This is a genomic window from Enterobacter sp. RHBSTW-00593 (genome assembly GCF_013784105.1).
GTDB classification, from domain to species: Bacteria; Pseudomonadota; Gammaproteobacteria; order Enterobacterales; family Enterobacteriaceae; genus Enterobacter; species Enterobacter ludwigii.
In genome coordinates this window covers 4,359,592-4,417,262 of sequence record NZ_CP056393.1, presented here as the reverse complement: position 1 = coordinate 4,417,262, position 57,671 = coordinate 4,359,592, and the positions used below count along the sequence as shown (strand labels likewise).

Annotated in this window: 51 protein-coding genes, 2 tRNA genes and 4 rRNA genes (1 of these 57 running past the window's edge); 27 read left to right on the top strand and 30 right to left on the bottom strand. The window is 53.4% G+C overall.

Annotated features, from left to right (window positions below):
- The 3 genes in view from rsmB to def are tightly spaced (at most 52 nt apart) and all read right to left on the bottom strand, a layout consistent with a single transcriptional unit that may run on beyond the window.
- Window positions 1-185: the start of a 16S rRNA (cytosine(967)-C(5))-methyltransferase RsmB gene (gene rsmB / locus HV242_RS21190; protein ID WP_047742161.1), read on the bottom strand. The gene continues 1,102 nt to the left of window position 1, outside the view; the window shows 185 of its 1,287 coding nt (coding positions 1-185); its start codon is at window positions 183-185; its stop codon lies beyond the left edge, outside the window.
- Between the two features lie 52 nt (window positions 186-237).
- The gene (gene fmt, locus HV242_RS21185) at window positions 238-1,185 is read right to left on the bottom strand and encodes a methionyl-tRNA formyltransferase (RefSeq protein ID WP_044867153.1); all 948 of its coding nucleotides are present in this window, start codon (window positions 1,183-1,185) and stop codon (window positions 238-240) included.
- A 25-nt stretch (window positions 1,186-1,210) separates the two neighbouring features.
- Window positions 1,211-1,720 carry a peptide deformylase gene (def, locus tag HV242_RS21180; RefSeq protein ID WP_008503479.1) on the bottom strand — a complete coding sequence of 170 codons (510 nt, stop codon included), beginning with the start codon at window positions 1,718-1,720 and terminating at the stop codon, window positions 1,211-1,213.
- A gap of 128 nt (window positions 1,721-1,848) precedes the next feature.
- Here def and dprA point away from each other — a divergent pair, with 128 nt between their 5' ends.
- From dprA to HV242_RS21150, 6 genes are read left to right on the top strand one after another with little or no spacing between them, the layout of a single operon-like run.
- Entirely contained in the window at window positions 1,849-2,973 is a 1,125-nt protein-coding gene (gene dprA, locus HV242_RS21175; protein ID WP_050737679.1) for a DNA-protecting protein DprA, read from the top strand.
- Window positions 2,945-3,418 carry a DUF494 family protein Smg gene (smg, locus tag HV242_RS21170; protein WP_014171887.1) on the top strand — a complete coding sequence of 158 codons (474 nt, stop codon included), beginning with the start codon at window positions 2,945-2,947 and terminating at the stop codon, window positions 3,416-3,418. The genes dprA and smg overlap by 29 nt, the downstream gene beginning before the upstream one ends.
- A gap of 26 nt (window positions 3,419-3,444) precedes the next feature.
- A complete protein-coding gene (locus HV242_RS21165; protein WP_032680170.1) occupies window positions 3,445-4,002 on the top strand; it encodes a DNA topoisomerase family protein in 558 nt (185 codons plus the stop codon).
- The gene (tsaC, locus tag HV242_RS21160; RefSeq protein WP_044867157.1) at window positions 3,992-4,564 is read left to right on the top strand and encodes an L-threonylcarbamoyladenylate synthase type 1 TsaC; all 573 of its coding nucleotides are present in this window, start codon (window positions 3,992-3,994) and stop codon (window positions 4,562-4,564) included. Before HV242_RS21165 ends, tsaC begins: the two co-directional genes overlap by 11 nt.
- 4 nt (window positions 4,565-4,568) lie before the next feature.
- Window positions 4,569-5,387 carry a shikimate dehydrogenase gene (gene aroE / locus HV242_RS21155; RefSeq protein ID WP_050737677.1) on the top strand — a complete coding sequence of 273 codons (819 nt, stop codon included), beginning with the start codon at window positions 4,569-4,571 and terminating at the stop codon, window positions 5,385-5,387.
- Window positions 5,384-5,632 carry a DUF1488 family protein gene (locus HV242_RS21150; RefSeq protein WP_014171883.1) on the top strand — a complete coding sequence of 83 codons (249 nt, stop codon included), beginning with the start codon at window positions 5,384-5,386 and terminating at the stop codon, window positions 5,630-5,632. Before aroE ends, HV242_RS21150 begins: the two co-directional genes overlap by 4 nt.
- On the opposite strand, the gene HV242_RS21145 is transcribed toward HV242_RS21150, so the two are convergent.
- Window positions 5,608-6,162: a gamma carbonic anhydrase family protein gene (locus HV242_RS21145; protein WP_014171882.1), complete on the bottom strand. Its 555-nt coding sequence runs from the start codon at window positions 6,160-6,162 to the stop codon at window positions 5,608-5,610. The genes HV242_RS21150 and HV242_RS21145 overlap by 25 nt on opposite strands.
- A 472-nt stretch (window positions 6,163-6,634) precedes the next feature.
- Between HV242_RS21145 and HV242_RS21140 the strand changes: the two genes are divergently transcribed.
- The 6 genes from HV242_RS21140 (at window position 6,635) to rrf (HV242_RS21115) (ending at window position 11,861) form a co-directional block, all read left to right on the top strand.
- A 16S ribosomal RNA gene (locus tag HV242_RS21140) occupies window positions 6,635-8,174 on the top strand.
- An 85-nt stretch (window positions 8,175-8,259) separates the two neighbouring features.
- Window positions 8,260-8,335 (top strand) — tRNA-Glu (locus HV242_RS21135).
- A gap of 192 nt (window positions 8,336-8,527) precedes the next feature.
- Window positions 8,528-11,433, top strand: a 23S ribosomal RNA gene (locus HV242_RS21130).
- A 63-nt stretch (window positions 11,434-11,496) separates the two neighbouring features.
- Window positions 11,497-11,612 (top strand): 5S ribosomal RNA (gene rrf / locus HV242_RS21125).
- 14 nt (window positions 11,613-11,626) lie between these two features.
- Window positions 11,627-11,702: transfer RNA gene (locus tag HV242_RS21120), tRNA-Thr, on the top strand.
- A 43-nt stretch (window positions 11,703-11,745) separates the two neighbouring features.
- Window positions 11,746-11,861: ribosomal RNA gene (gene rrf / locus HV242_RS21115) — 5S ribosomal RNA — on the top strand.
- Together the 16S, 23S and 5S rRNA genes with 2 tRNA genes alongside form the textbook arrangement of a ribosomal RNA operon.
- Window positions 11,862-11,964: 103 nt before the next feature.
- Here rrf (HV242_RS21115) and HV242_RS21110 read toward each other — a convergent pair.
- The 7 genes from HV242_RS21110 to HV242_RS21080 form a co-directional block, all read right to left on the bottom strand.
- Entirely contained in the window at window positions 11,965-12,723 is a 759-nt protein-coding gene (locus HV242_RS21110; RefSeq protein ID WP_014171880.1) for an amino acid ABC transporter ATP-binding protein, read from the bottom strand.
- A 7-nt stretch (window positions 12,724-12,730) separates the two neighbouring features.
- Window positions 12,731-13,834: an amino acid ABC transporter permease gene (locus HV242_RS21105; RefSeq protein WP_050737348.1), complete on the bottom strand. Its 1,104-nt coding sequence runs from the start codon at window positions 13,832-13,834 to the stop codon at window positions 12,731-12,733.
- A 9-nt stretch (window positions 13,835-13,843) separates the two neighbouring features.
- Window positions 13,844-15,025, bottom strand: a complete 1,182-nt coding sequence (locus HV242_RS21100; protein ID WP_014171878.1) for an amino acid ABC transporter permease — start codon at window positions 15,023-15,025, stop codon at window positions 13,844-13,846.
- A 67-nt stretch (window positions 15,026-15,092) separates the two neighbouring features.
- A complete protein-coding gene (locus tag HV242_RS21095; RefSeq protein ID WP_014171877.1) occupies window positions 15,093-16,118 on the bottom strand; it encodes an amino acid ABC transporter substrate-binding protein in 1,026 nt (341 codons plus the stop codon).
- A gap of 487 nt (window positions 16,119-16,605) precedes the next feature.
- Entirely contained in the window at window positions 16,606-16,827 is a 222-nt protein-coding gene (locus tag HV242_RS21090) for a lipoprotein (RefSeq protein WP_008502867.1), read from the bottom strand.
- A 303-nt stretch (window positions 16,828-17,130) separates the two neighbouring features.
- The gene (locus HV242_RS21085) at window positions 17,131-20,244 is read right to left on the bottom strand and encodes an efflux RND transporter permease subunit (protein WP_063858791.1); all 3,114 of its coding nucleotides are present in this window, start codon (window positions 20,242-20,244) and stop codon (window positions 17,131-17,133) included.
- 11 nt (window positions 20,245-20,255) lie between these two features.
- On the bottom strand, window positions 20,256-21,395 hold the full coding sequence (locus tag HV242_RS21080) for an efflux RND transporter periplasmic adaptor subunit (protein ID WP_020883495.1): 1,140 nt from the start codon (window positions 21,393-21,395) through the stop codon (window positions 20,256-20,258).
- 383 nt (window positions 21,396-21,778) lie between these two features.
- Here HV242_RS21080 and envR point away from each other — a divergent pair, with 383 nt between their 5' ends.
- Window positions 21,779-22,498, top strand: a complete 720-nt coding sequence (gene envR / locus HV242_RS21075) for an acrEF/envCD operon transcriptional regulator (protein WP_020883496.1) — start codon at window positions 21,779-21,781, stop codon at window positions 22,496-22,498.
- On the opposite strand, the gene HV242_RS21070 is transcribed toward envR, so the two are convergent.
- From HV242_RS21070 to acuI, 14 genes are all read right to left on the bottom strand, one after another.
- Window positions 22,402-24,495 (bottom strand): putative bifunctional diguanylate cyclase/phosphodiesterase, encoded by a 2,094-nt coding sequence (locus HV242_RS21070; protein WP_050737345.1) that lies wholly within the window; start codon window positions 24,493-24,495, stop codon window positions 22,402-22,404. The two genes, envR and HV242_RS21070, sit on opposite strands and share 97 nt — an antisense overlap.
- Before the next feature lie 139 nt (window positions 24,496-24,634).
- On the bottom strand, window positions 24,635-24,799 hold the full coding sequence (locus HV242_RS21065) for a DUF2556 family protein (RefSeq protein ID WP_020883498.1): 165 nt from the start codon (window positions 24,797-24,799) through the stop codon (window positions 24,635-24,637).
- 180 nt (window positions 24,800-24,979) lie between these two features.
- The gene (gene fis, locus HV242_RS21060; RefSeq protein ID WP_000462905.1) at window positions 24,980-25,276 is read right to left on the bottom strand and encodes a DNA-binding transcriptional regulator Fis; all 297 of its coding nucleotides are present in this window, start codon (window positions 25,274-25,276) and stop codon (window positions 24,980-24,982) included.
- 23 nt (window positions 25,277-25,299) lie between these two features.
- Entirely contained in the window at window positions 25,300-26,265 is a 966-nt protein-coding gene (gene dusB / locus HV242_RS21055) for a tRNA dihydrouridine synthase DusB (RefSeq protein WP_014171871.1), read from the bottom strand.
- Between the two features lie 330 nt (window positions 26,266-26,595).
- Entirely contained in the window at window positions 26,596-27,336 is a 741-nt protein-coding gene (locus tag HV242_RS21050) for a carbonic anhydrase (protein ID WP_050737344.1), read from the bottom strand.
- A gap of 137 nt (window positions 27,337-27,473) precedes the next feature.
- On the bottom strand, window positions 27,474-28,355 hold the full coding sequence (gene prmA / locus HV242_RS21045; RefSeq protein WP_014171869.1) for a 50S ribosomal protein L11 methyltransferase: 882 nt from the start codon (window positions 28,353-28,355) through the stop codon (window positions 27,474-27,476).
- Between the two features lie 11 nt (window positions 28,356-28,366).
- Window positions 28,367-29,818 carry a sodium/pantothenate symporter gene (panF, locus tag HV242_RS21040; protein ID WP_050737343.1) on the bottom strand — a complete coding sequence of 484 codons (1,452 nt, stop codon included), beginning with the start codon at window positions 29,816-29,818 and terminating at the stop codon, window positions 28,367-28,369.
- Window positions 29,808-30,050 carry a YhdT family protein gene (locus HV242_RS21035; protein ID WP_050737342.1) on the bottom strand — a complete coding sequence of 81 codons (243 nt, stop codon included), beginning with the start codon at window positions 30,048-30,050 and terminating at the stop codon, window positions 29,808-29,810. Before HV242_RS21035 ends, panF begins: the two co-directional genes overlap by 11 nt.
- 110 nt (window positions 30,051-30,160) lie before the next feature.
- Complete coding sequence (gene accC / locus HV242_RS21030) at window positions 30,161-31,510, bottom strand: acetyl-CoA carboxylase biotin carboxylase subunit (RefSeq protein ID WP_020883502.1); 1,350 nt, start codon at window positions 31,508-31,510, stop codon at window positions 30,161-30,163.
- Window positions 31,511-31,520: 10 nt separating this feature from the next.
- A complete protein-coding gene (gene accB, locus HV242_RS21025) occupies window positions 31,521-31,982 on the bottom strand; it encodes an acetyl-CoA carboxylase biotin carboxyl carrier protein (protein ID WP_014171866.1) in 462 nt (153 codons plus the stop codon).
- A 21-nt stretch (window positions 31,983-32,003) separates the two neighbouring features.
- The gene (gene aroQ / locus HV242_RS21020) at window positions 32,004-32,456 is read right to left on the bottom strand and encodes a type II 3-dehydroquinate dehydratase (protein ID WP_014171865.1); all 453 of its coding nucleotides are present in this window, start codon (window positions 32,454-32,456) and stop codon (window positions 32,004-32,006) included.
- 234 nt (window positions 32,457-32,690) lie between these two features.
- The gene (msrQ, locus tag HV242_RS21015; protein WP_014171864.1) at window positions 32,691-33,290 is read right to left on the bottom strand and encodes a protein-methionine-sulfoxide reductase heme-binding subunit MsrQ; all 600 of its coding nucleotides are present in this window, start codon (window positions 33,288-33,290) and stop codon (window positions 32,691-32,693) included.
- A complete protein-coding gene (msrP, locus tag HV242_RS21010) occupies window positions 33,291-34,292 on the bottom strand; it encodes a protein-methionine-sulfoxide reductase catalytic subunit MsrP (RefSeq protein WP_020883504.1) in 1,002 nt (333 codons plus the stop codon).
- Between the two features lie 77 nt (window positions 34,293-34,369).
- Window positions 34,370-35,344, bottom strand: coding sequence for an acrylyl-CoA reductase (NADPH) (gene acuI, locus HV242_RS21005; protein WP_020883505.1), 975 nt, complete (start codon window positions 35,342-35,344; stop codon window positions 34,370-34,372).
- 182 nt (window positions 35,345-35,526) lie between these two features.
- On the opposite strand from acuI, the gene csrD reads away from it, so the two are divergent.
- The 8 genes from csrD (at window position 35,527) to tldD (ending at window position 47,793) form a co-directional block, all read left to right on the top strand.
- Window positions 35,527-37,467 (top strand): RNase E specificity factor CsrD, encoded by a 1,941-nt coding sequence (gene csrD, locus HV242_RS21000; protein WP_014171861.1) that lies wholly within the window; start codon window positions 35,527-35,529, stop codon window positions 37,465-37,467.
- Between the two features lie 281 nt (window positions 37,468-37,748).
- Complete coding sequence (gene mreB / locus HV242_RS20995; RefSeq protein ID WP_000913396.1) at window positions 37,749-38,792, top strand: rod shape-determining protein MreB; 1,044 nt, start codon at window positions 37,749-37,751, stop codon at window positions 38,790-38,792.
- A gap of 61 nt (window positions 38,793-38,853) precedes the next feature.
- Window positions 38,854-39,870, top strand: coding sequence for a rod shape-determining protein MreC (mreC, locus tag HV242_RS20990; protein ID WP_014171860.1), 1,017 nt, complete (start codon window positions 38,854-38,856; stop codon window positions 39,868-39,870).
- Window positions 39,870-40,358, top strand: coding sequence for a rod shape-determining protein MreD (gene mreD / locus HV242_RS20985; protein WP_014071997.1), 489 nt, complete (start codon window positions 39,870-39,872; stop codon window positions 40,356-40,358). The genes mreC and mreD overlap by 1 nt, the downstream gene beginning before the upstream one ends.
- Window positions 40,359-40,367: 9 nt before the next feature.
- Complete coding sequence (locus tag HV242_RS20980; RefSeq protein WP_014171859.1) at window positions 40,368-40,961, top strand: Maf family protein; 594 nt, start codon at window positions 40,368-40,370, stop codon at window positions 40,959-40,961.
- Complete coding sequence (gene rng, locus HV242_RS20975) at window positions 40,951-42,420, top strand: ribonuclease G (RefSeq protein WP_014885432.1); 1,470 nt, start codon at window positions 40,951-40,953, stop codon at window positions 42,418-42,420. Before HV242_RS20980 ends, rng begins: the two co-directional genes overlap by 11 nt.
- A gap of 42 nt (window positions 42,421-42,462) precedes the next feature.
- Window positions 42,463-46,263: an AsmA2 domain-containing protein YhdP gene (gene yhdP, locus HV242_RS20970; RefSeq protein ID WP_050737341.1), complete on the top strand. Its 3,801-nt coding sequence runs from the start codon at window positions 42,463-42,465 to the stop codon at window positions 46,261-46,263.
- An 84-nt stretch (window positions 46,264-46,347) separates the two neighbouring features.
- Window positions 46,348-47,793: a metalloprotease TldD gene (gene tldD / locus HV242_RS20965; protein ID WP_014171856.1), complete on the top strand. Its 1,446-nt coding sequence runs from the start codon at window positions 46,348-46,350 to the stop codon at window positions 47,791-47,793.
- 51 nt (window positions 47,794-47,844) lie between these two features.
- On the opposite strand, the gene HV242_RS20960 is transcribed toward tldD, so the two are convergent.
- Together HV242_RS20960 and aaeR are read right to left on the bottom strand one after the other, a co-directional pair.
- Complete coding sequence (locus HV242_RS20960) at window positions 47,845-48,459, bottom strand: YagU family protein (RefSeq protein WP_063858793.1); 615 nt, start codon at window positions 48,457-48,459, stop codon at window positions 47,845-47,847.
- A 218-nt stretch (window positions 48,460-48,677) separates the two neighbouring features.
- Entirely contained in the window at window positions 48,678-49,604 is a 927-nt protein-coding gene (aaeR, locus tag HV242_RS20955) for an HTH-type transcriptional activator AaeR (RefSeq protein ID WP_014171854.1), read from the bottom strand.
- A 179-nt stretch (window positions 49,605-49,783) separates the two neighbouring features.
- Between aaeR and aaeX the strand changes: the two genes are divergently transcribed.
- From aaeX to HV242_RS20930, 5 genes are all read left to right on the top strand, one after another.
- Complete coding sequence (gene aaeX, locus HV242_RS20950; RefSeq protein ID WP_003860416.1) at window positions 49,784-49,987, top strand: p-hydroxybenzoic acid efflux pump operon protein AaeX; 204 nt, start codon at window positions 49,784-49,786, stop codon at window positions 49,985-49,987.
- Between the two features lie 7 nt (window positions 49,988-49,994).
- Window positions 49,995-50,927, top strand: a complete 933-nt coding sequence (gene aaeA / locus HV242_RS20945) for a p-hydroxybenzoic acid efflux pump subunit AaeA (RefSeq protein WP_020883509.1) — start codon at window positions 49,995-49,997, stop codon at window positions 50,925-50,927.
- A gap of 5 nt (window positions 50,928-50,932) precedes the next feature.
- A complete protein-coding gene (aaeB, locus tag HV242_RS20940) occupies window positions 50,933-52,900 on the top strand; it encodes a p-hydroxybenzoic acid efflux pump subunit AaeB (protein ID WP_050737339.1) in 1,968 nt (655 codons plus the stop codon).
- An 89-nt stretch (window positions 52,901-52,989) separates the two neighbouring features.
- The gene (locus tag HV242_RS20935; RefSeq protein ID WP_050737338.1) at window positions 52,990-54,444 is read left to right on the top strand and encodes an NAD-dependent succinate-semialdehyde dehydrogenase; all 1,455 of its coding nucleotides are present in this window, start codon (window positions 52,990-52,992) and stop codon (window positions 54,442-54,444) included.
- Window positions 54,445-54,489: 45 nt separating this feature from the next.
- Window positions 54,490-54,762 (top strand): barstar family protein, encoded by a 273-nt coding sequence (locus tag HV242_RS20930; RefSeq protein WP_014171850.1) that lies wholly within the window; start codon window positions 54,490-54,492, stop codon window positions 54,760-54,762.
- A gap of 67 nt (window positions 54,763-54,829) precedes the next feature.
- Here the strand turns inward: HV242_RS20930 and yhcN (HV242_RS20925) are convergent, their stop codons facing one another.
- From yhcN (HV242_RS20925) to argR, 3 genes are all read right to left on the bottom strand, one after another.
- On the bottom strand, window positions 54,830-55,096 hold the full coding sequence (yhcN, locus tag HV242_RS20925; RefSeq protein WP_014171849.1) for a peroxide/acid stress response protein YhcN: 267 nt from the start codon (window positions 55,094-55,096) through the stop codon (window positions 54,830-54,832).
- Window positions 55,097-55,206: 110 nt separating this feature from the next.
- A complete protein-coding gene (yhcN, locus tag HV242_RS20920; protein WP_014171848.1) occupies window positions 55,207-55,470 on the bottom strand; it encodes a peroxide/acid stress response protein YhcN in 264 nt (87 codons plus the stop codon).
- Window positions 55,471-55,847: 377 nt separating this feature from the next.
- Complete coding sequence (argR, locus tag HV242_RS20915) at window positions 55,848-56,318, bottom strand: transcriptional regulator ArgR (RefSeq protein WP_014171847.1); 471 nt, start codon at window positions 56,316-56,318, stop codon at window positions 55,848-55,850.
- A gap of 397 nt (window positions 56,319-56,715) precedes the next feature.
- Here argR and mdh point away from each other — a divergent pair, with 397 nt between their 5' ends.
- Window positions 56,716-57,654: a malate dehydrogenase gene (gene mdh, locus HV242_RS20910; RefSeq protein WP_050737337.1), complete on the top strand. Its 939-nt coding sequence runs from the start codon at window positions 56,716-56,718 to the stop codon at window positions 57,652-57,654.
- Window positions 57,655-57,671: the final 17 nt, after the last annotated feature.

Here is a 57,671-nt window from a genome sequence, read left to right as displayed (position 1 = left end):
TTAACCAGCCACTCGAGCTGAGAAAGCGTGCGCAGGACGCCAAAACAGAGCTCCTGAAGCAGGGCTTTGTCTTTGTCGGACACTTTTTGCTGCAAAGCTGGCAGGATATTGCTCAATGACTGGCCCTGCTCGACAACCTGCTCAACGGCCTGAGCCGCCATACTGCGTAAATTTTGTTTTTTCATAACCGTAAAAATAAAAATGCCCGGAAACACCGGGCGCTAAAATTAAATGAGGTCAGGCAAGGCGATTGCCCGGGATAAACCATTCGCGACGAGAATTTAACAAATCCTGTGCGCTCATCGCCTTCTTACCCGCAGGTTGTAGCGATTCCAGATTCAGGATCCCTTGTGCGGTAGCTACCTGAATACCGTTCTTGCTGGCGTCGATAATCGTACCGGGCTCAGCCGTTGTGTGACCGTCAATAAGGGAGGCTTTCCAGACTTTCACCGGCTGCTCGTCGATAACCATCCAGCTCATCGGCCATGGATTAAAGGCGCGAATGCAGCGTTCAAGTTGAGCCGCTGACAGAGACCAGTCAATCCGGGCTTCTTCTTTACTCAGTTTTTCAGCGTAAGTGACCAGCGCTTCATCCTGAACTTCAGGTTTCGCCGTATTATTCGCAATCTGCTGGAGGGTTTCAATCAGCCCTTGCGGGCCAAGCTCTGCCAGCTTGTCATACAAGGTGGCACTGGTATCCGCGGCCGTAATGGGGCAGGCCAGTTTATAAAGCATGTCACCGGTGTCTAAACCTACATCCATCTTCATGATTGTGACGCCCGTTTCAGCATCACCCGCCCATAAAGAGCGCTGAATAGGTGCTGCCCCACGCCAGCGTGGAAGCAGAGAACCATGCACGTTAATGCAACCCAGGCGAGGCATATCAAGCACAGCTTTTGGCAGAATTAAACCGTAAGCCACCACCACCATTACATCGGCATTCAGGTCAGCGACAAGCTGCTGGTTTTCCTGAGGGCGCAAGGATGCTGGCTGGAAAACAGGTAACCCATGCTCTTCTGCCAGCACCTTAACAGGACCTGGCATCAGTTTTTTACCACGGCCAGCCGGGCGATCCGGTTGGGTAAACACGCCAACAACCTGGTGGCCAGAAGATAACAGCGCGTCAAGATGACGCGCTGCAAAATCAGGGGTTCCCGCGAAGATAATACCTAGTGATTTAGACACGATGATCCTTGTATCCGGTGGGACGTTATGCGCGAGAACGCAAACGATCCAGTTTCTCTACTTTCTGACGAATGCGTTGCTGCTTCAGCGGCGAGAGATAATCGATAAACAGTTTACCGACCAGATGATCCATCTCATGCTGAATACAGATCGCCAGCAGGTCGTCAGCTTCCAGTTCGAACGGATTGCCGTCACGATCCAGGGCGCGAATTTTCACTTTTTCGGCACGCGGCACTAAAGCACGCTGTTCCGGAATAGACAGACAACCTTCCTCAATACCTGTTTCGCCACTCTTCTCGAGCAGCTCAGGATTGATTAACACTAGGCGGCCATCGCGATTTTCAGATACGTCGATCACGATAATACGCTTGTGAATGTCGACCTGAGTGGCCGCAAGACCAATACCTTCTTCGGCGTACATGGTATCGAACATATCATCAACGATACGCTGAATTTCTGCATTCACTTCTTTTACCGGTTCAGCGACGATGCGAAGGCGCTCGTCCGGAATATGTAACACTTGCAAAACTGCCATAAATTTCCAGAGTCGTGTTCAGGAGTTGATAAGAATATTATCTCCTATTCTAGACAAAACCCCCATCGATTGACAGCATCAGTGACCAATCGCAATGATTGCGGAGGCCGCTTATGGCAGGGGAAAGGATGACGTCGACTGAGTTATGGCTACGGTTAATACACATCGGTTCTCTTTATGGCGATGTGATGCTGGAAGCGGCAGCACGATTGCACAACCAGACAACCATTGATGGTCCTGTTGTCAGAGACGCCGGTCTGTCTGTCAAACAGGCTGCACGGTTCTTTGCGCTCAGAGAAAGTGAGCTGGAAAGTAGCCTGCTATGGCTTGAGCAGCCGGGTAACTATCTGATCACGGCGGATCACCCCCTTTATCCCCCCTTACTCCGGACGATCCCGGATTATCCAGGCGCAGTCTTTGTTAAAGGCAACCCTAATGTACTGAATGCAGTTCAACTGGCGGTTGTTGGCAGCCGTGCGCCGTCATGGTACGGCGAGCGATGGGGAAAAATTCTCTGTGAACAGCTTTCTCAAAGTGGTTTAACGATCACCAGCGGGCTGGCCTGCGGTATTGACGGTGTCGCCCACAACGCTGCGCTATCGGCAAAAGGGCGTAGCGTTGCGGTGCTGGGTAACGGTCTCTTTAGTATTTATCCTCGTCGGCATCAGGCGCTGGCTGCGCGGCTTATCGATTCTGGTGGCGCGATAGTGTCTGAGTTTCCGCTATCAGCGCAGCCCCGGCCGGGACACTTTCCCCGGCGTAATCGAATTATCAGCGGGCTAAGTCAGGGGGTGTTCGTGGTTGAAGCAGCGGTACGCAGCGGTTCGCTTGTGACCGCACGGTGCGCGCTTGAGCAGGGGCGAGACGTGTTTGCCTTACCCGGCCCAATTGGTAACCCGGGATGCGAAGGGCCGCACTGGCTGATAAAGCAGGGTGCAACACCGGTAACGGAAGTCAGGGACATTCTTGAAAATTTGCAATATGGATTGCAATGGCTGCAGGAAGATCCCGAAAAGCGACATTATTCATCAGATCAGGGAAAGGTGGCATTGCCATTTCCCAAGCTCCTGGCTAACGTAGGAGATGAGGTAACACCTGTTGACGTTGTCGCTGAACGTGCCGGCCAACCTGTGCCAGTTACGGTAGCACAGCTACTCGAACTGGAGTTAGCAGGATGGATCGCAGCTGTACCCGGCGGCTATGTCCGATTAAGGAGGGCAAGCCATGTTCGACGTACTGATGTATTTGTTTGAGACTTACATCCATAACGAAGCAGAAATGCGAGTGGATCAGGACAAATTGACACAGGATCTTACCGATGCGGGGTTTGAGCGGGAAGATATCTATAATGCGTTGATGTGGCTGGAAAAACTGGCTGATTATCAGGAAGGCCTCGCCGAACCGATGCAGTTAGCTTCTGACCCATTGTCTGTGCGCATCTACACAGCTGAAGAGTGTGAAAGGCTGGACGCGAGCTGCCGGGGATTCATTTTATTCCTTGAGCAGATTCAGGTGCTAAACCTCGAAACGAGAGAGATGGTGATAGAGCGCGTTATGGCGCTGGATACGGCAGACTTCGAACTGGAAGACCTCAAGTGGGTCATCCTGATGGTTCTGTTTAATATTCCAGGCTGTGAAAATGCCTATCAGCAAATGGAAGAATTACTCTTTGAAGTGAATGAAGGTATGCTGCATTAATTCAATGTGTAGCACCAAGAGTTGTTATGGCCAAATCAGCACTATTCACGGTGCATAAAAATGAGCCCTGCCCGCAGTGCGGGGCTGAACTTGTTATTCGGTCCGGGAAACACGGCCCGTTTCTCGGTTGTTCCCACTATCCGGAATGTGATTATGTCCGTCCCCTGAAAAGCCAGGCGGATGGACATATCGTTAAAATTCTGGAGGGACAGCTTTGCCCTCTTTGCGGCAGCGAGTTAGCGCTACGTCAGGGGCGTTTCGGCATGTTTATTGGCTGTAGCCACTATCCTGAATGTGAACATACAGAACAAATTGATAAACCCGATGAAACGGCTATTGCCTGTCCTCAATGCCAGCGTGGACAACTGGTGCAGCGCCGTTCTCGTTTTGGTAAGACCTTTCATTCCTGCGATCGCTATCCTGAATGTCAGTTTGTTATCAATTTCAAACCGGTAGCGGGTGTCTGCTCTCATTGCAATTATCCGCTACTTATAGAGAAAAAAACGGCGCAAGGTTTGAAACGCTTCTGCGCCAGTAAACAATGTGGAAAGCCGGTTCCGGCGGATCAAAACAGTGAAGAATAACCTGCCATCAGGCTCCATTGCTCATGCGGTGGATGTCCTGAAAAATGAAGAAGTCATCGCCTATCCAACTGAAGCTGTTTTTGGGGTCGGTTGCGATCCTGACAGCGAAACGGCCGTTGGCCGACTGCTCACACTTAAACAGAGGCCAGTCGAAAAAGGGCTTATTTTAATCGCTGCTAACTATGAGCAGCTTAAGCCTTATATCGATGATTCCATGCTAACGCCGGAGCAGCGGGAGACTATTTTCTCAGCATGGCCCGGCCCCGTGACCTTTGTTTTCCCGGCGAAGCCGACAACGCCGCGCTGGTTGACCGGGCGCTTTGATTCCCTCGCCGTGCGCGTGACGGACCATCCGCTGGTGGTCGAACTTTGCCTTTCCTTTGGAAAACCACTGGTCTCAACCAGCGCGAATCTGACCGGGCAGCCACCTTGCCGCACAACCGACGAAGTAAGGGCGCAGTTTGGGAATGATTTCCCGGTTGCCGTCGGTGAGACGGGAGGGCGCCTCAATCCGTCTGAAATCCGCGACGCCTTGACCGGCGAACGTTTTCGCCAGGGGTAATCCAATGGAAACCTATGCTGTTTTTGGTAATCCGATAGCGCACAGCAAGTCACCGTTAATCCATCAACTGTTTGCCGAGCAACTGCAAATAAATCATCCCTATGGCCGCGTGCTGGCTCCTGTTGATGCATTTATTCCTGCGCTGGAGGGTTTCTTCAACGCGGGCGGCAAAGGTGCGAATGTAACGGTACCGTTTAAAGAGGAAGCCTTCGAACGTGCGGATGAACTCACCGAGCGTGCTTCCCTTGCGGGTGCAGTGAATACCTTAAAACGGCTTGAAGATGGACGCCTGCTGGGAGACAACACTGACGGAATTGGGTTACTGAGCGATCTGGAAAGGCTCTCATTTATTAAGCCTGGTTTCAGGGTTCTGCTAATTGGTGCGGGCGGAGCGTCGCGGGGAGTATTGCTGCCTCTGCTGTCACTGGATTGCGCGGTGACCATTACAAACAGGACCTTCTCGCGGGCAGAAGCGCTGGCTGCGTTGTTCGCACATACCGGCAGCGTGAGCGCGGTCGCCCTGGATGAACTTGCCGATCGTGAGTTTGATCTGATCATCAACGCCACCTCCAGCGGTATCGGTGGTGACGTGCCGGCGATCCCTGCTTCGCTGGTAAGTGCCCATATTTACTTCTACGACATGTTCTATCAGAAAGGGAAGACACCTTTTTTGAACTGGTGTGAACAGCATGGCGGAAAACACGTAGCCGATGGGCTGGGAATGCTGGTGGGACAGGCGGCACACGCGGTGTTGCTCTGGCACGGTGTATTGCCTTCGGTCGAACCGGTCATTGAAAAGCTGAAAAGGGAGCTCACGGCGTGAATCAGGCAATTCATTTTCCGGACAGGGAAAGCTGGGACGAGAGTAAACAGGCGGTCTGTTTCCCGGTGCTGGTGCATGGAATGCAACTTACCTGTGCCATTCGTGGGGAAACGCTGTTGCGTCGCTTTGGTGGTTCAGACCCGTTAGAGGTGTTTTGTGAAAATCGCTGGGATCTTGAAGAGGAAGCCAGCGATTTAATCCGCGATCAGCAGGAAGACGATCAGGGCTGGGTCTGGGTATCCTGACTCAGATAGTCATTCTTCCATTTAACGTAGTTATTCGCCGAGTATTTTAATCCTTCGATCTCTGCCTCCTTCAGGGGGCGGATCTGTTTTACCGGGCTTCCCAAATAGAGATAGCCGCTCTCCAGTCTTTTGTTCTGGGGAACAAGGCTGCCTGCGCCAATCATCACGTCATCTTCTACAATGACGCCATCCAGCAAAATCGACCCCATGCCAACAAGAACCCGATTACCAATAGTGCAGCCGTGAAGCATAACTTTATGGCCGACGGTGACATCTTCTCCAATGATGAGTGGATTGCCCTGGGGGTTATAGGAGGATTTGTGGGTTACGTGCAGAACGCTACCGTCCTGAATATTGGTGCGTGCACCAATGGCCACATGGTTTACATCCCCCCGGATGGCGACGAGCGGCCAGATACTGACGTCATCGGCCATTCGAACATCGCCGATGACCACGCTGCTGGCATCGATCATCACGCGATCGCCTTTTTGGGGGAGAAGATCTTTATAAGGACGTAATACTGCGGACATATCTACCTCGAACGATGAGCACTATATAGAAGACTTGATCATATTAATGGATCGAGGCAAGGCAAAAAGCGTCAATATTTAAGCATATTGGGTGGGATTTCAGCGAAAAGCGCGGAAAATCGACAGTTGGAAAAAAAGATCCAAAAAGTACTTGTGCTAAAAATTGGGATCCCTATAATGCGCCTCCATCGACACGGCGGATGTGAATCACTTCACAGTTAACCCGGTCGGTTGAAGAGAAAAAATCCTGAATTTCAGGGTTGACTCTGAAAGAGGAAAGCGTAATATACGCCACCTCGCGACGGTGAGCTGTAAGCCGCGTCGCAACTGCTCTTTAACAATTTATCAGACAATCTGTGTGGGCACTCAAAGTGACATGGATTCTTAATGTCTCCGGACACTAAATGAATACCAAGTCTCTGAGTGAACATACGTAATTCATTACGAAGTTTAATTCACGAGCATCAAACTTAAATTGAAGAGTTTGATCATGGCTCAGATTGAACGCTGGCGGCAGGCCTAACACATGCAAGTCGAACGGTAGCACAGAGAGCTTGCTCTCGGGTGACGAGTGGCGGACGGGTGAGTAATGTCTGGGAAACTGCCTGATGGAGGGGGATAACTACTGGAAACGGTAGCTAATACCGCATAACGTCGCAAGACCAAAGAGGGGGACCTTCGGGCCTCTTGCCATCAGATGTGCCCAGATGGGATTAGCTAGTAGGTGGGGTAACGGCTCACCTAGGCGACGATCCCTAGCTGGTCTGAGAGGATGACCAGCCACACTGGAACTGAGACACGGTCCAGACTCCTACGGGAGGCAGCAGTGGGGAATATTGCACAATGGGCGCAAGCCTGATGCAGCCATGCCGCGTGTATGAAGAAGGCCTTCGGGTTGTAAAGTACTTTCAGCGGGGAGGAAGGTGTTGTGGTTAATAACCGCAGCAATTGACGTTACCCGCAGAAGAAGCACCGGCTAACTCCGTGCCAGCAGCCGCGGTAATACGGAGGGTGCAAGCGTTAATCGGAATTACTGGGCGTAAAGCGCACGCAGGCGGTCTGTCAAGTCGGATGTGAAATCCCCGGGCTCAACCTGGGAACTGCATTCGAAACTGGCAGGCTAGAGTCTTGTAGAGGGGGGTAGAATTCCAGGTGTAGCGGTGAAATGCGTAGAGATCTGGAGGAATACCGGTGGCGAAGGCGGCCCCCTGGACAAAGACTGACGCTCAGGTGCGAAAGCGTGGGGAGCAAACAGGATTAGATACCCTGGTAGTCCACGCCGTAAACGATGTCGACTTGGAGGTTGTGCCCTTGAGGCGTGGCTTCCGGAGCTAACGCGTTAAGTCGACCGCCTGGGGAGTACGGCCGCAAGGTTAAAACTCAAATGAATTGACGGGGGCCCGCACAAGCGGTGGAGCATGTGGTTTAATTCGATGCAACGCGAAGAACCTTACCTACTCTTGACATCCAGAGAACTTAGCAGAGATGCTTTGGTGCCTTCGGGAACTCTGAGACAGGTGCTGCATGGCTGTCGTCAGCTCGTGTTGTGAAATGTTGGGTTAAGTCCCGCAACGAGCGCAACCCTTATCCTTTGTTGCCAGCGGTCCGGCCGGGAACTCAAAGGAGACTGCCAGTGATAAACTGGAGGAAGGTGGGGATGACGTCAAGTCATCATGGCCCTTACGAGTAGGGCTACACACGTGCTACAATGGCGCATACAAAGAGAAGCGAACTCGCGAGAGCAAGCGGACCTCATAAAGTGCGTCGTAGTCCGGATTGGAGTCTGCAACTCGACTCCATGAAGTCGGAATCGCTAGTAATCGTAGATCAGAATGCTACGGTGAATACGTTCCCGGGCCTTGTACACACCGCCCGTCACACCATGGGAGTGGGTTGCAAAAGAAGTAGGTAGCTTAACCTTCGGGAGGGCGCTTACCACTTTGTGATTCATGACTGGGGTGAAGTCGTAACAAGGTAACCGTAGGGGAACCTGCGGTTGGATCACCTCCTTACCTTAAAGAACCTGCCTTTGTAGTGCTCACACAGATTGTCTGATGAAAAGTAAATAGCAAGGCGTCTTGCGATTGAGACTTCAGTGTCCCCTTCGTCTAGAGGCCCAGGACACCGCCCTTTCACGGCGGTAACAGGGGTTCGAATCCCCTAGGGGACGCCACTTGCTGGTTCGTGAGTGAAAGTCACCTGCCGACATATCTCAAAACTCATCTTCGGGTGACGTTTGAGATATTTGCTCTTTAAAAATCTGGATCAAGCTGAAAATTGAAACGACACACAGTTAATGTGTGTTCGAGTCTCTCAAATTTTCGCAAACCGGTGATGAATCGAAAGAAACATCTTCGGGTTGTGAGGTTAAGCGACTAAGCGTACACGGTGGATGCCCTGGCAGTCAGAGGCGATGAAGGACGTGCTAATCTGCGAAAAGCGCCGGCGAGGTGATATGAACCTTTGACCCGGCGATGTCCGAATGGGGAAACCCAGTGTGATCCGTCACACTATCGTTAACTGAATACATAGGTTAACGAGGCGAACCGGGGGAACTGAAACATCTAAGTACCCCGAGGAAAAGAAATCAACCGAGATTCCCCCAGTAGCGGCGAGCGAACGGGGAGCAGCCCAGAGTCTGAATCAGCTTGTGTGTTAGTGGAAGCGTCTGGAAAGTCGCACGGTACAGGGTGACAGTCCCGTACACGAAAGCACACAGGCTGTGAACTCGAAGAGTAGGGCGGGACACGTGGTATCCTGTCTGAATATGGGGGGACCATCCTCCAAGGCTAAATACTCCTGACTGACCGATAGTGAACCAGTACCGTGAGGGAAAGGCGAAAAGAACCCCGGCGAGGGGAGTGAAAAAGAACCTGAAACCGTGTACGTACAAGCAGTGGGAGCCTCTTTTATGGGGTGACTGCGTACCTTTTGTATAATGGGTCAGCGACTTATATTCTGTAGCAAGGTTAACCGTATAGGGGAGCCGAAGGGAAACCGAGTCTTAACTGGGCGTTAAGTTGCAGGGTATAGACCCGAAACCCGGTGATCTAGCCATGGGCAGGTTGAAGGTTGGGTAACACTAACTGGAGGACCGAACCGACTAATGTTGAAAAATTAGCGGATGACTTGTGGCTGGGGGTGAAAGGCCAATCAAACCGGGAGATAGCTGGTTCTCCCCGAAAGCTATTTAGGTAGCGCCTCGTGAATTCATCTTCGGGGGTAGAGCACTGTTTCGGCTAGGGGGCCATCCCGGCTTACCAACCCGATGCAAACTACGAATACCGAAGAATGTTATCACGGGAGACACACGGCGGGTGCTAACGTCCGTCGTGAAGAGGGAAACAACCCAGACCGCCAGCTAAGGTCCCAAAGTCATGGTTAAGTGGGAAACGATGTGGGAAGGCACAGACAGCCAGGATGTTGGCTTAGAAGCAGCCATCATTTAAAGAAAGCGTAATAGCTCACTGGTCGAGTCGGCCTGCGCGGAAGATGTAACGGGGCTAAACCATGCACCGAAGCTGCGGCAGCGACACTATGTGTTGTTGGGTAGGGGAGCGTTCTGTAAGCCGTTGAAGGTGTCCTGTGAGGGGTGCTGGAGGTATCAGAAGTGCGAATGCTGACATAAGTAACGATAAAGCGGGTGAAAAGCCCGCTCGCCGGAAGACCAAGGGTTCCTGTCCAACGTTAATCGGGGCAGGGTGAGTCGACCCCTAAGGCGAGGCCGAAAGGCGTAGTCGATGGGAAACAGGTTAATATTCCTGTACTTGGTGTTACTGCGAAGGGGGGACGGAGAAGGCTATGTTAGCCGGGCGACGGTTGTCCCGGTTTAAGCATGTAGGCGGAGGTTCCAGGTAAATCCGGTTCCTTGTTAACGCTGAGGTGTGATGACGAGGCACTACGGTGCTGAAGTAACAAATGCCCTGCTTCCAGGAAAAGCCTCTAAGCATCAGGTAACATCAAATCGTACCCCAAACCGACACAGGTGGTCAGGTAGAGAATACCAAGGCGCTTGAGAGAACTCGGGTGAAGGAACTAGGCAAAATGGTGCCGTAACTTCGGGAGAAGGCACGCTGATATGTAGGTGAAGCCCCTGCGGGTGGAGCTGAAATCAGTCGAAGATACCAGCTGGCTGCAACTGTTTATTAAAAACACAGCACTGTGCAAACACGAAAGTGGACGTATACGGTGTGACGCCTGCCCGGTGCCGGAAGGTTAATTGATGGGGTTAGCGGCAACGCGAAGCTCTTGATCGAAGCCCCGGTAAACGGCGGCCGTAACTATAACGGTCCTAAGGTAGCGAAATTCCTTGTCGGGTAAGTTCCGACCTGCACGAATGGCGTAATGATGGCCAGGCTGTCTCCACCCGAGACTCAGTGAAATTGAACTCGCTGTGAAGATGCAGTGTACCCGCGGCAAGACGGAAAGACCCCGTGAACCTTTACTATAGCTTGACACTGAACACTGGTCCTTGATGTGTAGGATAGGTGGGAGGCTTTGAAGCGTGGACGCCAGTCTGCGTGGAGCCAACCTTGAAATACCACCCTTTAATGGCTGGTGTTCTAACGTAGACCCGTGATCCGGGTTGCGGACAGTGTCTGGTGGGTAGTTTGACTGGGGCGGTCTCCTCCCAAAGAGTAACGGAGGAGCACGAAGGTTAGCTAATCCTGGTCGGACATCAGGAGGTTAGTGCAATGGCATAAGCTAGCTTGACTGCGAGAGTGACGGCTCGAGCAGGTGCGAAAGCAGGTCATAGTGATCCGGTGGTTCTGAATGGAAGGGCCATCGCTCAACGGATAAAAGGTACTCCGGGGATAACAGGCTGATACCGCCCAAGAGTTCATATCGACGGCGGTGTTTGGCACCTCGATGTCGGCTCATCACATCCTGGGGCTGAAGTAGGTCCCAAGGGTATGGCTGTTCGCCATTTAAAGTGGTACGCGAGCTGGGTTTAGAACGTCGTGAGACAGTTCGGTCCCTATCTGCCGTGGGCGCTGGAGAATTGAGGGGGGCTGCTCCTAGTACGAGAGGACCGGAGTGGACGCATCACTGGTGTTCGGGTTGTCATGCCAATGGCACTGCCCGGTAGCTAAATGCGGAAGAGATAAGTGCTGAAAGCATCTAAGCACGAAACTTGCCCCGAGATGAGTTCTCCCTGAGACTTTAAGTCTCCTGAAGGAACGTTGAAGACTACGACGTTGATAGGTCGGGTGTGTAAGCGCAGCGATGCGTTGAGCTAACCGATACTAATGAACCGTGAGGCTTAACCTTACAACGCCGAAGATGTTTTGGCGGTGAGAGACGATTTTCAGCTGATACAGATTACAGAATTTGCCTGGCGGCTTTAGCGCGGTGGTCCCACCTGACCCCATGCCGAACTCAGAAGTGAAACGCCGTAGCGCCGATGGTAGTGTGGGGTCTCCCCATGTGAGAGTAGGGAACTGCCAGGCATCAAATTTAGCGTGCTGATATGGCTCAGTTGGTAGAGCGCACCCTTGGTAAGGGTGAGGTCCCCAGTTCGACTCTGGGTATCAGCACCACTTTATACTTAGGTTAAAGTTCGGCAAGAAGTAAAAGAATTTGTCTGGCGGCTTTAGCGCGGTGGTCCCACCTGACCCCATGCCGAACTCAGAAGTGAAACGCCGTAGCGCCGATGGTAGTGTGGGGTCTCCCCATGTGAGAGTAGGGAACTGCCAGACATCAAACAAGTGAAGAGGCCATCCGAAAGGATGGCCTTTTTGCGTTATGTTTCCCGGAAAAAGTCAGACCCGGTAAGCGAAGCGCCACCGGGCTAAGACACGCTTAATGGATCACTTGTGACAGGAAAGCCCGCGTACGTTCAGATTTAGGATGTGCGAAGAACTCATCCGGCGGTGCCTGCTCAACGATTTCCCCACGATCCATAAAGATCACCCGATCGGCCACGGTTCTGGCAAACCCCATTTCGTGCGTCACACACAGCATGGTCATCCCGGACTGCGCCAGTCCAATCATGGTATCCAGTACCTCTTTCACCATTTCCGGATCCAGGGCGGATGTCGGTTCATCAAACAGCATAATTTTCGGTTTCATACAGAGCGAACGGGCGATAGCCACGCGCTGCTGCTGACCGCCTGATATCTGGCCGGGAAATTTATTGGCGTGCTCTGCGATTCGTACCCGTTCCAGGTAGTGCATCGCCAGTGCTTCAGCCTCCTTTTTAGGCATCTTTCGTACCCAAATTGGCGCAAGCGTACAGTTCTGCAGAACGGTCAGATGGGGAAACAGGTTAAAGTGCTGGAACACCATTCCCACTTCCTGGCGCACCCGTTCGATGTTACGAATATCTTCATTCAGCTCGATGCCATCAACAACAATGCGCCCCTGCTGATGTTCTTCAAGGTGGTTAATACAGCGAATGGTCGTGGATTTTCCGGACCCGGAAGGGCCACAAAGAACGATCCGTTCTCCCTGCTTAACCTTGAGGTTAATGTCTTTCAAAACATGAAACTGCCCGTACCATTTATTCACGTTTTCCAGCGTAATCATCGCGTCGGCAGGTGTCATAGTAATCTGGCTCATAATTTCCTCAGTGCGGTGTACGCCCGGTGTTAAAGCGCTTTTCCAGATGCTGGCTATAGCGCGACATGCTAAAACAAAAGATCCAGTAGATCAGAGCAGCGAAGACATATCCCTCGGTGGACATACCCAGCCAGGCAGGGTCAACGGTCGCCTGTTGCACGCTGCTAAAGAGATCGAACAGCCCGATGATGATCACCAGGCTGGTATCTTTGAAGAGGGCAATGATGGTATTGACCAGGCCCGGGATAACCAGCTTGAGTGCTTGTGGCAATATCACCAGTCCCTGCGTTTTCCAGTAGCCAAGTGCCAGTGATTCCGCCGCTTCATACTGACCTTTAGGCAGAGCCTGCAGGCCCCCACGCACCACTTCCGCAACGTAAGCGGACTGGAAAAGGATGACCCCGACCAGGGCACGGATCAGTTTGTCTATCGTTGTCCCTTCTGCCATAAACAGCGGCAACATGACCGAAGACATAAACAGAACGGTGATAAGCGGTACGCCACGCCAGAATTCAATGAAAATAACGGAAAGCACACGTACGACAGGCATTTTTGAGCGCCGCCCAAGCGCGAGCAAAATACCCCATGGCAGTGCGCCGGCTATCCCAACGGACGCGATAATCAGCGTCAGCGTTAACCCACCCCACTGACGTGTTTCAACACGTTCCAGCCCCAGGAAGCCGCCATACAACAGCCCCCAAACAATAATGGGATACACCACTGCCCAACAGGCAATATAACGGCCCCGATGAGGCAGTTTTTTCCAGAACATTACGGCGATGGAGAGCAGCCCGATGGCCAGTGCCAGATTAATCCGCCAGCGCTGTTCATGCGGATACAATCCATACATGAACTGGCCAAAACGCTCATGGATAAACACCCAGCAGGCCCCTGCTTTTGTGCAGTCTGCGCGAGTGGATCCCGACCAGTTAGCCTGTAAAAAAGCCCAGTTCAGCAGCGGTGGAATTAATTCCCACATAAGCCACAAACATACAATTGTCAGCAGGCTGTTACTCCAGCTGGAGAACAGATTCTTACGCGCCCAGAGAATAAAACGGCCGCCTGTCGAACTGGCAGGGCGCGAGGAGTGCGACAGTATCGCTTTTGTCATCATAGATCCTTAGCGCTCGACCAGTGCTATACGACGGTTATAGAGGTTCATCAGCAACGAAATCACCAGGCTGATGATCAGATAGACAGACATTGTGATGGCAATAGTTTCAATGGCTTGTCCGGTCTGGTTAAGCACGGTTCCGGCAAACAGCGACACCATATCGGGGTAGCCAATGGCGGCCGCCAGCGATGAGTTTTTGACAATATTGAGGTATTGACTGGTCAGCGGCGGAATGATGACCCGTAACGCTTGCGGAATAATGACCTGACGAAGCGTCACCGTATGGGGTAATCCCAGCGAGCGCGCCGCCTCGTGTTGCCCGTAAGGAACGGCCTGGATCCCCGCACGAATAATCTCGGCGATAAATGCAGAGGTATAAATCGAAAGCGCCAGCGTCAGGGCTGCCAGCTCAGGAATTAAAACCATTCCGCCCTGGAAGTTAAAGCCACGCAGCTGCGGAATATCCCAGTGAAGGGCGGCCCCAAACAGCCAGTGTGTCAGAAGTGGAAGACCAATGATAAGGATGGCGGCGGTTGGCCAGGTTTTACGAAGCTGCCCGGTTTTGAACTGATGCTTGCGGTTATAGCGGAACATGGCGGCTGAGAGAGCAAGCGCTATTACAAGGGCGGCAATGAAGGCATACAACCCTTCACCCGGCTGCGGAGAAGGAATATACAACCCGCGATTACTCAGGAAAAACAGATCAAGAGCGTCAATAGCCTGACGTGGCCCCGGCAGGTTGCGCAGCACGGCAAAATACCAGAAAAAGATCTGCAGCAGCGGCGGAATATTACGGAACGTCTCAATATAAAAAGTAGACAGTTTGCGTAGCAGCCAGTTTTCGGACAAACGTGCCAGACCAATAAAGAAGCCCAGTATGGAGGCAAAGACAATACAAAGTGCAGAGACCAGCAGCGTATTCAGTAAACCGACCACGAACACGCGTCCATACGTGTCGCCTTCCTGATAATCAATAAGGTGTTGAACAATGCCAAACCCCGCGCTGCGATCCAGAAAAGCAAAGCCGGAGGTAATACCGCGATTATTCAGGTTGGTTATAGTGTTATGGATGAGATACACGGCGATAAGAACAACCGCAATAATCGCAATAACCTGGAATAGCCAGGCGCGGACCGCGGGATGAGAAAAGGATAGCGATCCTTTTACGGCTGAGCGGCGATGGGACATAAAGAAACCTCGGTAACCATGACTCTGGGGCGGGCACTGCCTTAACAGTGCCCGTTACAGCAATGACTTAACGTACTGGTGGCGCGTACTGAATACCGCCGTTGTTCCAGAGATTATTCTGGCCGCGTTTGATCTTCAGAGGGCTTTCCGATCCCACGTTGCGCTCAAAGATCTCAGCGTAGTTACCCACCTGTTTGATGATGTTGTAAGCCCACTTGTTATCCAGCTTCAGATCCTTCCCGAAATCGCCCTCTGTTCCCAGCAGATGAGCCATATCCGGCGTGGACGGTTTAGCGGCTTTCTCGTCGACGTTTTTCGAGTTGATGCCCATCTCTTCGGCATTCAGCATGGCAAACAGCGTCCAGCGAACAATGGAGAACCAGTCTTCATCGCCACGACGCACAACCGGTCCAAGAGGCTCCTTGGAGATCACTTCAGGCAGGACAATCCACTCTGCCGGGTTGCTCAGCTTAATACGCAAGGCGTACAGCTGTGACTGGTCAGAAGCCAGCGTGTCGCAACGACCGGATTCCAGCGCTTTGGCCGATTCATCGGAGCGATCGAATGTCACAGGGGTATATTTCATGTTATTTGCTTTGAAATAATCCGCGACGTTCAGCTCGGTATCGGTACCGGCCTGGATACAAACGGTCGCGCCATCCAGCTCTTTGGCGCTTTTCAGGCCCGCTTTATTGTGGGTCAGGAAACCGATACCGTCATAATAGGTCACGCCAGTAAATGCCATTCCCATGCCTGCATCACGTGAGGAGGTCCAGGTGGTATTACGGGAAAGCATGTCAACTTCGCCAGACTGTAATGCAGTAAAACGTTCTTTCGCCGTCAGCGGGGTATATTTTACTTTACTGTCGTCACCGAAAACGGCGGCGGCGACACCGCGGCAGACATCAACATCAATACCGGTAAATTTGCCGTTTGCATCGGCATAAGAGAAGCCAGGTAAACCGTCACTGATCCCACATTGAACAAACCCTTTCTTTTTAACGGCATCCAGTGTCGTACCCGCATGGGCCTGACCGGCTACAGCAAACAACATGCCCGCGGCGGCCAGGCTGGCTATCATCGTCTTTTTCATAATGCATCCTGTGTGGCGAAATTTATCGTTATAGAGGCGTTTTAAACGCTTTACCTGTCTGTGGCTTTGGCCAACGTTTATAAAGCAAACGTAATGCCAGGTTTTGCGCTCAACAAAATAGGTGACCAATGAACGCATAATGCTGAGTGTAGACAGGGTTAAATAAAGAGAGCGCCCCGAAACGGTGCGAAATTACAACCTGTGCCACAAATCGGAGCAAAACTTTCAGCGGCTATACCTTAAAAAGAAGAGATAGTTTCTGGGGTGAATATTGGCAGGGTATTAAATATAATTAATATGTGAAAATCATCACGATAGAATATGTAATTTAACGCTGTGCATTAAAAATATGTGACTGTCCGCAGGATGAAATAAACAAGGTGGGTAAAGACAGGGCTATTTTTTTACTTATCTGAAAACGCTGCACTCTTTAAAAGCAAAAGCGCGGACAGAGCCGCGCTTTCTACACAAATGATACGTTCTGATGTTACTTCGTCAGAGCAACGATACCCAGCGTCAAACCTGCCACCGCGGCAGCACCACCGGCGATAGCACCTGCTGTTTCCCAGTTGTCCTGAGTGGTGCCTTTCATACAGGTATTGGTATGAACCAGTCGGCCTTGATCGTCGTATACCGGTACACATGGAGAGTCGTGCGCGCATCCAGCAAGCAGCGCAGCGAGTAGTGCAACGGAAATGAATCTTTTCATGATGTTACCTCAGTATTATTTCTCATTCGCTATACAGCCAGGAGGGCTATTAACGAACTGGAGACTATTTTACCACCGGGATAAGGCAACGTTGCACGGGGAATAATCTCAAATTATGTTGTTTGTAAAAATCGTGGAGAAAAGTCGCTGTCAGGATGAATTAATGGAGAAAATATGAAGACGTAACGCGGCGTTTTTACTTAATGCAAATGGTTAACTATTAATGCTGTGAGTATGACATATCTAATTCATTGTTTATGCTAAAAATAAAAAAGGCACCTGAGGTGCCTTTTTTGAGAAACATTACTCTTTATGTTTCGTAAACCGGCGCCGGACAACCACAAAGAAGACGGGCACGAAGAAAATAGCCAGAAGCGTTGCGGAAAGCATCCCTCCCATAACACCTGTCCCGACAGCATTTTGCGCGCCGCTCCCGGCTCCTCTGCTGATGACCAGTGGCATCACGCCAAGGATAAAGGCCAGCGACGTCATCAGGATCGGTCGAAGGCGCATTCTGGATGCTTCCAGTGTGGCTTCAATGATCCCTTTACCTTCTTTATCCATCAGATCCTTAGCAAACTCGACGATCAGAATGGCGTTTTTCGCCGACAGACCAATCGTTGTCAGCAGGCCGACCTGGAAATAGACATCATTATTTAACCCGCGAATCGATGCGGCGAGAAGCGCGCCCGTGACACCCAGCGGCACAACCAGCATGACCGAGAAGGGAATAGACCAGCTTTCATAAAGCGCAGCCAGGCACAGGAACACCACAATCAGTGAAATGGCGTACAGGGCAGGTGCCTGGTTACCAGACAGTCGTTCCTGATAAGACATTCCCGTCCAGTCATGGCCGATACCGGAAGGCAGTTTTGCGGCGAGGTTCTCCATCAAGGCCATCGCCTCACCGGTACTTTTACCCGGCGCGGACTCACCGAGGATCTCCATCGAAGGCATTCCGTTGTAGCGCTCCAGGCGAGGCGAGCCATACACCCAGTGCGAGCTGCTAAAGGAGGAGAACGGCACCATTTCACCATTCGCGCTGCGCACGTAGAGGTTGTTGATGTCCCCTGGCAACATACGGAAGTGAGCGTCGGCCTGGACGTACACTTTTTTCACGCGTCCATGATCGATAAAGTCGTTCACATAGGTTCCCCCCAATGCCGTCGAGATCGTCTGGTTGACGTCAGAGAGGCTGACGCCCAGCGCCTGTGCCTTCTCCTGATCGACATCCAGTTTGAACTGTGGGGTATCTTCCAGACCGTTAGGACGAACGCGAACCAGCAGATCGGGGTGCGCTTTCACCATGCCGAGCAGTTGATTACGCGCCTGGGTCAGTTGGGTATGCCCCAGGTTAGCTTGATCAATCAACTCAAAGTCAAAGCCCGTTGCGGTACCCAGCTCGATAATCGCTGGCAGGTTAAACGGGAACACGAGGCCATCTTTAATCTGACTGAAGGCCTTCGTCGCACGCCTTACGATCGCCTCAACGCTATTTTCTGCTCCGGGACGCGCTTCCCAGGGCTTTAGGCTAACGAACGCAATACCGGAGTTCTGACCCTGACCACTAAAGCTAAAGCCGTTCACGGTAAACACCGATTCAACGTTAGCCTTCTCGTTGTTGAGATAATAATTTTGAACCTGGTCAAGCACCTGCTGGGTTCGCATCTGGGTGGCTCCGGCGGGGAGCTGGACCATAGTCATAAATACCCCCTGATCCTCTTCGGGCAGGAAGGAGGTGGGTAAGCGCAGGAACAGTACAGCCATACCACCGACGATGATGACGTATACCACCAGATAGCGCCCGGTCTTACGCAAAATGCCGCTTACGCTGTTGCTGTAATGCTCCACGCTCCGGTCAAAGAGCGCATTAAACCAGCCGAAGAAGCCACCTTTCTTTTCGTGGCGATCGCTGGAGACGGGCTTAAGCAAGGTGGCGCACAGGGCCGGTGTCAGAATCAGAGCGACCAGCACCGACAGCGCCATAGCCGAGACAATGGTCAGCGAGAACTGACGATAGATGGCTCCCGTTGAACCGCCAAAAAAGGCCATGGGGATAAAGACCGCCGAGAGCACCATGGCGATACCCACCAGTGCGCCCTGTATCTGCCCCATCGACTTCTGCGTCGCCTCTTTTGGCGGCAGCTTGTCCTCAACCATGACGCGTTCGACGTTCTCAACCACCACGATGGCGTCATCAACCAGCAGGCCAATCGCCAGCACCATACCGAACATGGTCAGGGTGTTGATGGAGAAACCGAACGCCGCCAGGATCGCAAACGTACCCAACAGCACGATCGGCACCGCAATTGTCGGGATAAGCGTCGCCCGCAGGTTTTGCAGGAAAAGATACATCACCAGGAAGACGAGAATGATCGCTTCGAACAGCGTTTTCACCACTTCGTGGATAGAGATCTTCACAAAAGGCGTGGTGTCGTAGGGGTAGACTACCTTCAGCCCCTGCGGGAAGAACTGCTGGAGCTGGGCCAGTTTGCTCTTGATGGCGGCGGCCGTGTCCAGTGCGTTTGCACCGGTAGCCAGCTTAATCCCCAGGCCAGTTGCCGCTTGCCCGTTGATTTTGGTGACCATATTGTAGTTTTCGCCACCCAGCTCAATGCGGGCCACATCTTTCAGATGAACCATGGAGCCGTCCTGGTTCACCTTGAGCGTCACGCGGCCAAACTCTTCCGGAGATTTCAGACGCGTTTGTGCAATGATCGAGGCGTTCAACTGCTGCCCCGGTACTGACGGCGTTCCGCCTAACTGGCCGGCCGCTATCTGGTCGTTCTGCGTTTTCAGCTGATTAATCACATCCAGCGGCGTCAGCTGGTATTTGTTCATCGCGTTGCTGTCGAGCCAGATGCGCATCGCATACTGGGCACCAAACAGCTGCACATCACCAACTCCCGTGGTGCGGCTAATGGCATCTTTCACGTTAGACGCGACATAGTCAGAGATGTCATCCTGCGTGAGGTCTTTGTTATCGGAAACAAAGCCTGCGACCAGCAGGAAGCTGCTGCTGGACTTCTCAACACCGATCCCTTGCTGCTGGACCTCTTGGGGGAGCAGCGGCATGGCGAGCTGCAGTTTGTTCTGCACCTGTACCTGCGCAATGTCCGGGTCTGTTCCGGACTGGAAGGTCAGCGTGATGGTGACATTACCTGCGGAATCGCTGGTGGATGACATATACATCAGGTTATCGATACCGTTCATGTTCTGTTCGATAACCTGCGTTACGGTATCCTGCACCGTTTGCGCATCAGCACCCGGATACGTTGCGGTGATAGCCACGGCGGGAGGGGCAATGGTCGGATACTGCGCGATGGGCAGTTTGAGAATGGCCAGCCCGCCTGCAATCATCAAAATGATGGCAAGCACCCAGGCGAAAACCGGCCGTTGGATAAAGAAATTAGCCATGTCGTCGTCCCTTAACCGGCTGGAGTCGTGGTGGTATCAGGCGTCGCGACGACGGTAGCGCCCGGTCTGACTTTTTGTAAGCCGCTGACAATGACGCGGTCGCCATTTTTCAGCCCTTCCGTCACCAGCCAGCGATCGCCAATCGCCTGAGGGGCAACGACGGTACGTGACTCAACCTGGTTTTTATCATTAACCACCAGAACGGATGCATCACCGCGCGGCGTGCGGGTCACGCCTTGTTGTGGGACCAGAATCGCATCAGGCTGTGTGCCTTCATCAATGCGGGCCCGGACAAACATGCCAGGCAACAGCAGGTGCTGTGGGTTTGGGAAAATCGCGCGCAAGGTGATAGAGCCGGTACTTTCATCGACCGTGACATCCGAGAACTGCAGCGTACCTTTCAACGGGTAGGGCTGACCATTCTCCATCACCAGCTCAACGGTGCTGGTGGCCTCTCCTTTTTGCAGGCTCGTCTGCTTCAGACGCATAAAATCACTGCTGGACTGGGTGACGTCGACATACATCGGATCAAGCTGCTGAACCGTTGCCAGGGCTGCGGCTTGCCCGTTGGTCACCAGCGCGCCTTCGGTGACGCTGGATTTACCGATGCGACCCTCGACGGGAGACGTCACTTTGGTATAGGCAAGATTAATGCGCGCGCTTTCAACGCCTGCCTGTGCGGCAACGACGCTGGCATCTGCTTGCTGCGCTGTCGCCACGGCCTGGTCGTATTCCTGCTTGCTGACATACTGCGTGCCAACCAGCGTGAGATAACGTTTTACCGTCAGGTGCGCAATGTTAGCCGCCGCCTGGGCCTTCGCGAGTTCACCTTTCGCGTTGTCATACGCGGCCTGATAGGTGGCAGGATCGATCTGATAAAGTGACTCGCCGGCTTTTACATCACTTCCCTCTGTGAAGTTACGACGCAATATGATGCCGCTCACCTGAGGACGAACCTCCGCAACGCGAAAGGCATCTGTTCTGCCCGGGAGTTCGGTGGTGATAGCCAGAGGGGCGCTTTTCACTATATGCACGCTGACCTGAGGCGCCTGCGGATGTGGTGGTTGGTTTTCCTGACCATCGCATCCAGTGAGCAGTACCGCGCAGACAATAAAACCGGATAAGGGCAAACGTCTGAAATAATTCGTCATTACTGTTCCTTTAAATACCCATGAACCGATATTTGCCGTGAATCGGTAGCAGGGCAGAGGGATAAAAATAAAATGTAGGGCGTATAATAATGAGGGTAATTAATGTTTTTTAATTTATAAGTGCGAATGAACAGGCCTTAAGGCAAAAATCAGAATCAAACCTGGTGTTAGCGAGGATATAGTTCTGGCTGGTTAATCAGATAAATGGCATTTAACGTGGCTCAATTATTCATCTCATGAATTTAATTATATCTATGCATTTGTCTAAATTATTAATTAAGCGATTTGACTTTTTTTGTGCAAAATTAAAACGCAAAGTAGTGAATACTTTCGTGTATCTGACCCGTGTAAATATAAACCTTGTGAGTAACGAGTAGTCGTCTATGGCGCGTAAAAAGAAAGAAGAGGCTCAACAAACCCGTCAGCAGCTGATTGAAGCGGCTATCGGGCAGTTTGCGACGCGGGGCGTGGCGAACACGACGCTGACGGATATCGCGGATGCAGCAAATGTTACACGGGGTGCCATCTATTGGCATTTTACCAGTAAATCAGAAATATTTAATGCCATCTGGGAACAGCAATTACCGTTTCGTGACATCATTCGTGACAGACTTTCTCTTTCTGCGGGCAGCGATCCGTTGTTAATGCTTCGTGAGCAATTTATTGCTGCGTTGCAATATATTGCACATGAGCCTCGGCAATGCGCTCTTTTGCAAATTTTGTATCATAAGTGTGAATTTAATAGCGATATGATTTCAGAGTGTGAAATCAGAAAACGTATTGGTTTTAATTATGAGTCTTTACGTGCCACGTTGCAGGACTGTATTTCGCGGAACCTCATTTCGTCACAGGTAAATGTTGATCTAACCCTGATTGTTTTCCACGGTTTTTTCAGCGGAATCATTAAAAACTGGTTAATGAATAACAGCAGCTTTAATCTTTATCAGCAGGCTCCTGCGCTGGTCGATAGCATTCTGGCGACACTCCCTGTCGTGCGGGTGTCGCCTCATGAGGATGATTTTAGCTCAGCGCCAGGTAACATTTCCCCTTGCGCGCAGAGCGTTTCGATGGTCTGTGCACTGACCGGTTTGCCCAACAGATAGCCCTGAAGCGTGTTGCAGCCCAGCGCCGTCAAAAAGGTTTGCTGTGCTTCGGTTTCCACCCCTTCCGCCACGACTTTCAGATTTAGCGTTTTTGCCAGGGCCACAATCGCTGAGACAATGGTGGCGTCTTCGCTTTCACCGCTTAATTCTTTCACGAACGCTCTGTCGATTTTCAATTCACAGGCCGGCAGGCGCTTGAGATAAAGCAGGCTGGAATAACCGGTACCAAAATCATCAATGGAGGCTTTCACGCCCGCGTCCGTCAGCTCTGTCAGCACGCGCACACTCTCATCCGGGTTGCTCATCGCCGTGGTTTCCGTCACTTCAAGGATCAGCATCTCCGGCGGTACGTTGTGACGCGTCAGGCAGTCGAGCACCGTTTTAACCAGTGAAGGTTGCTCAAACTGCAGTGTCGACAGGTTCACCGCCATCGACCAGTTTTGATGCCCCTGAAGGTGCCACTCCCGCAACTGACGGCAGGCCTCATTAAGTACCCAGTTGCCAATCGGGATGATCAGCCCCGTTTTTTCCGCCAGCGGCAGGAACAGGTCTGGCGTCAGCAATCCCTGCTTCGGGTGTTGCCAGCGCAATAGCGCCTCGAACCCAAGGACAGGACCCGCCGGTGCGTGGAATTTTGGCTGATAAAGCAGGCGCAGTTCATTACGATCGATAGCCAGCCACAGATCGTTCATCAACTGGAGATGGGTCTGCGCCAGGGTGTTCATGGAGGGCTGGAAAAAGTGATAACCGTTTCGGCCCATGTGCTTCGTGTGGTACATCGCCGCATCGGCGTTAAACATCAGCTCGCGCTCGGTTTTACCGTCGTGGGGATAGAGCGCGATACCAATGCTAAGGGTTACCACCAGTTCATAGGGATCCAGATTGAATGGGCTATCGATAGCGCGAACCAGCGAGTTGGCCAGTGAGGCCGCATCATCCGGACCTTCTCCTTCAGCCAGCAGAACAAACTCATCACCACCGATACGGGCAAGGGTGAACTGACCCTTCAGGGGCGTGAGCAGGCGCTGCGTCACGGCGACAAGCAGTCTGTCACCGACATCATGGCCGTACGCATCGTTGATGGTTTTAAACCCGTCGAGATCCATGAACATCAGTGCAAAATGGGTGCCTTCACGGTCAGCTTTGCTGATGGCCTGATCGAGGCGGTCCTCCAGCAAAACACGGTTCGGCAGACGCGTCAGCGTATCCTGCAAAGCCAGTTGAGCGAGTTCGCGGTTCGCTTCTGCAAGGGATGAGGCCAGAAGGGAGGTCCGTGCCTGAAGGCGGGCATCCAGCATCGAGACCAGCAGCGTGATCCCCAGTATGGCGAGTGCGACGACGCTGACCAGTACTGCCAGCCAGCTGCCGTTAATACCTTCATGGTGTGTCATGGTCGACATGGGGAACTGAGCGGCTTTCATCCCGGCATAGTGCATACCGGCAATGGCGATCCCCATCGTAACGGCGGCGGCAAAACGCATCAGCGACACCTGAGACGCTTCATGCCGCAAGCGGAACGTCAACCATAATGCGGCGAGCGAAGCCGCAAGCGCAATGACAACCGAAATGGCCACCCATGTTTTGTCCCAGATAATACCGTGAGAGACTTCCAGCGCCGCCATGCCGGTGTAATGCATCGCCACAATGCCGCAGCCCATCACTAACGCACCGGGCATCAGACGGCGCAAACGTAACTGCTCACAGCTAACAAGCCACAGCGCAAACAGTGACGAGCCCACGGCGATAACCATGGATAGCACCGTCAGGGTTGCGTTGTAGCGCATGCTCATGGAGAGGTCCATCGCCAGCATGCCGATAAAATGCATGGCCCACACGCCAATCCCCATGGCAATACCGCCGCCGGCCAGCCAGACGCGCGCAGCCACGCCCTGACTCCCGGCAACACGAGCAGCCATATTCAGCGCGGTATAGGCAGCAAGGATAGCAACAACAAAGGAGAGGACGACGAGGATATGGTTGTATTGGCTAACCAGCATGATCGGTTCTACTCGAGTGTGAGGTTACGCAGGCGCGGTTGAGAAGGGCGAGACATTATCATCGTAAGGTAATGGCTCAAAGGGATTTAAATCCCCGTTTTTAGTGGGTCATAACAGTGAGTTTAGCGGCGTCAGGCGGTTAGTCGAGTTCTGAGCAGTTCACTAATTTTAGTGGATTTACGGAATTCATATTGCGACACTTATCGGCTTCAGTGCTCATCAGTTCAATCCACTGCATCAGGAGCGCGTCGAAGAGGAAAACCGAGACAGCAAATACAACCAGCCACCAGTATTTACGAATCATGCGTATCGCTCCGGGCGAAGAGGTTCAGTGAGGTGGTGGAAATATACACGAAAAGTCGCGGTTTAAAAGGGGGATAAACGAAGGTTTACACAGCCTTGACGGTGACAGGCGCGGGCAATAAAAAAGGCGCATCCCCATGCCAGGTAGCGCCTTTTTAAACAAGCATTTCGCTAACCGAAATTAGTTCATGCCGTATTTTTTCAGTTTCTTACGCAGTGTACCACGGTTGATACCCATCATCAGGGCAGCGCGGGTTTGGTTACCGCGGGTGTATTGCATCACCATGTCCAACAGTGGCTGTTCAACTTCAGCCAGTACCAGCTCATACAGGTCATTAACATCCTGACCGTTCAGTTGAGCAAAATAGTTCTTCAGTGCCTGTTTAACCGAGTCACGCAGGGGCTTTTGAGTTACCTGATCCTGGGAGTTAACGGTAGAAACGGTCAGTACGTCAGAATTTACGCGTTGTTCGAACATAGTTCTGTCAGCTCTTTATTTCATTACGCAAGATTTTCGAAGTATGCCTCCAACGCCTCCAGCTGTACGCTGGCATCCTCTATGGCGTTGAATGTGCGCCGAAACTGGTCATTTGGAGCGTGCTCCTGGAGATACCAGGATACGTGTTTACGCGCAATTCGGTACCCTTTTGCCTGACCATAAAAGTCATGCAATTCCCGAACATGCGAACAAAGCAAGCGCTTTACCTCTGCCAGTGGCAGTGGGGCAAGCAACTCCCCAGTGTCCAGATAATGCTGGATTTCCCGAAAGATCCAGGGTCTTCCCTGAGCGGCACGTCCTATCATCAGAGCATCAGCTCCCGTATAGTCGAGCACAGCTCTGGCTTTAAGCGGGTCAGTAATGTCACCATTCGCGATAACCGGAATGGAAACTTTCTGCTTAACTGCCCGAATGCTGTCGTATTCAGCTTCACCATTGAACAAACAGGCGCGAGTGCGTCCATGGATGGTCAGGGCCTGAATGCCACAGTCTTCGGCCAGTTGGGCAATCTCTACACAGTTACGGTGTTCCGGCGACCAACCCGTGCGAATCTTCAACGTAACAGGAACGTCCACTGCGCTGACAACCGCGGTCAGGATAGACTTCACCTGGTCGGGGTATTGCAGAAGGGCTGAACCTGCAAGCTTGCGATTCACTTTCTTGGCCGGGCAACCCATATTGATATCAATAATCTGGGCGCCACTTTCCACGTTAATCCGCGCGGCATCTGCCATCTCTTCAGGCACGCTTCCGGCAATTTGCACGGTGCGAATACCTGGTTCATCAACGTGCACCATCCGAAGGCGGGACTTATCGCTTTCCCACACTTGTGGGTTAGACGACATCATCTCGGAAACGGTTAAACCTGCCCCCATCTCATAGCACAGCGTCCTGAACGGCCGGTCGGTAATACCTGCCATTGGGGCTGCGATCAGGCGATTTCTGAGCTGGTAGTGTCCGATGCGCATGAGTTAAGAAATGACCATACTGTGACTGCAAGGCGGCGTATATTACGCATTTTTTGCACGAGATGAAAGGCCAAACTTTGAACAATCCACTGTTGTAGATCAAGGAATCGCCGCTCTGTCCTTCAGGTGAAAATTATAAACCTGTTAAATCATAAAGTTATGATGGAATGATTATTTTATAGCCGCTTACAATTTCCCGTAACTTCTCATCATTTCTGAATAAATGCATCACTTGAGCGGGATAATCTGCTGTTTTTAGCAGCAGATTATCCCGCTTGTTTGCGATCTGAGTCGCATTTTAGAACATGATCTGCATGCGAAAAATGCGCATTATTCGACGACTACGCGACCATGAAGGGGTTGTACAGGGCGGTTATTTTCGTGGTGCATCGTGTGGGAGAATTTTTCAAGCTGCTCTGCAGAGACGGTCAGCGGGTGCTTCAGTACAATCCAGGTTACCCCCTCTGAGCACGGCGGCGTGGTCAGCGAGCCGCTAAAGCGCCAGTACGTTTTATCTTTTGGAATCAGCTTGTTCAGATTGAGCTCCTGCTTAATCGAGACGTTCTGTTCGGCCTGCTCAGGCATGACGCTCCACAGCTTATTCAGCTCCGGGTTCGCGGCCCCTTTATCGAACATTACCGCCACCACCGCCAGCTCACCGGCCGCGTTTTTGTGCACCAGATGCATTTCCATCGCAAATTTCTTGCCATGCACGGTGTTTTCGCTCGGCGCGTGGAAATGGAACTGTTGCAGGGTCCAGGTTTGCTTATCGAGGGTAAGGGTATCGCGGGTTTCCGGCTTTTCACTTGCCTGAATGGTGTGGCCGTTGTTCGTCAGCGTCACGGGGCCATCAATGTAATGCGTTTGCAGCGGGGAGAGGTGCGCGTTCGCGGTGGATTCAATGTTGATGGGGGACTGATTCATCCCGCTTTGACAGGTTTTGTAAGCCTCGTCCAGTTCGCCCCAGTGTTCCGGTGCGCCTTCGCCTTCGTAGCTCCAGTGTGATGCGCAGGCTGAAGCCGAGATAATGCTCAGCGCAAAGAGCGCTGCCTTGCCAGTAAAGTGGGTCATAGTATTCTTCCGGTGAATTATTGTGGTTCAAACCATTTTTATCAATATGATTTGTGTGGGTATTTTACCGGAGAAGGGCACGGGAGGAGAGGATTATCGGAGGAAGAGAGGCGTGGTCAGATGACCACGCCAATGGCTTACTTTTTACGGCCCGTAATACGACACCACTCTTCTTTTTCGACCACCGGGTCGAGGGCGAAAAGATCGGCATAGGCTTCGCAAACGCTGTCAGCCTGGCTTGCCAGGATCCCGGAAAGCCCCAGCAGACCGCCGTCAACGGGCAGTACGCTGATTAACGGGGCCAGTTCGCGTAATGGGCCGGCCAGAATGTTAGCCACCACCACATCGGCTTTCATGGCTTCTGGCTGCGCATCCGGCAGATACAGTTCAAGGCGGTCAGAAACGCCGTTGCGTTCAGCGTTATCACGGCTGGCCTGAATAGCCTGTGGATCGATATCGATCCCAATGGCTTTGGCCGCGCCCAGTTTCAGCGCCGCGATAGCGAGGATCCCGGATCCGCATCCGAAGTCGATCACCGTCTTGCCGTCCAGATCCAGACTGTCCAGCCACTGCAGGCACAGAGAAGTCGTCGGGTGAGTACCGGTCCCAAATGCCAGGCCCGGATCCAGCATCACGTTTACCGCGTTTTCATCCGGAACGTCACGCCAGCTCGGGCAGATCCACAGACGTTTACCGAACTGCATCGGGTGGAAGTTATCCATCCACTCGCGTTCCCAGTCTTTGTCTTCCAGCTGTTCGATTTTGTGTGCAAAACCCGCACCCAGCAGCGGATGATTTTCCAGGATCGCGACAACCTCTTTCATGTCAGTTTCTGCATCAAACAGGCCAATAACGTCGGTATCACCCCACAGGCGGGTTTCGCCCGGCAGTGGCTCAAACACCGGCGTGTCATGCGTGTCCTGGAAGGTGATGGAGACCGAACCGGCTTCCATCAGCGCATCGCTTAGCTCTTCGGCGTTAGCGCCGGTTGTATTCAGTTTTAGTTGGATCCACGGCATGGCAAAACTCTTTATTTATCAGTAGAAATCGTAGCGGGCTGTGGGACAGGCTGACCGAAACGGTTCCCGACCACAAACGCCAGTAAACTTAACAGTAACGAAGGCACAATAGGATGGAAGCCCAGGTACTGAATTTTAAATGTAGCTAGCACGGCATACAGCACACCGCCGACAATCATGCCGCTCAGGGCGCCGGCAGCGTTGGCGCGCTCCCAGTAGAGGCCCAATACCAGCGGCCACAGGAAGACGGCTTCGAGGCCGCCAAACGCCAGCAGGTTCAGCCAGATGATCATCTCCGGCGGACGCCATGCGGCTAACAGCAGCAGCGCGCCTAAAACGAGCGTAATCACCGCCGACATACGCTTCAGGCGTCGTTCATTTTGCACCTGCTCAGGACGCAGGTTCAGGTAGAGATCTTTAATGATCGTAGCGGAACTCTGCAGTAGCTGGGCGTTAATGGTCGACATTATGGCGGCCATTGGCGCGGCGAGGAATATCCCCGCGGCAAAAGGCGGAAGCACTTTGACCATCAGGGTTGGGATCACCAAATCGGGAACCGTAAGGTCGGGGATCACCGCACGTCCTAACGCACCCGCCAGATGCATGCCGAACATCAGGATTGCAACAACGATCGTCCCGATAATAATACCCCGGTGAACGGCTTTGCTGTCTTTATACGAGATACAACGCACGGCGGTATGCGGCAGGCCAATAACACCAAAGCACACCAGCACCCAGAACGACGTCATAAATGTTGGCGAAAGGATATCATCCGCACCCTGTGGGGAAATCAGTTTCGGGTCAATCGCTTCCAGAGTTTCAACGGCATGGCTCAGACCACCTGCGGCGTGAACAATTCCCACCAGCAGAACGATTGTGCCAACGAGCATCACCATCCCCTGCAGCGTATCGTTCAGCACGCTGGCGCGAAATCCGCCAAACGCTGTATACAGCGCAATGCTCACCCCAAAGATGGTAAGGCCCGTCTCATAGGGGATCCCTGCAGCGGTTTCCAGCAGACGTGCCCCGCCGATGAACTGCACCGTCATTGCACCAATAAACGCGACCAGCAGGCTCAAGCTTGCCAGCCACACCAGCAGACGGCTCTGGTAGCGCGCAAACAGCATATCGTTGAGCGTCACGGCGTTATAACGGCGTGCCAGAATGGCAAACTTTTTACCCAGTATACCCAGCGAGAGCCAGACGGCAGGCAGCTGAATCATTGCCAGCAGCACCCAACCTAACCCGTATTTATAGGCTGCACCGGGGCCACCGATAAACGAGCTGGCGCTGATATAGGTGGCGGTAAGCGTCATGGCCAGCACGACACCGCCCATCGAGCGACTGCCGAGGAAATACTCATTCAGGAAGGTGCCGGTCGTTCTCTTACGCATTGCATAAACGGACAAACCAAACACGACCACCAGGTACGCGACCAGCGGCAGAATGACTTCAAGCTGCATCATCATCCTCCAGCGGAATATCCCGGTAAATAAATTTCACCATTGCCCAGCACAGCAGGATAAAGACCAGCGGCACCAGCAGGCAGGCCATTTCGAACCAGTGAGGCAGGCCGGTAATGCCGATAGTCGAGTCAGGTAAGTAAGCGGTCACCAACCATGCGGCAAGATAGAGAAGGGTCAGCCACAGCGCCCATCGCGCTTCTTTATGGGCCTGAACAAAACGCTTGTCCATTTTTTGTCCCTTGTGGATGAATAAAGCGGGGATTGTACATGATGGGGCTTTCCGATCCCCAGAAATAAAAAAAGGCCGGATTATCCGGCCTTTTTGGCGTGACTGCGCGGTTACTTCTCTTGCAGACCGAGTTTTTTCTCCAGATAGTGGATGTTAGTCCCACCATTCTGGAAGTGCTCGTCGCTCATGATACGCATCTGCAGTTCAACGTTGGTTTTGATACCGTCGATGATCAGCTCCTGCAGGGCGTTCTTCATGCGGGCAATTGCTACGTCACGGTTTTCGCCGTAGCAGATAAGCTTACCGATCATGGAGTCATAGTACGGCGGTACGGTGTAACCCGCGTAGATATGAGACTCCCAACGCACACCAAAGCCACCCGGCGCGTGGAAACGCGTGATTTTACCCGGGCTTGGCAGGAAGGTATTCGGGTCTTCGGCGTTGATACGGCATTCCACCGCATGGCCTTTGACCACAACTTCTTCCTGTTTGATGGACAGAGGCTGACCCGCAGCGATACGCAGCTGTTCTTTGATCAGGTCAACGCCGGTAATCATTTCGGTAACCGGGTGTTCTACCTGAATACGGGTGTTCATCTCAATGAAGTAGAACTCGCCGTTTTCGAACAGGAACTCGAAAGTACCCGCACCGCGATAGCCGATATCGACACAGGCTTTAGCACAACGCTCGCCGATGTAGCGACGCAGTTCCGGCGTAATGCCCGGTGCTGGCGCTTCTTCAACCACTTTCTGGTGACGACGCTGCATGGAGCAGTCACGTTCTGCCAGATAGATAGCGTTACCCTGACCGTCAGCCAGCACCTGAATTTCGATGTGGCGTGGGTTTTCCAGGTATTTTTCCATGTACACCATGTCATTGCTGAAAGCTGCTTTCGCTTCCGCTTTGGTCATGGAGATGGACTGAGCCAGTTCAGCATCGCTACGCACAACGCGCATACCGCGACCGCCGCCGCCGCCGGACGCCTTGATGATAACCGGATAGCCAATGCGTTTCGCATGAGCACGGTTAGCATCCATGTCGTCGGTCAGAGGACCGTCAGAGCCCGGTACGGTTGGAACACCGGCTTTTTTCATCGCGGTGATTGCGGACACTTTGTCGCCCATCAGGCGGATAGTGTCAGCTTTCGGGCCGATGAAGATAAAGCCAGAGCGCTCAACCTGCTCAGCAAAGTTGGCGTTCTCAGAGAGGAAGCCATAACCCGGATGAATTGCCACCGCGCCGGTGATTTCAGCGGCGCTGATGATAGCCGGGATGTTCAGATAGCTTTTTACGGACGGAGCCGGGCCAATACAGACCGTCTCATCCGCCAGCAATACGTGTTTTAAATCGCGATCCGCGCTTGAGTGCACAGCGACGGTCTTGATGCCCAGTTCTTTACAGGCACGAAGAATACGCAGTGCAATCTCGCCGCGGTTGGCGATAACAATTTTATCCAGCATGTTCGCCTCGTTACTCGATGACGACCAGCGGCTCGTCAAATTCAACCGGCTGACCACTTTCGACCAGAATCGCTTTCACAGTGCCTGATTTGTCTGCTTCGATCTGGTTCATCATTTTCATCGCTTCAACGATGCACAGGGTATCGCCTGCGTTGACTTTCTGACCCACTTCGATGAACGCTTTCGCATCCGGGCTCGGGGTGCGGTAGAAAGTACCAACCATTGGGGAACGTACGATGTGACCACTGATTTCTGCTGCAGCGGCAGGTGCGGCTTCAGCTGCTGGTGCAACGGCTGCGGAAAGCGCAGGCTGCTGCACTGGCGCAGCATAAGCCTGCTGCATTACCGGGAAGCTAGCGGCTGGGGCTGCACGGCTGATGCGTACAGACTCTTCGCCTTCAGAAATTTCCAGTTCGGAGATGCCTGATTCTTCAACCAGCTCGATCAGTTTTTTAATCTTACGAATATCCATGAGTGGGTTCCGTACTCTTGTTTAGTGTGATTGTGACAAGCGTTTTACCGCTGTCTGTAAAGCGTATGAATAGCCGTCAGCGCCCAGTCCGCAAATAACGCCAGCGGCGATATCTGATAGATAGGAATGGTGGCGGAACGGCTCTCGGGCGTGCACGTTGCTCAGGTGGATCTCGATAAACGGGATACTCACTGCGAGCAGTGCGTCGCGAATAGCAACACTGGTGTGCGTAAACGCGGCCGGATTGATCAGGATATAGTCCACAGTGTCTTTAGCCTGATGAATACGGTCGATGATTGCGTACTCCGCGTTCGACTGAAAATGATCCAAATCCACATTCAGCGACGTTGCTTCCGTGCTCAGACGGTTAACAATTTCACTCAATGTTAGCGAGCCGTACTTCTCGGGCTCGCGGGTGCCGAGCATGTTCAGGTTCGGTCCGTTTAAAACTAAGATATGGAACTTATCAGCCATTGTGCCGCTATCTCCTGCGATTCTCCGGTAAAAAACAAAATATACCTTCGAAGCACGATTGTCACCTTTTCAGAGGCCTAAAACCGCTGTCGGGTAAACCAAAGTCGCACATTATAACGATTTCGTAGCATTTGGCAGCTAAATACTGGTCTTATCAGGGAAGATTATCAACCGCTATCCGAAAAAGATTCGCGGTTGACAGGGATTCTGCGGGAAAATGCACAGTTTCGCGAATTATCGCAACCACTGACGGAACTTCTTGTAACGCCATGCTAAAAGCGCCACAGCCAGCAGCGCGTAGAGTATGGGCTGCGGGGAGAGGATCTTCACCGACCACAGATAATGGATGGGTGCGAGGATCGCGACAAGATAGACGAAGTTGTGCAGCAGTTGCCAGCGCCTGCCCAATGTACGTTGTGCATATTGCGTTGATGTCAGTGCTAATGCCAGTAACACCAGCCAGCTCACGATACCTAACGTCAGGTACGGACGGGTGACCAGTTCGCGGCCAAGCAGTGCCAGGTTGTTAATGCCCAATTCCAGCAAGGCGTAGCTGGTCAAATGGAGCGTCGCCCAGGCAAAACACCATAGTCCCAAAAGCCGGCGGGTGCGTATCAATAATGGCTGTTTAGCGTAGCGCGCTAACGGTGACACCAGCAAGGTCGCCAGTAAAAATTTCAGAGCCATCCGACCGGTAAAGTGCTGGATATCCTTTGCCGGATCAGCGCTAAAAAGCCCCTGGCTGGCGGCCCAGAATAACCAGATAAAAGGAAGCAACCCGGCTAAGTGCAACAGCACTTTCAGCCAGGTTATCTGTTTTGCCGTTAAACGCACTCAGAAGTTCTCCCGTAAATTAAGGCCACGGTAAAGCGACGCCACTTCATCAGCGTAGCCGTTAAACAACAGCGTTGGCTGACGCTTCACATCCAGCGCGCCGCCGGAACCGATAAATCGCTCGGTGGCCTGCGACCAGCGGGGATGATCGACGTGCGGGTTCACATTGGCAAAAAAGCCATATTCGTCGGGCGCCGCCAGGTTCCAGGTCGTGGGAGGACGTTCGCGGGTGAGCTTAATGCTGACGATAGATTTAATCCCTTTAAAACCGTACTTCCACGGCACCGTTAAGCGAACAGGCGCGCCGTTCTGCGGCGGGAGTGCTTTGCCGTAAACACCGACGGTCAGCAGCGTAAGAGGATGCATCGCTTCGTCGAGCCGTAACCCTTCGACATACGGATACGCAAGCCCACCGCCGATAAACCGATCTTTCTGGCCCGGCATCTCGTCCGGGGCGTAGCGCGTCTGGAAAGAGACATATTTTGCGTTGCTGGTGGGTTCAACCATCGCCAGCAGTTTATGCAGCGGGAAGCCTACCCAGGGCACGACCATCGACCAGGCTTCCACGCAGCGCATGCGGTAGATACGCTCTTCCAGTGGAAAACGGGTGGTGAGATCGTGATGGTCCAGCGTCAGCGGTTTTGCCACTTCACCGTCGATTTTCAGCGTCCACGGATCGGTTTTCATACTCCCCGCGTTGGCCGCAGGATCGGCCTTATCGAGACCAAATTCGTAGAAATTGTTATAGCCGGTCACTTTGTCTTCCGGCGTGAGCGTCAGTGTGTTTTGCCACTGCGCGGGCTTCGTAAAGGTGAGTGGGGCGCCAGAAGGGGCTTTCGGGCGATCGTTACCTTTAAACCAGTCGAGCAGGTCGGCATGAGCCGCAGGGGAAAGCGTCAGTGCGGTGGCGCTGATGCCAAGCATTTTCAGGATCTGGCGGCGCTGTAACATAAAGACAGATTCCGACGTTACGTCGGCTTCCGTCAGTTTTCGGGTTTTCATGGCATCCTCCGTCATGCGTTTTTCTAAGCATGACGGAGGAGAGGGATTAGCGCGAATATGTCACGAAAATTTGAAGATTAGGCAATTTTCACCAGCGCGCGGCCGTGGAACTGGTTGTCCATGATCTTGCTGGCATATTCAGGCGCCTGGCTAAGCGTGATTTCGGTTGCGCTCTGAGTAAAGAACGTGTCCGGCAAATCGCGCTGCAGACGTTCCCAGGCTGCAATGCGGCGCGCCGCCGGGGTCATTACGGAATCAACACCCTGCAGGCGAACGTTACGCAGAATAAAGGGCATCACGGTGGTGGGCAGGGCAAAACCGCCCGCCAGACCACAGGCTGCCACGCAGCCGCCGTAGTTCATCTGCGCCAGCACTTTTGCCAGCACTTTGTCACCGACGGTATCTACCGCACCTGCCCAGAGCTGTTTTTCCAGTGGACGGGTTTCGGCAAACTCGTCGCGGCTCAGGATGCGATTAGCGCCGAGCTGACGCAGGTACGCGTGGGTGCTCTCGCGCCCGGAAACTGCCGCAACCTGGTAACCCAGTTTGTGCAGTAATGTCACCGCCGTGCTGCCCACACCACCGCTGGCACCGGTCACGACAATCTCACCCGATTCAGGGCGAATACCGGCATCTTCCAGCGCCATCACGCACAGCATGGCGGTAAAGCCTGCGGTACCGATGATCATCGCTTTACGACCATCCAGGCCTTGTGGCATCGGCACCAGCCAGTCGCCTTTCACGCGCGCCTGTGTCGCCAGCCCACCCCAGTGATTTTCACCCACGCCCCAGCCCGTGAGCAGCACCTGCTGGCCGGCATGGAAGCGCGGATCTTCGCTCGCATGAACCCGGCCCGCAAAATCGATACCTGGCACCATAGGGAAATTTCGGATGATTTTACCCTTCCCGGTAATAGCCAGCGCATCTTTATAATTTAAACTGGACCAGTCGATGTCGACGGTTACTTCGCCTGCCGGCAGTCGGCTCTCTTCAACGGCCTGCACCGAGGCAAGCGTTTTGCCGTCCTGCTGTTCTAAGATCAAAGCCTGCATACAGGGTCCTCACGACTCAGATGATTGGAAAATAGCTCCTGAAGACTATACTCCCTCAGGGAAAAGCAATGCCGATTTAACGCAATAAATTGCCAGATACGCCAGGTTTGATAGTATGCCGCATTTGAAATGCAAGTTAGCGCTTACTCGCTACCCCCTCAACCCACGGAGTTATCTCAAGGATGCGATTAACGACGAAGTTCTCGGCTTTTATCACCTTACTGACGGGGCTAACCATTTTTGTCACGCTCCTTGGCTGTTCTCTGAGCTTTTATAACGCCATTCAGGACAAGCTGGTTAATCGGGTGCAGTCTGTCGCGTCGGTGATTGATAATCGTCTCCTCACCACCCCGCTGCCGGCGCTGTCCCGCGAGCTGGATGAGTTGATGGTGCCTGTCGATATTGTCCAAATCGACATTCTGCAGGGAAAGCATAATGTTTTAAGCCATGCCCGGCAGGACAGCTATCGGCCTGCGGGCGTGGTAAGCCAGTACCGGGAAGTGACGGTGCATTCCCTTAAAAACCCGGGCATGACCATAAACATGGTCTACCTCGATCCGATGGCCAGCTACTTCCGCTCGATGATGACCACCGCGCCGCTCACCGTCGCCGTCGCGTTTATTGTCCTGCTGATTTTTCTCGCGGTTCGCTGGCTGCGCCGTCAGCTCTCTGGTCAGGAACTGCTGGAGATGCGTTCCGTGCGTATACTGAATGGTGAACGCGGCCCGCAGGTGCGTGGCTCGATCCATGAATGGCCTGCGCGTGCCAGCAGTGCGCTGGATACGCTGCTCTCAGAAATTCAGTTCGCCAGCGACCAGCGCAGCCGTATGGACACGCTGATCCGCTCTTACGCTGCGCAGGATAATAAAACCGGGCTGAACAACCGTCTTTTCTTTGATAATCAACTGGCCACGTTGCTGGACGATCCGGAAAAAGTCGGGACGCACGGTGTTGTCATGATGATTCGCCTGCCCGATTTCGATCTGCTGCGCGACACCTGGGGACAGCGCGTGGCGGAAGAGAATCTCTTTACGCTGATCAACCTGCTCTCCACCTTTATTATGCGTTATCCGGGTGCGCTACTGGCCCGTTATCACCGCAGCGACTTTGCCGTGCTGCTGCCTCACCGTACGCTGAAAGAGTCAGAAAGCATCGCCAGCCAGCTGCTGAAAGCGGTGGATGCGCTGCCGCAGAGCAAAATGCTCGACAGGGATGATATGGTTCATATGGGCATCTGTGCCTGGCGCGGCGGCCAGTCGACGGAACAGGTGATGGAACATGCTGAAGCGGCAACCCGCAACGCCGTGTTGCAGGGCGCTAACGGCTGGGCAGTATACGACGATTCGTTACCGGAAAAAGGGCGCGGCAATGTGCGCTGGAGAACGTTAATAGAGCAAATGCTCAGCCGCGGCGGGCCGCGCATTTATCAAAAACCGGCGGTGATGAAAAACGGGAACGTTCATCACCGTGAGCTGATGTGCCGTATTTTTGACGGTACGGAAGAGGTCATCTCCGCGGAATATTTGCCGATGGTGCTGCAGTTTGGGCTTTCTGAAGAGTATGACCGCCAGCAGATCACCCGACTCATGCCGTTTTTATCCTTTTGGCCCGAAGAAAACCTGGCGCTACAGGTTACCGTGGAGTCGTTAATTCGCCCGCGTTTTCAGCGCTGGTTGCGTGATACATTAATGCAATGCGAAAAATCGCAACGCAAACACATTATTTTTGAACTTGCTGAGGCGGATGTGGGTCAACACATCAGCCGGTTACGTCCGGTAGTACGGTTGATTAATGCGCTAGGTGCCCGTGTCGCGGTCACGCAGGCGGGTTTAACGCTGGTCAGTACTAACTGGATTAAGGAACTGGATGTGGAGTTATTAAAGCTGCATCCGGGGCTGGTAAGGAACATTGAAAAGCGCACGGAAAACCAGCTGCTGGTACAGAGTCTGGTAGAAGCGTGCAAGGGAACGCGAACACAAGTCTTTGCCACGGGCGTGCGCTCCAGAAGCGAATGGCAGATGTTGACAGAGCGCGGTGTGACGGGCGGTCAGGGGGATTTTTTTGCCTCCTCTCAGCCGCTTGACACCAATGTGAAAAAATATTTGCAAAGATACTCTGTTTGACCTGCCGTTTAATCCGTTTTCACGTAGAATATCGCGCCTGTAGCTTTGAGTATGACGAGCAAAAAGCCAGTGAACGACCTTTAGCGGGTTACAAATGTCAGTGAGGGACGCTACTGTGTACTCAGCCCTGAGGGAATCAGGGAAAGATTTGTAACATCAGGATACGTACTGCACAAATTTTCACCGCTGCAGATGATTTTTGCGCCTTGTCGCTGCTGCGTGTGGTTGGTAAAGTAAGCGGATTTTGTTTTCCGCCCCAGCTTTCAGGATTATCCCTTAGTATGTTGAAAAAATTTCGTGGCATGTTTTCCAATGACCTGTCCATTGACCTGGGTACCGCGAATACCCTTATTTACGTTAAAGGACAAGGCATCGTATTGAATGAGCCTTCCGTTGTGGCCATTCGTCAGGATCGTGCCGGCTCGCCGAAAAGCGTAGCCGCTGTGGGTCATGACGCGAAGCAGATGCTGGGACGTACCCCTGGCAACATCGCCGCAATCCGCCCAATGAAAGACGGTGTTATCGCTGACTTCTTCGTGACTGAAAAAATGCTTCAGCACTTCATCAAGCAGGTTCACAGCAACAGCTTCATGCGCCCAAGCCCGCGTGTTCTGGTGTGTGTGCCGGTTGGCGCCACCCAGGTTGAACGTCGCGCAATCCGTGAATCAGCCCAGGGTGCAGGCGCGCGTGAAGTGTTCCTGATTGAAGAGCCAATGGCGGCGGCAATCGGTGCGGGTCTGCCTGTTTCTGAAGCGACCGGTTCTATGGTGGTGGATATCGGTGGTGGTACCACTGAAGTGGCCGTTATCTCCCTGAACGGCGTGGTGTACTCCTCTTCCGTGCGTATCGGTGGCGATCGTTTCGACGAAGCCATCATTAATTATGTGCGTCGTAACTACGGTTCCCTGATCGGCGAAGCGACCGCTGAGCGTATCAAGCATGAAATCGGTTCCGCTTACCCGGGCGATGAAGTGCGTGAAATCGAAGTTCGCGGCCGTAACCTGGCTGAAGGTGTTCCACGCGGCTTTACCCTGAACTCCAACGAAATTCTGGAAGCGCTGCAGGAACCTCTGACCGGTATCGTGAGCGCAGTGATGGTTGCCCTGGAACAGTGCCCACCAGAACTGGCGTCTGACATCTCCGAGCGCGGTATGGTTCTGACCGGTGGTGGTGCGCTGCTGCGTAACCTCGACCGCCTGTTAATGGAAGAGACAGGTATTCCTGTCGTAGTTGCAGAAGATCCACTGACTTGCGTCGCCCGTGGTGGTGGCAAGGCGCTGGAAATGATCGACATGCACGGCGGCGACTTGTTCAGCGAAGAGTAGTCATTGTGAAAGGGTAGCGTATCGCTACCCTTTCTCTCTGACACGAGAATACGCATAGCCTATGAAGCCAATTTTTAGCCGTGGCCCATCGCTACAGTTTCGCCTCATTCTGGCGGTCCTGGTTGCGCTTGGGGTCATTATTGCCGATAGCCGCCTCGGTACGTTCAGTCAGATCAGAACGTACATGGATACCGCCGTCAGTCCTTTCTACTTTATTTCAAATGGTCCCCGTGAGTTGCTCGACTCCGTTTCTCAAACGTTGTCTTCACGTGACCAACTCGAACTCGAAAACCGGGCATTACGTCAGGAACTGCTGTTGAAAAACAGCGAGCTACTGATGCTGGGACAATATAAGCAGGAAAACGCGCGTCTGCGTGAGCTGCTTGGCTCGCCGCTGCGTCAGGATGAGCAGAAGATGGTGACGCAGGTGATCTCCACCGTCAACGATCCCTACAGCGATCAGGTTGTGATCGACAAAGGAAGCGTGAACGGTGTGTATGAAGGTCAGCCTGTTATCAGTGATAAAGGCGTTGTAGGCCAGGTTGTTGCTGTGGCCAAACTGACCAGCCGCGTTCTGCTGATCTGCGATGCCACGCATGCGCTGCCGATTCAGGTACTGCGTAATGACATTCGCGTCATCGCGGCCGGTAACGGGTGTACCGACGATCTCCAGCTGGAACATCTGCCGGCTAACACGGACATTCGTGTGGGCGACGTTCTGGTGACGTCGGGTCTGGGTGGACGTTTCCCTGAAGGGTATCCGGTTGCGGTTGTCTCTTCGGTGAAGCTTGATACGCAGCGTGCCTATACCGTGATTCAGGCGCGTCCAACCGCGGGTTTACAGCGTCTTCGCTACCTGCTGCTGCTGTGGGGCGCCGACCGCAATGGTGCTAACCCCATGACGCCTGAAGATGTTCATCGCGTCGCGAATGAACGCCTAATGCAAATGATGCCGCAGGTTCTGCCGGCACCGGATGCCATGGGACCCCCTGCGCCAGTACCGGCCCCTGCTACGGGGCTAACGCAGCCGCTGCCGGATGCACCGCCACCGCCTAAACTCTCCTCGGGAGGGCAGTAGTGGCAAGTTACCGTAGCCAGGGACGCTGGGTTATCTGGCTCTCATTTCTCATTGCGCTGTTACTGCAAATCATGCCCTGGCCGGACGACATTCTCGTTTTCCGGCCAAACTGGGTATTGCTCATTTTGCTCTACTGGATCCTTGCCCTGCCGCACCGCGTAAATGTCGGCACAGGTTTTGTGATGGGTGCCATACTGGATCTCATTAGTGGCTCTACGCTTGGCGTGCGCGCCTTGTCCATGAGTATTATTGCGTACCTCGTCGCACTTAAATTCCAGCTCTTTCGTAACCTCGCGCTCTGGCAACAGGCGCTGGTGGTGATGTTGTTGTCGCTTGCTGCGGATATCGTTGTTTTCTGGGCAGAGTTTTTAGTGATCAACGTCTCTTTCCGACCGGAAGTGTTCTGGAGTAGTGTAGTAAACGGTGTGCTCTGGCCGTGGCTGTTCCTGCTGATGCGTAAGGTTCGCCAGCAGTTTGCTGTGCAATAAAAGGTTTCTATGACGTCTCTATATCTTGCTTCTGGTTCTCCGCGTCGTCAGGAGTTGCTCACTCAGCTGGGCGTCTCCTTTGAACGCATTGTTACGGGCATCGAAGAGAAACGCGCTGAAGGCGAAAGTGCCCAGCAGTACGTTTCTCGACTGGCGCGTGAGAAAGCGCAGGCAGGCGTGGCGCAAACGCCGCGTGACTTGCCGGTGCTGGGGGCAGATACCATCGTTATTCTTAACGGTGAAGTGCTTGAGAAACCGCACGACGCTGAACATGCGGCGCGCATGCTGCGCAAAATGTCCGGACAAACACATCAGGTAATGACCGCCGTCGCGCTGGCGGACAGCCAGCACGTGCTGGATTGCCTTGTGGTGACGGACGTGACATTCAGAGTACTTACCGACGACGAGATCGCCGCTTATATCACCAGCGGTGAACCGATGGATAAGGCAGGTGCATACGGTATTCAGGGGCTGGGTGGCTGTTTTGTCAGGAAGATTAATGGCAGCTATCACGCCGTAGTCGGCTTACCGCTGGTGGAAACGTATGAGTTGCTGAGCAATTTTAACTCACTGCGTGAGGGAAGGGATAATTATGACGGCTGAATTGTTGGTAAACGTAACGCCATCGGAAACCCGTGTGGCCTATATTGATGGTGGCATTCTTCAGGAAATTCATATTGAGCGTGAAGCGCGGCGCGGAATAGTAGGCAATATCTACAAAGGTCGTGTCAGTCGTGTACTACCGGGTATGCAGGCGGCTTTTGTAGATATTGGACTGGATAAGGCGGCATTCTTACATGCCTCCGACATTATGCCGCATACCGAGTGCGTCGCGGGCGAAGAGCAAAAGCAGTTTGCCGTGCGCGATATCTCCGAACTGGTGCGTCAGGGCCAGGATCTGATGGTGCAGGTCGTCAAAGATCCGCTGGGCACGAAAGGCGCCCGTCTGACGACCGACATTACCTTGCCTTCCCGTTATCTGGTCTTTATGCCTGGCGCGTCCCACGTGGGCGTTTCGCAGCGCATTGAGAGCGAAAGCGAGCGCGAGCGTCTTAAAAAAGTGGTCAGCGCTTACTGCGATGAACAGGGCGGGTTTATCATCCGTACCGCCGCAGAAGGGATCAGTGAAGACGATCTGGCGTCTGATGCGGCTTATCTCAAGCGCGTCTGGACCAAAGTCATGGAGCGTAAAAAACGCAACCAGACCCGATACCAGCTTTACGGCGAACTGGCGCTGGCTCAGCGCGTCCTGCGTGATTTTGCTGATGCACAGCTCGACAGAATTCGCGTGGATTCCCGCCTGACCTATGAAGCACTGCTGGAATTTACCGCCGAATACATTCCCGAAATGCCTGGCCTGCTGGAGCATTACACGGGGCGTCAGCCTATCTTCGATCTCTATGACGTCGAAAATGAGATCCAGCGAGCGCTGGAACGCAAGGTTGAACTGAAGTCCGGCGGCTATCTGATCATCGATCAGACCGAAGCGATGACGACGGTGGATATCAACACCGGCGCGTTTGTCGGCCATCGCAACCTGGATGACACCATCTTTAATACCAACATCGAAGCCACGCAGGCCATCGCCCGCCAGCTTCGCCTGCGCAATCTGGGTGGCATTATCATCATCGACTTTATCGATATGAGTAATGAAGACCATCGCCGTCGTGTGCTGCACTCGCTGGAGCAGGCGCTGAGTAAAGATCGCGTGAAAACCAGCATCAACGGCTTCTCACAGCTGGGGCTGGTGGAAATGACGCGTAAGCGTACCCGCGAAAGCGTGGAGCATGTGCTGTGCAATGAATGCCCAACCTGCCACGGACGTGGCACAGTAAAGACGGTTGAGACCGTCTGCTACGAGATCATGCGTGAAATCGTTCGCGTTCATCATGCCTACGACTCCGATCGTTTTCTGGTCTATGCTTCCCCTGCGGTGGCTGAAGCGCTGAAAGGCGAAGAGTCGCACGCGCTGGCGGAAGTGGAAATCTTTGTCGGCAAACAGGTAAAAGTTCAAATCGAACCGCTCTATAACCAGGAGCAGTTTGACGTCGTGATGATGTAAGACGCGGTACGCCGCGTGACCAAAGCTGACAAGGAGAGATGAGTGAGGCGATTGCCGGGGATTTTATTGCTTACAGGGGCAACGCTGGTCGTGATTGTCGCGTTGCTCGTGAGCGGGCTGCGCCTCGTTTTACCGCATCTGGACAGCTGGCGTCCGCAACTGCTGGCAAAAATCGAATCCACCACCGGTGTCCCGGTGGACGTGAGCCAGATAAGCGCCAGCTGGCAGAATTTTGGTCCGACGCTTGATGTCCGGGATATCAATGCCAGCCTGAAAGATGGCGGCTATCTGAAAATCAAACGCGTCACCCTGGCGCTGGATGTCTGGCAAAGCCTGCTCCATTTTCGCTGGCAGTTCCGCGACCTCACCTTTTATCAGCTTCAGTTTCTGACCAATACCCCGCTGTCTGGTGGCGATAGCAATCAGAGCCTTGAAACCAACCGCTTCAGCGATCTCTTCCTGCGTCAGTTCGATCATTTCGATCTGCGCGACAGCGAAGTGAGCTTTATTACCCTCTCCGGGCAGCGCGCTGAACTGGCGATCCCACAGCTGACCTGGCTCAACGGCAAAGAACGCCATCGTGCGGAAGGACAGGTGAATCTCTCCAGCCTGAACGGCCAGCATGGCGTGATGCAGGTTCGTATGGATCTGCGCGACGACGACGGTTTGTTAAATAACGGCAAGGTATGGCTGCAGGCCGACGACGTGGATGTTAAGCCGTGGCTCGGCGACTGGTTACAGCAAAATATGCAGCTGGAAACCGCCCGTTTTAGCCTTGAAGGCTGGATGACCCTGACGAAAGGGGAATTTGCCAGCGGCGATATCTGGCTTAAGCAGGGGGGCGCAAGCTGGAAGGGCGAAAAACAGCAACATCAACTTTCGGTCGATAACCTCACCGCGCACGTAACGAAAGAGAAAGAGGGGTGGCAGTTTGCCATTCCGGACACACGCATCACCATGGATAACAAACCCTGGCCGCGCGGTGCTCTGACGCTGGCCTGGATGCCGGAACAGGATGTCGGTGGGGCGACCAGCAAACGCAGTGACGAGCTGCGTATTCGCGCCAGCAACCTCGATCTGGCCGCAATAGAAGGTCTGCGCTCGATGGCCGCCAAGCTCTCTCCGGACCTGGGGGAGATCTGGCTGGCAACGCAGCCAAGCGGAAAGATAGATTCGCTGGCGCTGGATATCCCGCTTCAGGCCACGGAAAAGACCCGTTTTCAGGCCGCATGGAAAGGTCTGGCCTGGAAGCAGTGGAAGATGTTACCGGGCGCGGAAAACTTCAGCGGTAAGCTGGAAGGGAGCGTTGAGAACGGCAGGCTAACGGTCGATATGCATGACGCCAGTATGCCTTACGAAACGGTCTTCCGTGCGCCGCTGGAAATTGAACAAGGCAATGCGGTACTCAACTGGCTGCGTAACGATAAAGGCTTCCAGCTGGATGGGCGCCATATCGATGTGAAAGCCAAAGCGGTGCATGCGCGTGGCGATTTCCGCTATCTGCAGCCTGAAGGTGAAGAGCCGTGGCTGGGTATTCTGGCCGGGATCAGCACTAACGACGGTTCTCAGGCCTGGCGCTACTTCCCCGAGAACCTGATGGGCAAAGCGCTGGTGGACTATCTGAGCGGCGCGATCCAGGGCGGTCAGGCGGATAATGCCACCCTGGTCTACGGCGGTAATCCGCATCTTTTCCCGTACAAGCACAATGAAGGTCAATTCCAGGTGCTGGTGCCGCTGCACAACGCCACTTTCGCCTTCCAGCCGGGCTGGCCTGCGCTGAAAAATCTCGACATTGAACTTAATTTTATCAATGACGGATTATGGATGAAGGCAGACAACGTGGCGCTGGGCGGCGTAACGGCCAGTAACCTGACGGCAAACATTCCGGATTACTCAAAAGAGAAGCTTTTGATTGATGCCGACATTAACGGCCCCGGGAAAGCGGTCGGCCCCTATTTTGAAGACACGCCGCTGAAAGAGTCACTGGCAGCCACCCTTCAGCAGCTGCAGCTGGATGGCGATGTGAGTGCTTGCTTACATCTTGATATCCCGCTCGACGGTGAAATGACCACCGCCAAAGGCGACGTCCGTCTCAATAACAACAGCCTGTATATTAAGCCGCTTGAAAGCACCCTGAAGAATCTCAGCGGGCAATTTAGCTTTGAGAACGGTAATCTGAAGAGCGAGCCGCTCACGGCCAGCTGGTTTAATCAGCCTGTGAATATTGATTTCTCGACCACCGAGGGCGAGAAAGCTTATCAGGTAGCCGTCAACCTGGACGGCAACTGGCAGCCATCGCGCATGGATGTTCTGCCGAAGCCGATTGAGGAGTCCGTTAACGGTACAGTCTCCTGGAATGGCAAGGTGGCAATTGAACTGCCTTATCACGCCGGTGCGCGCTATAAAGTTGATATCACTGGCGATCTGAAAAACATTCAGAGCCAGTTGCCTGCACCGCTGGATAAATCGTCCGGTCAACCGCTGCCAATAAAGGTTAACGTCGATGGCAATCTTAACAGCTTCGCGCTGACCGGCAGTGCGGGTGAGAAAAACCATTTCAACAGCCGCTGGCTGCTTAACCGTAAGCTCACGCTCGACAGAGCCATCTGGACGACGGACAGCCGCACCACGCCGCCGCTGCCCGATCACACCGGCATTGAGCTTAATCTGCCGCCAATGGACGGGGCCGAGTGGCTGGCCCTGTTCCAGAAGGGCGTGGGCCAAAACGTTGATGAGGCTGCCCAGTTCCCGCAGAGCATTACTGTTCGTACGCCATCGCTGATGCTGGGTGGACAGCAGTGGAATAACCTGAGCATTGTTTCGCAGCCGACGGCGAACGGGTCAAAAGTCGAAGCCCAGGGGCGGGAGATCAATGGCACGTTGACCATGCGCGACAACGCGCCGTGGCAGGCGGCGATTCGCTATCTTTACTACAACCCGGCCACCGCGAGCGGAAAAGATCGTCCGTCAAATACGGCGCCGTTGAATAACCCAACCCGTATCGACTTCAGCGGCTGGCCCGATCTCCAGCTACGCTGTGCTGAGTGCTGGCTTTGGGGTCAAAAGTATGGCCGTATTGACGGCGATTTCGCCATTAAGGGGAATACGCTGAGCCTTGCGGGCGGGCTTATCGACACCGGCTTTGGCCGTCTGAGGGCCGCCGGGGAGTGGGTTAATAACCCGGGCGAGCAGCGAACCTCTTTGAAGGGCGACATCAAGGGCAATAAACTGGATTCCGTGGCTAACTTCTTTGGCATCAGCACGCCGCTGCGGGGGTCATCATTTGACGTGAATTACGATCTCCACTGGCGTGCGGCACCGTGGACGCCGGATGAAGCCTCGCTGAACGGCATTCTGAAAACCCGCTTTGGCAAGGGTGAAATTGCCGATGTGAGTACCGGGCATGCGGGCCAGATACTGCGTCTGTTGAGCTTTGATGCACTGCTGCGTAAGCTGCGTTTCGACTTTAGCGATACCTTCAGCGAAGGTTTCTATTACGACTCCATCCGCAGTACGGCATGGATCAAAGACGGGGTGCTGCATACCGACGATACGCTGGTGGACGGCCTGGAAGCGGATATTGCGATGAAAGGCTCGGTCAACCTCGTGCGCCGCGAACTGGATATGGAAGCGGTGGTGGCACCTGAAATTTCTGCTACCGTCGGCGTCGCGGCGGCTTTTGTGGTGAACCCGATTGTCGGTGCGGCGGTGTTTGCCGCCAGTAAAGTGCTGGGGCCGCTGTGGAGCAAAGTCTCTATTCTGCGCTATCGCATCACCGGGCCGGTGGATAAACCGCAGATTAATGAAGTGTTGCGCCAGCCGCGCAAAGATGCACAGCAATGATTTGACGTGGGCAGGTAATTGCCTCACTCTCAATAAATACGATTTATATACCGCCACGGGCGGCAACGAACGAGTAGCAATACGATGAGTCTGAACCTGGTAAGTGAACATTTGCTCGCAGCGAACGGCCTGAGCCATCAGGACCTGTTCTCCATTCTTGGTCAACTAACCGAACGCCGTCTCGACTACGGCGATCTCTATTTCCAGTCGAGCTATCACGAATCTTGGGTTTTAGAAGACAGCATCATTAAAGATGGCTCTTATAACATTGACCAGGGTGTCGGTGTACGTGCCGTCAGCGGCGAGAAAACCGGTTTTGCTTATGCCGACCAGATTAGCCTGGCCGCACTGGAGCAGAGCGCGCTGGCTGCGCGGACTATCGTGCGCGAAACCGGTGACGGTCGCGTGAAGACGCTGGGCGAAGTGCAGCACTCTGCGCTCTATACCAGTATCGATCCCCTGCAGAGCATGAGCCGTGAAGAGAAACTGGATATCCTGCGTCGCGTGGATAAAGTCGCACGCGCTGCGGATAAACGCGTGCAGGAAGTTTCTGCCAGCCTGAGCGGTGTCTATGAACTGATCCTGGTCGCGGCGACAGACGGCACGCTGGCAGCGGATGTGCGTCCGCTGGTACGTCTTTCTGTCAGCGTGCAGGTTGAAGACGACGGTAAACGTGAGCGCGGTTCAAGCGGTGGCGGCGGTCGTTTTGGTTATGACTGGTTCCTGGGCGATGTTGACGGTGAAGCACGCGCTGACGCGTGGGCAAAAGAAGCCGTGCGCATGGCGCTGGTGAACCTGTCTGCCGTGGCGGCACCCGCCGGTACATTGCCGGTGGTACTTGGCGCAGGCTGGCCTGGCGTGCTGCTGCACGAAGCGGTGGGCCACGGTCTGGAAGGCGATTTTAACCGTCGCGGCACCTCCGTATTCAGCGGCCAGATGGGACAACGCGTCTCATCTGAACTCTGTACCGTGGTTGATGACGGCACGATGCAGGATCGCCGTGGCTCGATTTCAATCGACGATGAAGGTACGCCCGGGCAGTACAACGTGCTGATCGAAAATGGCGTACTGAAAGGCTACATGCAGGACAAACTCAACGCGCGTCTGATGGGCGTTGCGCCAACGGGCAACGGCCGTCGTGAATCCTACGCGCATCTGCCGATGCCGCGTATGACGAACACTTACATGTTGCCGGGTAAATCCACACCGCAGGAGATCATCGAGTCCGTTGATTACGGCATCTTCGCGCCAAACTTTGGTGGCGGTCAGGTAGATATCACCTCCGGTAAGTTCGTCTTCTCCACTTCAGAAGCGTATCTGATTGAGAAAGGCAAAGTGACCAAAGCGGTGAAGGGGGCGACCCTGATTGGCTCCGGTATTGAAGCCATGCAGCAAATCTCCATGGTCGGTAACGATCTGAAGCTGGATAACGGCGTTGGTGTTTGCGGTAAAGAGGGCCAGAGCCTGCCGGTTGGCGTCGGTCAGCCAACGCTGAAAGTGGATAACCTGACGGTGGGCGGCACCGCCTGACCTGAATCAATCTGAAAAAATGGCGCGACTGTAAAAGTCGCGCCATTTTTTTTAACGTGCGTTACCCAGCGGGATCTCCGGGTCGGGCTCGTGCGTGATGCGGTTGCGTAGGTCACGACGAATGATTTCAATCGACCAGAACCAGATCAAATGCCCCACGATCTCTGAGACGTGTTCGTACCAGGGCAGTTCGAACAGCGGGGGTGTCAGCCCCATCAGCGGGAAGGAGATCATGTGAACAAAAAGCTGCGCTAACGCACCCGCCAGTAAACCTTGCCAGAGTTTAATTTTCGGGAAGACTTCAGCAACTACACAATACCCTACAGCAAAGACGATAGAGAAAATAATATGTGTTACGCCGACCGCGTTAAATATATGTCCGGCAAAGGTATAAACCGCGGCGTTAGGGTCAGCAATGCCCAACCAGTCGCGTAAAAATACATAAGGAGGATTTAAAAAATTGCGGGAACAATCAATCTGACCTGCGGCTCTTATTAATTGCTCCGGTCCGCATGCGTTGGTGAATAAATCGGTAGGGCTTCGCGGCGGAAGCGGCACCTCTGCTCCCCATTTTACGAAGGCGGAGACAATCCCTGCAATCAAACCAATGTACGCGGCGAGTCCATAGCGCCTGCGTGAAGGCGGTGTTTGTTCAAATAGATTCATTTCTTTTCCTTGTTTAACGTCATCCTGAGAAATACATTTTATTATTCATATCGGTAACAAATTAATAACAGCCTGACTGTCAGACTGTTTATAAGGTAAGGCGCAGATGGCGGCAGTGTCAATTCGCTATTCCTGGCAGGGGTGAAGGAATATTCCTGAATGACGGTCTGTATCATCCTGGAATATTCATCACAAATATACATTTCGGAAATTAAAGGTTATTCCTTTCGTCTTTCGCGCATTCCCTGAAACAACTCCGCCACGTCCACAAAATACTCGGTCAGATAGTTTATGCACACCTGAACCTTGAGCGGCAGTTTGTCTTTCTCGGTGTACAACGCGTACACCGGACGCGGATCGGACTGATAGCGCGGGAAGAGGATCTCCAGTACACCGCTGTTGATCTCGTTGATCACCCACATTAACGGCACATACGCGATCCCGGCGCCGGCCACCAGCCAGCGCGAGATGGTCATCGGATCGTTGGTGACGAACCGTCCTTCCGGCAGCAGTCTGGTGGAAATCCCTTCCGGGGCAATCAGCTCAAATTCATTGTCGGGGCGAACGCTGTACTCCAGCCAGGAGTGGTTGGTGAGATCGGCGGGTTTCTCCGGCACCCCGTACTGAGCCAGATAGCTTTTCGAGGCGCAGACCACCATTGGCATACTGCCCAGCCGCCGGGAGAAGAGGCTGGAGTCCTGCAATGCCCCCACGCGGATCACCACGTCCAGCCCGTCGGCAATCAGGTCCGGGGCGGGAATGCCCGTGACCAGATTGACGGTTAATCCCGGGTACTCTTTCAGCATGTCAGCGGTCATGGCGGCGAGAACATTTTGTGCCATAGTTGAAGAACAACCGATGCGCAGCGTACCGATAGGCGTGTTGTTGAAGGCGTAAAGTTGTTCGTGCACATCCTGCACTTCGAGCAGCATGCGGCGACAACCCTGATAGTAAATCTTACCCGCTTCCGTCAGACCAATGCTGCGGGTGCTGCGGTTGAGTAGCTTGACCTGCAGCTCATCTTCCAGTTTGGACACGGTCTGGCTGATGGAAGAGACGCTCATCTGAAGCTGACGTGCAGCGGCGGTAAAAGAGCCAAGTTCAACCACTTTGGCAAAGACCGACATCCGTTTTAGACGTTCCATTGTTAACTCTGACTTAAAAGTGATTTAGATCACATATTATAGATAACAGCATAACAGTTACGTTAATATATTATTAATTACATAACGGCTGCGCCATTCTCGCCCGGCGTTTCTTGCTCTCCTGCGGTGGCGTGCGCTAAAAAAGTCTGAAGCCTGCACTCTCTCTAATCAAGGTCAACATGAGTCTGTTTCCCGTTATCGTGGTGTTCGGTTTGTCGTTCCCACCGATATTTTTCGAGCTTCTTTTATCACTGGCGATTTTCTGGCTGGTGCGCAAGGTGCTGGTCCCCACCGGGATCTACGATTTTGTCTGGCATCCTGCATTGTTCAATACCGCGCTGTATTGCTGCCTGTTTTACCTGATATCGCGCATGTTTGTCTGAGGTTGATGTGAAAACGCTAACAAGAAAAATCTCCCGCACTGCCATCACCATGGCGCTCGTTATCCTCGCGTTCATCGCTATTTTCCGCGCCTGGGTCTACTACACCGAATCACCGTGGACGCGTGATGCACGCTTTAGCGCTGATGTCGTGGCAATCGCCCCCGACGTGGCGGGTCTCATCACTGCGGTCAATGTCCACGATAACCAGCTGGTGAAAAAAGATCAGGTACTGTTCACCATCGACCAGCCGCGTTATCAGAAAGCGTTAGAAGAAGCCGAAGCGGATGTGGCCTATTATCAGGCGCTGGCTTCCGAGAAACGTCGTGAGGCAGGTCGCCGTAACCAACTGGGTGTTCAGGCGATGTCCCGCGAAGAGATTGACCAGTCCAATAACGTCCTGCAAACCGTGCTGCATCAGCTGGCCAAAGCGCAAGCGACGCGCGATCTTGCCCGGCTCGATCTTGAGCGCACCGTGATCCGCGCACCAGCCGATGGTTGGATCACCAACCTGAATGTTTATGCCGGGGAATTTATCACCCGCGGCTCAACCGCCGTGGCGCTGGTTAAACAGAACTCCTTCTACGTGCTCGCCTATATGGAAGAGACCAAACTGGAAGGCGTGCGTCCGGGGTTCCGGGCTGAAATTACGCCGCTTGGCAGCAATCGTGTGCTGAAAGGCACCGTCGACAGCGTAGCCGCGGGGGTCACTAACTCCAGCAGCTCTAACGATACTAAAGGGATGGCGACGGTGGATTCCAACCTGGAATGGGTACGTCTGGCCCAGCGTGTGCCGGTGCGTATCCATCTGGATGAACAGCAGGGCAATCTGTGGCCTGCCGGGACCACGGCGACGGTGGTGATCACCGGTGAAAAAGACCGTGACGCCAGCCAGGACTCTATCTTCCGTAAAATTGCCCATCGCCTGCGCGAGTTTGGTTAATCGTTATGGGTATCTTTTCCATCGCCAGCCAGCACATTCGCTTCGCCGTTAAGCTGGCGTGTGCCATTGTGCTGGCGCTGTTTGTCGGCTTCCACTTTCAGCTGGAAACCCCCCGCTGGGCCGTACTGACGGCGGCGATTGTCGCGGCAGGGCCTGCCTTTGCTGCGGGCGGGGAACCTTACTCCGGGGCGATCCGCTACCGTGGGATGCTGCGCATCATTGGGACATTTATTGGCTGTTTCGCCGCACTGACCATCATCATATTGATGATCCGCACGCCGCTGCTGATGCTGATGGTGTGCTGTATCTGGGCGGGCTTCTGCACCTGGCTCTCGTCGCTGGTGAAGGTGGAGAACTCCTACGCCTGGGGGCTGGCCGGTTATACCGCGCTGATTATTATCATCACCATTCAAAGCGAACCGCTGCTTGCCCCACAGTTTGCCGTAGAGCGCTGCAGTGAGATTGTCATCGGTATTGTCAGTGCCATTGTCGCTGACCTGCTTTTCTCTCCTCGCTCCATTAAGCAGGAAGTGGATCGTGAACTGGATGCGCTGATTGTTGCCCAGTATCAGTTGATGCAGCTCTGTATTAAGCATGGTGACAGCGAAGAGGTGGATAAAGCCTGGAGCGCTCTGGTGCGCCGCACCACGGCGCTGGAAGGGATGCGCAGCAATCTGAACATGGAGTCTTCGCGCTGGGCCCGTGCCAACCGCCGCCTTAAAGCCATCAACACCGTCTTCTTAACGCTGATTACCCAGGCGTGTGAAACCTATCTGATCCAAAACACCCGCCCGGACGCGGTAACCGATACCTTCCGCGAGCTGTTTGCGGAGCCGGTGGAAACCGTGCAGGACGTACACAAACAGCTTAAACGCATGCGCCGGGTCATTGCCTGGACCGGGGATCGTGATACGCCAGTGACGATCTATACCTGGGTCGGGGCCGCGACGCGCTACCTGTTGCTGAAACGCGGTGTGATCAGTAACACCAAAATCAGCGCGGTGGAGGAAGAGGTGCTGCAGGGTGAAGTGGTGATCAAGGCAGAATCCGCCGAACGCCATCACGCGATGGTTAACTTCTGGCGAACAACGCTTGCCTGTATGCTCGGCACGCTGTTCTGGCTGTGGACCGGCTGGACCTCCGGCAGCGGCGCGATGGTGATGATCGCCGTCGTTACCGCGCTGGCGATGCGTCTTCCAAATCCGCGCATGGTGGCCATTGATTTCCTGTTCGGCACAATTGCTGCACTGCCGATTGGCGCGTTCTATTTTCTGGTGATCATTCCCTCGACCCAGCAGAGCATGTTACTGCTCTGTATTAGCCTCGCGGTGATGGCGTTCTTTATCGGAATCGAAGTGCAAAAGCGCCGGCTGGGTTCATTGGGTGCCCTGGCTAGTACGATTAACATCATTGTGCTGGATAACCCGATGACCTTCCATTTCAGCCAGTTCTTAGACAGCGCCTTAGGTCAGCTGGTGGGCTGTTTCCTGGCGATGATGGTCATTCTGCTGGTGCGGGATAACTCTCAGGCACGGACGGGCCGCGTGCTGTTGAATCAGTTTGTCTCGGCTGCCGTGTCGTCCATGACCACCAATACCGCGCGTCGCAAAGAGAACCACCTGCCGGCGCTCTATCAGCAGCTGTTTTTACTGCTGAACAAGTTCCCGGGTGACATCGCCAAGTTCCGTCTGGCCTTGACCATGATTATCGCGCACCAGCGTTTACGTAATGCCCCCGTGCCCATCAATGACGATCTGTCGGCTTTCCACCGCCAGCTGCGTCGGACGGCCGACCACGTGCTTTCCGCCTCCAGCGATGACAAACGACGTCGTTACTTTAAGCAACTGCTTGAAGAGCTGGATATCTACCAGGAGAAGCTGAAAGTCTGGGAAGCACCGCCTCAGGTGACAGAGCCGGTAGGACGGCTGGTGTTTATGCTGCATCGCTATCAGAACGCCCTTACGGATAACTGACTGAAGTAAAAAAGCCGACGCCAAAAGCGTCGGTTTTTTTGTGGCTATACTTATTCCAGCATGCTCTTACATTCAGGAAGGGAGGACACATGACAACCCAGGCGCTTCAGGACAATCACCTTTTTCAGACCGGTTATCTGGTCAACGGCATATGGAAAATGCTGGATACGACGTTTGATGTGCTGAACCCGGCTACTGGTGAGGTCATCGCCAGAGTAGCCAAAGCCGGCAAAGCAGAAACCGAAGACGCCATTGCCGCGGCGGCCAAAGCCTTCCCGGCATGGCGCGCCAAAACCGCGAAAGAGCGTTCGGCAATTCTCTACCGCTGGTACGAACTGATCATTGAGAACAAAAGCTGGCTCGGGCGTTTAATGACCACCGAACAGGGCAAGCCCCTGAAAGAAGCGGAAGGCGAGGTGGAATACGCCGCGAGTTTTATCCAGTGGTTCGCCGAAGAGGCCAAGCGCGCGAACGGCGAAATTATTCCACCGATCAAACCGGGCTCCCGCATCCTGGCGACCCGCGAGCCCATCGGCGTGGTTGCGGCGATTACGCCGTGGAACTTCCCGATGGCCATGCTCACCCGTAAATTAGGTCCGGCGCTGGCGGCAGGGTGTACCGGGGTAATCAAACCGGCAAATAACACACCTCTCAGCGCCTTCGCGCTGCTTACGCTGGCAAAACAGGCCGGCGTACCGGATGGGGTACTCAACGCCGTAGCCGGGAATACGCATGAAATCAGTGACGCGATTATGGCGAGCCATGAGGTGCGGAAAATCTCCTTTACCGGCTCGACTTCCGTCGGCAAAACGCTGGTGCGTAACGCCGCAGAAACCATGAAGAAAGTGTCGATGGAGCTGGGAGGCAATGCGCCGTATATCGTCTTTGAAGATGCGGATATCGAGGCTGCCGTTAAAGGGGCTATCGCCAATAAATTCCGCAATGCCGGCCAGGTCTGCGTCAGCGTTAACCGTTTCTATATCCAGGAAACCGTCTACGACAAATTTGTGAATAAGCTTGCCGATGCGGTGAAGGTCCTGAAGGTCGGGAATGGTCTGGAAGAGGGCGTCATCGTGGGGCCGCTGATCGAATCCTCCGCCGTCGATAAGGTACGTGAACACGTTGAAGATGCCGTGGCCCGGGGTGCGACCGTTCTGGCGGGCGGTAAACCCCATTCGCTTGGCGGCAATTTCTGGATGCCAACTGTCCTGGGCGATTGCCATGAAGGCATGAAACTGGCTGAAGAAGAGACGTTTGGCCCGGTTGCGGCCTGCTTCCGTTTTACCTCGGAAGATGAGGTTATCCAGCGTGCCAACAACACGCCATATGGCCTGGCGGCTTACTTCTATACCCAAAATCTGGCACGTGTCTTCCGCGTGTCGCAGGCCATCGAAAGCGGGATGATAGGAATTAACGAATGTGCCGTCTCCACAGAGCTGGGGCCGTTTGGTGGGGTAAAAGAGTCTGGCCTTGGGCGTGAAGGGTCCGTGCTGGGACTGGAAGAGTATCTGGAAGTCAAAACCCTGCATATTGGGGGATTATAATAATCAGGGCGGCGCAGGCCGCTCGCCTGGACTGGGTGACTGGCAATGAAAACCTATACCTTTGATTTTGACGAGATCGACAGTCAGGATGACTTCTATCGTGAATTTATCCGGGTGTTTGATCTTGAACGGGAAAGCGTCACCAATCTGGACACGCTGTGGGACGTGGTGACCGGCAGCCTGCTGCCGTTACCGCTGGAAATTGAGTTTATCCATCTGCCCGAAAAGTTGCGCAGACGGTTTGGCGCACTCATTTTGCTGTTTGATGAAGCGGAAGAAGAGCTGGAAGGGCAGCTACGTTTCAACGCGCGCCATTGATCAAGCCATAAAAAAGCCCCTGACCAGAAGGCCAGGGGCAAGTCGTATGATGAGATACGACGAGGGTTTATTTATACAGTTGAGCCGTTGCATGCCAGTGGTCACCCTGGTTCAGCTCGGTGACGCGATAGCTGCTGGCGCCTGCTTTTTCAGCTTTAGCGGCCAGTGCCTGACGGATATCCATTGGAGAGCCGGTAACGGACGTCACAGACACACTCCCCATAGACTGCAGATTCTGCGCCTGGTCAGCGTTCACTTGCTGTACGGCGGCACTTGCGCCGAAAGAGAGAACGGATGCCAGACCGAGGGTTGCGATGATGAATTTGGTTTTCATAGTTTTTGCTCCTGAATAGGGTTTTTGCTCAACGGCGAGAAGGGTTGAACTGCTATTTTTATGCCTGGTGCCGTTGAGTAGAGATTTTGGTCTTCAGTTATTACTAAAACTTATTTGTACAGCTCAGCGGTGGCGTGCCAGTGGTCACCTGAACGCGCTTCAATGATGCGATAAGATGACGCACCTTGTTCTTCCGCTTTTTTGTTCAGCATCTCATGCATGTCCATTGGAGACGTGCCGATTGCGCCGACGGAAACCGTACCGATTGCCTGGCGGGATTGTGCCTGCTCGGCATTGATAGCGTCAGCGGCGAAAGCACCGAATGACAGGACAGACAGGACGCTGAGCGCCGCTACAGTAGTTTTGATTTTCATGATTCTTTACCTCGTCGAATTTTTAGTGGGGCCTTTGTTTCGTGACCCTCATCACAAAATCAAGTATACACTAATAACGGTAAAAATTAATACCAGACTAATTGTTTCTGTTGTTATTACGTATTAACTAACCTGTTTTTTATAACCTAATGGCATAAAATTGTACGTTTATTGTTCAGGTCGTGGCTGTATATCTAAGAAAATCATATGGATATCAGCTTTTGATTTTTTGTGCGATTTTTTGATTTATCATTCACCAAGTGAATGTTAATGGGCGGTAAAAAGCACTATTTGTTAAAGTAAAGGGCGGGATAAAACAGGGGTAAACGCGGCAGAAGCAGAATGATCCCCGCAGCAGGACGCCACGGGGAGGGTAATCAGAGTTCCTGTTCGAACAGGTCCAGAATCGCTTCGTAGAGATCTTTCACTGAGAAGCCATTGGCGGGGGTAGTGAAGATGGTATCGTCACCCGCAATCGTCCCAAGGATGCCTTTGGGCTTACCCAGCGAGTCCAGCATACGTGCAATCAACTGTGCAGCACCCGGGCTGGTATGGATCACGACAACGGCATCGTTGTAATCGATATCGAGAACCAGATTCTTCAACGGGCTGGAGGTGGTTGGCACGCCAAGTTCTGCAGGCAGGCAGTAGACCATCTCCATTTTGGCGTTACGCGTACGTACCGCACCAAATTTGGTTAACATGCGGGAGACTTTCGACTGGTTGATGTTATCGAAGCCTTGTTCCTGTAAAGCCTGAACAATTTCTCCCTGAGAACTGAATATCTCTTCTTTGAGTAGCGCTTTAAACGCCTTCACTAAATCTTCTTGCTTAGACGAGCTTCGCATAAGTCACCCGGAATATGACGAAAGAAACAACATTATTATGCATGTGGATGAATTTTTATGCAAATTATCTGCCAGCGGTTAGGCTGAAATAATGTTATGAAAGGGAGTGATTTTATCAGATTTCGTTATCAGAAAACATGCCTGGGTCACGGCAAGCAAATAAGCTTAAAAGTAAATTAAATGTTATCAAAATGATGTTGTTTTGGTGGCGTGGCAGGGTGTATTGTAACCCCCTCTTAATTCGTTGTCGTCTGTCGTCAGATAGCCTTCTGGTGAGAGATAAAGTCGCGCGACCTCAAATTATTTAGTGACGAAAATTGTAATTAATTACCTGCTGAATTATGGTCGCCGCAACGGAGTTACAGATACTTAAGTTAACCATAATAAGGAGTTTAGGATGAAAGTCGCAGTCCTCGGCGCTGCTGGTGGTATCGGCCAGGCGCTTGCCCTACTACTGAAAACCCAACTGCCTTCAGGCTCAGAACTCTCCCTGTACGATATTGCTCCGGTAACCCCAGGTGTGGCGGTTGACCTGAGCCACATCCCGACAGCTGTGAAAATCAAAGGCTTCTCCGGTGAAGATGCTCGTCCTGCCCTGCAGGGCGCGGACGTGGTGCTGATCTCCGCTGGCGTGGCGCGTAAGCCAGGCATGGATCGTTCAGACCTGTTCAACGTCAACGCGGGTATTGTGAAAAACCTGGTGCAGCAGATTGCTGAAACCTGCCCGAAAGCGTGCATTGGTATCATCACCAACCCGGTGAACACCACGGTTGCTATCGCGGCAGAAGTGCTGAAAAAAGCCGGTGTTTACGACAAGAACAAACTGTTCGGCGTGACCACGCTGGACATCATCCGTTCCAACACCTTCGTGGCTGAACTGAAAGGTAAACAGCCTTCAGAAGTTGAAGTGCCGGTTATCGGCGGTCACTCTGGTGTCACCATTCTGCCTCTGCTGTCGCAGCTCCCTGGTGTTAGCTTCACCGAGCAGGAAGTGGCTGACCTGACCAAACGCATCCAGAACGCGGGCACCGAAGTGGTGGAAGCGAAGGCGGGTGGCGGTTCTGCAACCCTGTCTATGGGCCAGGCGGCGGCACGTTTTGGTCTGTCACTGGTTCGTGCACTGCAGGGCGAGAAAGGCGTTGTTGAATGCGCGTATGTTGAAGGCGACGGCGAACACGCTCGTTTCTTCTCTCAGCCGCTGCTGCTGGGTAAAAACGGTATCGAAGAACATCAGCCGATTGGCAAGCTGAGCGCGTTTGAACAGAACGCGATGGAAGGCATGCTGGATACGCTGAAGAAAGATATCACTCTGGGCGAAGAGTTCGTTAACAAGTAAAACGGATGTCCCCACAG

What these genes read in the sequence shown, in the direction of transcription:
- def (WP_008503479.1), bottom strand. Translation starts at nt 1,720, where the DNA reads ATGGCAGTTTTGCAAGTGTTACATATTCCGGACGAGCGCCTTCGCATC.
- dprA (WP_050737679.1), top strand. Translation starts at nt 1,849, where the DNA reads ATGACGTCGACTGAGTTATGGCTACGGTTAATACACATCGGTTCTCTT.
- smg (WP_014171887.1), top strand. Translation starts at nt 2,945, where the DNA reads ATGTTCGACGTACTGATGTATTTGTTTGAGACTTACATCCATAACGAA.
- HV242_RS21165 (WP_032680170.1), top strand. Translation starts at nt 3,445, where the DNA reads ATGGCCAAATCAGCACTATTCACGGTGCATAAAAATGAGCCCTGCCCG.
- aroE (WP_050737677.1), top strand. Translation starts at nt 4,569, where the DNA reads ATGGAAACCTATGCTGTTTTTGGTAATCCGATAGCGCACAGCAAGTCA.
- HV242_RS21145 (WP_014171882.1), bottom strand. Translation starts at nt 6,162, where the DNA reads ATGTCCGCAGTATTACGTCCTTATAAAGATCTTCTCCCCCAAAAAGGC.
- HV242_RS21110 (WP_014171880.1), bottom strand. Translation starts at nt 12,723, where the DNA reads ATGAGCCAGATTACTATGACACCTGCCGACGCGATGATTACGCTGGAA.
- HV242_RS21105 (WP_050737348.1), bottom strand. Translation starts at nt 13,834, where the DNA reads ATGACAAAAGCGATACTGTCGCACTCCTCGCGCCCTGCCAGTTCGACA.
- HV242_RS21100 (WP_014171878.1), bottom strand. Translation starts at nt 15,025, where the DNA reads ATGTCCCATCGCCGCTCAGCCGTAAAAGGATCGCTATCCTTTTCTCAT.
- HV242_RS21095 (WP_014171877.1), bottom strand. Translation starts at nt 16,118, where the DNA reads ATGAAAAAGACGATGATAGCCAGCCTGGCCGCCGCGGGCATGTTGTTT.
- HV242_RS21090 (WP_008502867.1), bottom strand. Translation starts at nt 16,827, where the DNA reads ATGAAAAGATTCATTTCCGTTGCACTACTCGCTGCGCTGCTTGCTGGA.
- HV242_RS21085 (WP_063858791.1), bottom strand. Translation starts at nt 20,244, where the DNA reads ATGGCTAATTTCTTTATCCAACGGCCGGTTTTCGCCTGGGTGCTTGCC.
- HV242_RS21080 (WP_020883495.1), bottom strand. Translation starts at nt 21,395, where the DNA reads ATGACGAATTATTTCAGACGTTTGCCCTTATCCGGTTTTATTGTCTGC.
- envR (WP_020883496.1), top strand. Translation starts at nt 21,779, where the DNA reads ATGGCGCGTAAAAAGAAAGAAGAGGCTCAACAAACCCGTCAGCAGCTG.
- HV242_RS21070 (WP_050737345.1), bottom strand. Translation starts at nt 24,495, where the DNA reads ATGCTGGTTAGCCAATACAACCATATCCTCGTCGTCCTCTCCTTTGTT.
- HV242_RS21065 (WP_020883498.1), bottom strand. Translation starts at nt 24,799, where the DNA reads ATGATTCGTAAATACTGGTGGCTGGTTGTATTTGCTGTCTCGGTTTTC.
- fis (WP_000462905.1), bottom strand. Translation starts at nt 25,276, where the DNA reads ATGTTCGAACAACGCGTAAATTCTGACGTACTGACCGTTTCTACCGTT.
- dusB (WP_014171871.1), bottom strand. Translation starts at nt 26,265, where the DNA reads ATGCGCATCGGACACTACCAGCTCAGAAATCGCCTGATCGCAGCCCCA.
- HV242_RS21050 (WP_050737344.1), bottom strand. Translation starts at nt 27,336, where the DNA reads ATGACCCACTTTACTGGCAAGGCAGCGCTCTTTGCGCTGAGCATTATC.
- prmA (WP_014171869.1), bottom strand. Translation starts at nt 28,355, where the DNA reads ATGCCGTGGATCCAACTAAAACTGAATACAACCGGCGCTAACGCCGAA.
- panF (WP_050737343.1), bottom strand. Translation starts at nt 29,818, where the DNA reads ATGCAGCTTGAAGTCATTCTGCCGCTGGTCGCGTACCTGGTGGTCGTG.
- HV242_RS21035 (WP_050737342.1), bottom strand. Translation starts at nt 30,050, where the DNA reads ATGGACAAGCGTTTTGTTCAGGCCCATAAAGAAGCGCGATGGGCGCTG.
- accC (WP_020883502.1), bottom strand. Translation starts at nt 31,510, where the DNA reads ATGCTGGATAAAATTGTTATCGCCAACCGCGGCGAGATTGCACTGCGT.
- accB (WP_014171866.1), bottom strand. Translation starts at nt 31,982, where the DNA reads ATGGATATTCGTAAGATTAAAAAACTGATCGAGCTGGTTGAAGAATCA.
- aroQ (WP_014171865.1), bottom strand. Translation starts at nt 32,456, where the DNA reads ATGGCTGATAAGTTCCATATCTTAGTTTTAAACGGACCGAACCTGAAC.
- msrP (WP_020883504.1), bottom strand. Translation starts at nt 34,292, where the DNA reads ATGAAAACCCGAAAACTGACGGAAGCCGACGTAACGTCGGAATCTGTC.
- acuI (WP_020883505.1), bottom strand. Translation starts at nt 35,344, where the DNA reads ATGCAGGCTTTGATCTTAGAACAGCAGGACGGCAAAACGCTTGCCTCG.
- csrD (WP_014171861.1), top strand. Translation starts at nt 35,527, where the DNA reads ATGCGATTAACGACGAAGTTCTCGGCTTTTATCACCTTACTGACGGGG.
- mreB (WP_000913396.1), top strand. Translation starts at nt 37,749, where the DNA reads ATGTTGAAAAAATTTCGTGGCATGTTTTCCAATGACCTGTCCATTGAC.
- mreC (WP_014171860.1), top strand. Translation starts at nt 38,854, where the DNA reads ATGAAGCCAATTTTTAGCCGTGGCCCATCGCTACAGTTTCGCCTCATT.
- HV242_RS20980 (WP_014171859.1), top strand. Translation starts at nt 40,368, where the DNA reads ATGACGTCTCTATATCTTGCTTCTGGTTCTCCGCGTCGTCAGGAGTTG.
- rng (WP_014885432.1), top strand. Translation starts at nt 40,951, where the DNA reads ATGACGGCTGAATTGTTGGTAAACGTAACGCCATCGGAAACCCGTGTG.
- tldD (WP_014171856.1), top strand. Translation starts at nt 46,348, where the DNA reads ATGAGTCTGAACCTGGTAAGTGAACATTTGCTCGCAGCGAACGGCCTG.
- HV242_RS20960 (WP_063858793.1), bottom strand. Translation starts at nt 48,459, where the DNA reads ATGAATCTATTTGAACAAACACCGCCTTCACGCAGGCGCTATGGACTC.
- aaeR (WP_014171854.1), bottom strand. Translation starts at nt 49,604, where the DNA reads ATGGAACGTCTAAAACGGATGTCGGTCTTTGCCAAAGTGGTTGAACTT.
- aaeX (WP_003860416.1), top strand. Translation starts at nt 49,784, where the DNA reads ATGAGTCTGTTTCCCGTTATCGTGGTGTTCGGTTTGTCGTTCCCACCG.
- aaeB (WP_050737339.1), top strand. Translation starts at nt 50,933, where the DNA reads ATGGGTATCTTTTCCATCGCCAGCCAGCACATTCGCTTCGCCGTTAAG.
- HV242_RS20935 (WP_050737338.1), top strand. Translation starts at nt 52,990, where the DNA reads ATGACAACCCAGGCGCTTCAGGACAATCACCTTTTTCAGACCGGTTAT.
- HV242_RS20930 (WP_014171850.1), top strand. Translation starts at nt 54,490, where the DNA reads ATGAAAACCTATACCTTTGATTTTGACGAGATCGACAGTCAGGATGAC.
- yhcN (WP_014171849.1), bottom strand. Translation starts at nt 55,096, where the DNA reads ATGAAAACCAAATTCATCATCGCAACCCTCGGTCTGGCATCCGTTCTC.
- yhcN (WP_014171848.1), bottom strand. Translation starts at nt 55,470, where the DNA reads ATGAAAATCAAAACTACTGTAGCGGCGCTCAGCGTCCTGTCTGTCCTG.
- argR (WP_014171847.1), bottom strand. Translation starts at nt 56,318, where the DNA reads ATGCGAAGCTCGTCTAAGCAAGAAGATTTAGTGAAGGCGTTTAAAGCG.
- mdh (WP_050737337.1), top strand. Translation starts at nt 56,716, where the DNA reads ATGAAAGTCGCAGTCCTCGGCGCTGCTGGTGGTATCGGCCAGGCGCTT.